The 56,300-nt window shown below is 41.7% G+C and carries 60 protein-coding genes, 2 pseudogenes and 2 riboswitches; of the genes and pseudogenes, 14 read left to right on the plus strand and 48 right to left on the minus strand.

Annotated features, from left to right (window positions below):
* Positions 1-411: 411 nt before the first annotated feature.
* The 4 genes from AB5N96_RS08300 to AB5N96_RS08315 all read right to left on the minus strand — a co-directional run bounded on the left by AB5N96_RS08300 (position 412) and on the right by AB5N96_RS08315 (position 3,877).
* On the minus strand, positions 412-879 hold the full coding sequence (locus tag AB5N96_RS08300; RefSeq protein ID WP_499705235.1) for an ankyrin repeat domain-containing protein: 468 nt from the start codon (positions 877-879) through the stop codon (positions 412-414).
* A gap of 216 nt (positions 880-1,095) precedes the next feature.
* The gene (locus AB5N96_RS08305) at positions 1,096-1,557 is read right to left on the minus strand and encodes a hypothetical protein (RefSeq protein ID WP_499705236.1); all 462 of its coding nucleotides are present in this window, start codon (positions 1,555-1,557) and stop codon (positions 1,096-1,098) included.
* A gap of 139 nt (positions 1,558-1,696) precedes the next feature.
* Positions 1,697-2,158: a hypothetical protein gene (locus AB5N96_RS08310; protein ID WP_499705237.1), complete on the minus strand. Its 462-nt coding sequence runs from the start codon at positions 2,156-2,158 to the stop codon at positions 1,697-1,699.
* Between the two features lie 216 nt (positions 2,159-2,374).
* Positions 2,375-3,877 (minus strand): leucyl aminopeptidase, encoded by a 1,503-nt coding sequence (locus AB5N96_RS08315; RefSeq protein WP_392454181.1) that lies wholly within the window; start codon positions 3,875-3,877, stop codon positions 2,375-2,377.
* Between the two features lie 110 nt (positions 3,878-3,987).
* Between AB5N96_RS08315 and AB5N96_RS08320 the strand changes: the two genes are divergently transcribed.
* A complete protein-coding gene (locus AB5N96_RS08320; protein WP_499705238.1) occupies positions 3,988-4,464 on the plus strand; it encodes a divergent PAP2 family protein in 477 nt (158 codons plus the stop codon).
* Positions 4,465-4,705: 241 nt separating this feature from the next.
* On the opposite strand, the gene AB5N96_RS08325 is transcribed toward AB5N96_RS08320, so the two are convergent.
* From AB5N96_RS08325 to AB5N96_RS08340, 4 genes are all read right to left on the minus strand, one after another.
* Positions 4,706-5,029, minus strand: a complete 324-nt coding sequence (locus AB5N96_RS08325; protein ID WP_204591842.1) for a YuiB family protein — start codon at positions 5,027-5,029, stop codon at positions 4,706-4,708.
* Between the two features lie 95 nt (positions 5,030-5,124).
* The gene (locus AB5N96_RS08330) at positions 5,125-5,250 is read right to left on the minus strand and encodes a YuiA family protein (RefSeq protein ID WP_165767574.1); all 126 of its coding nucleotides are present in this window, start codon (positions 5,248-5,250) and stop codon (positions 5,125-5,127) included.
* 118 nt (positions 5,251-5,368) lie between these two features.
* A complete protein-coding gene (locus AB5N96_RS08335; protein WP_204591846.1) occupies positions 5,369-5,878 on the minus strand; it encodes an NUDIX domain-containing protein in 510 nt (169 codons plus the stop codon).
* Position 5,879: 1 nt separating this feature from the next.
* Entirely contained in the window at positions 5,880-6,530 is a 651-nt protein-coding gene (locus AB5N96_RS08340; protein WP_499705239.1) for a hypothetical protein, read from the minus strand.
* Positions 6,531-6,826: 296 nt separating this feature from the next.
* Between AB5N96_RS08340 and AB5N96_RS08345 the strand changes: the two are divergent.
* Positions 6,827-7,336, plus strand: a pseudogene (locus AB5N96_RS08345) (IS110 family RNA-guided transposase); the annotation flags it as partial.
* Between the two features lie 427 nt (positions 7,337-7,763).
* Here the strand turns inward: AB5N96_RS08345 and AB5N96_RS08350 are convergent.
* Positions 7,764-9,290 (minus strand): SIR2 family protein, encoded by a 1,527-nt coding sequence (locus AB5N96_RS08350; protein WP_499705240.1) that lies wholly within the window; start codon positions 9,288-9,290, stop codon positions 7,764-7,766.
* A gap of 12 nt (positions 9,291-9,302) precedes the next feature.
* Between AB5N96_RS08350 and AB5N96_RS08355 the strand changes: the two genes are divergently transcribed.
* Positions 9,303-9,662, plus strand: coding sequence for a hypothetical protein (locus AB5N96_RS08355; protein WP_204591650.1), 360 nt, complete (start codon positions 9,303-9,305; stop codon positions 9,660-9,662).
* Positions 9,663-9,743: 81 nt separating this feature from the next.
* Here AB5N96_RS08355 and AB5N96_RS08360 read toward each other — a convergent pair whose 3' ends face one another.
* Both AB5N96_RS08360 and AB5N96_RS08365 read right to left on the minus strand, forming a co-directional pair.
* On the minus strand, positions 9,744-10,772 hold the full coding sequence (locus tag AB5N96_RS08360; RefSeq protein ID WP_233208670.1) for an FUSC family protein: 1,029 nt from the start codon (positions 10,770-10,772) through the stop codon (positions 9,744-9,746).
* A 308-nt stretch (positions 10,773-11,080) separates the two neighbouring features.
* The gene (locus AB5N96_RS08365; RefSeq protein ID WP_101803592.1) at positions 11,081-12,037 is read right to left on the minus strand and encodes a calcium/sodium antiporter; all 957 of its coding nucleotides are present in this window, start codon (positions 12,035-12,037) and stop codon (positions 11,081-11,083) included.
* A gap of 760 nt (positions 12,038-12,797) precedes the next feature.
* On the opposite strand from AB5N96_RS08365, the pseudogene AB5N96_RS08370 reads away from it, so the two are divergent.
* A pseudogene (locus tag AB5N96_RS08370) lies at positions 12,798-12,884 on the plus strand (GNAT family N-acetyltransferase); the annotation flags it as partial.
* Between the two features lie 248 nt (positions 12,885-13,132).
* Here the strand turns inward: AB5N96_RS08370 and AB5N96_RS08375 are convergent.
* The 4 genes from AB5N96_RS08375 to AB5N96_RS08390 all read right to left on the minus strand — a co-directional run bounded on the left by AB5N96_RS08375 (position 13,133) and on the right by AB5N96_RS08390 (position 16,711).
* On the minus strand, positions 13,133-14,380 hold the full coding sequence (locus AB5N96_RS08375; RefSeq protein ID WP_420837252.1) for an IS91 family transposase: 1,248 nt from the start codon (positions 14,378-14,380) through the stop codon (positions 13,133-13,135).
* Positions 14,381-14,484: 104 nt separating this feature from the next.
* Positions 14,485-15,699 carry an NAD(P)/FAD-dependent oxidoreductase gene (locus tag AB5N96_RS08380; RefSeq protein ID WP_204591646.1) on the minus strand — a complete coding sequence of 405 codons (1,215 nt, stop codon included), beginning with the start codon at positions 15,697-15,699 and terminating at the stop codon, positions 14,485-14,487.
* 347 nt (positions 15,700-16,046) lie between these two features.
* On the minus strand, positions 16,047-16,409 hold the full coding sequence (locus tag AB5N96_RS08385) for a HesB/IscA family protein (RefSeq protein ID WP_499705305.1): 363 nt from the start codon (positions 16,407-16,409) through the stop codon (positions 16,047-16,049).
* 68 nt (positions 16,410-16,477) lie between these two features.
* Positions 16,478-16,711, minus strand: a complete 234-nt coding sequence (locus AB5N96_RS08390; protein ID WP_100353777.1) for a NifU family protein — start codon at positions 16,709-16,711, stop codon at positions 16,478-16,480.
* A 79-nt stretch (positions 16,712-16,790) separates the two neighbouring features.
* Between AB5N96_RS08390 and AB5N96_RS08395 the strand changes: the two genes are divergently transcribed.
* Positions 16,791-17,114 (plus strand): YuzD family protein, encoded by a 324-nt coding sequence (locus AB5N96_RS08395; protein ID WP_392454189.1) that lies wholly within the window; start codon positions 16,791-16,793, stop codon positions 17,112-17,114.
* A 246-nt stretch (positions 17,115-17,360) separates the two neighbouring features.
* On the opposite strand, the gene AB5N96_RS08400 is transcribed toward AB5N96_RS08395, so the two are convergent.
* On the minus strand, positions 17,361-18,428 hold the full coding sequence (locus AB5N96_RS08400; RefSeq protein WP_499705241.1) for an NAD(P)/FAD-dependent oxidoreductase: 1,068 nt from the start codon (positions 18,426-18,428) through the stop codon (positions 17,361-17,363).
* Positions 18,429-18,554: 126 nt separating this feature from the next.
* On the opposite strand from AB5N96_RS08400, the gene AB5N96_RS08405 reads away from it, so the two are divergent.
* Complete coding sequence (locus tag AB5N96_RS08405) at positions 18,555-18,791, plus strand: YuzB family protein (RefSeq protein ID WP_499705242.1); 237 nt, start codon at positions 18,555-18,557, stop codon at positions 18,789-18,791.
* Positions 18,792-18,843: 52 nt separating this feature from the next.
* On the opposite strand, the gene AB5N96_RS08410 is transcribed toward AB5N96_RS08405, so the two are convergent.
* On the minus strand, positions 18,844-19,608 hold the full coding sequence (locus AB5N96_RS08410) for an HAD-IIA family hydrolase (RefSeq protein WP_499705243.1): 765 nt from the start codon (positions 19,606-19,608) through the stop codon (positions 18,844-18,846).
* Positions 19,595-20,056 carry a DUF86 domain-containing protein gene (locus AB5N96_RS08415; protein ID WP_204591602.1) on the minus strand — a complete coding sequence of 154 codons (462 nt, stop codon included), beginning with the start codon at positions 20,054-20,056 and terminating at the stop codon, positions 19,595-19,597. Before AB5N96_RS08415 ends, AB5N96_RS08410 begins: the two co-directional genes overlap by 14 nt.
* 74 nt (positions 20,057-20,130) lie before the next feature.
* Here AB5N96_RS08415 and AB5N96_RS08420 point away from each other — a divergent pair, with 74 nt between their 5' ends.
* Positions 20,131-20,397 carry a DUF3055 domain-containing protein gene (locus tag AB5N96_RS08420; protein WP_204591598.1) on the plus strand — a complete coding sequence of 89 codons (267 nt, stop codon included), beginning with the start codon at positions 20,131-20,133 and terminating at the stop codon, positions 20,395-20,397.
* A 319-nt stretch (positions 20,398-20,716) separates the two neighbouring features.
* Here the strand turns inward: AB5N96_RS08420 and AB5N96_RS08425 are convergent, their stop codons facing one another.
* Genes AB5N96_RS08425 through AB5N96_RS08455 form a run of 7 tightly spaced genes read right to left on the minus strand, consistent with a single transcriptional unit; the run spans position 20,717 to position 27,127 of the window.
* Positions 20,717-21,736: an ABC transporter ATP-binding protein gene (locus AB5N96_RS08425; protein ID WP_499705244.1), complete on the minus strand. Its 1,020-nt coding sequence runs from the start codon at positions 21,734-21,736 to the stop codon at positions 20,717-20,719.
* Entirely contained in the window at positions 21,733-22,527 is a 795-nt protein-coding gene (locus AB5N96_RS08430) for an ABC transporter permease (RefSeq protein WP_499705245.1), read from the minus strand. Before AB5N96_RS08430 ends, AB5N96_RS08425 begins: the two co-directional genes overlap by 4 nt.
* Entirely contained in the window at positions 22,527-23,399 is an 873-nt protein-coding gene (locus AB5N96_RS08435; RefSeq protein WP_499705246.1) for an ABC transporter permease, read from the minus strand. Before AB5N96_RS08435 ends, AB5N96_RS08430 begins: the two co-directional genes overlap by 1 nt.
* Complete coding sequence (locus tag AB5N96_RS08440) at positions 23,383-24,615, minus strand: ABC transporter substrate-binding protein (protein WP_499705247.1); 1,233 nt, start codon at positions 24,613-24,615, stop codon at positions 23,383-23,385. The genes AB5N96_RS08435 and AB5N96_RS08440 overlap by 17 nt, the downstream gene beginning before the upstream one ends.
* A 1-nt stretch (position 24,616) precedes the next feature.
* Positions 24,617-25,264 (minus strand): TVP38/TMEM64 family protein, encoded by a 648-nt coding sequence (locus tag AB5N96_RS08445; protein ID WP_499705248.1) that lies wholly within the window; start codon positions 25,262-25,264, stop codon positions 24,617-24,619.
* The gene (locus tag AB5N96_RS08450; RefSeq protein WP_499705249.1) at positions 25,261-25,713 is read right to left on the minus strand and encodes a DUF1499 domain-containing protein; all 453 of its coding nucleotides are present in this window, start codon (positions 25,711-25,713) and stop codon (positions 25,261-25,263) included. The genes AB5N96_RS08445 and AB5N96_RS08450 overlap by 4 nt, the downstream gene beginning before the upstream one ends.
* Before the next feature lies 1 nt (position 25,714).
* Positions 25,715-27,127: a dihydrolipoyl dehydrogenase family protein gene (locus AB5N96_RS08455; RefSeq protein ID WP_499705250.1), complete on the minus strand. Its 1,413-nt coding sequence runs from the start codon at positions 27,125-27,127 to the stop codon at positions 25,715-25,717.
* Between the two features lie 75 nt (positions 27,128-27,202).
* On the opposite strand from AB5N96_RS08455, the gene AB5N96_RS08460 reads away from it, so the two are divergent.
* Both AB5N96_RS08460 and AB5N96_RS08465 read left to right on the plus strand, forming a co-directional pair.
* The gene (locus AB5N96_RS08460; RefSeq protein ID WP_204591587.1) at positions 27,203-27,796 is read left to right on the plus strand and encodes a CDP-alcohol phosphatidyltransferase family protein; all 594 of its coding nucleotides are present in this window, start codon (positions 27,203-27,205) and stop codon (positions 27,794-27,796) included.
* Positions 27,793-28,860, plus strand: a complete 1,068-nt coding sequence (locus AB5N96_RS08465) for an FAD-dependent oxidoreductase (protein WP_499705251.1) — start codon at positions 27,793-27,795, stop codon at positions 28,858-28,860. The genes AB5N96_RS08460 and AB5N96_RS08465 overlap by 4 nt, the downstream gene beginning before the upstream one ends.
* Before the next feature lie 186 nt (positions 28,861-29,046).
* Here AB5N96_RS08465 and AB5N96_RS08470 read toward each other — a convergent pair whose 3' ends face one another.
* The 6 genes from AB5N96_RS08470 to AB5N96_RS08495 form a co-directional block, all read right to left on the minus strand.
* The gene (locus AB5N96_RS08470; protein ID WP_499705252.1) at positions 29,047-29,394 is read right to left on the minus strand and encodes a YutD family protein; all 348 of its coding nucleotides are present in this window, start codon (positions 29,392-29,394) and stop codon (positions 29,047-29,049) included.
* 9 nt (positions 29,395-29,403) lie between these two features.
* A complete protein-coding gene (gene lipA, locus AB5N96_RS08475) occupies positions 29,404-30,333 on the minus strand; it encodes a lipoyl synthase (RefSeq protein ID WP_499705253.1) in 930 nt (309 codons plus the stop codon).
* Positions 30,334-30,445: 112 nt separating this feature from the next.
* Positions 30,446-32,011, minus strand: a complete 1,566-nt coding sequence (locus tag AB5N96_RS08480; RefSeq protein ID WP_204591581.1) for a Na+/H+ antiporter NhaC family protein — start codon at positions 32,009-32,011, stop codon at positions 30,446-30,448.
* Between the two features lie 111 nt (positions 32,012-32,122).
* Positions 32,123-32,299, minus strand: a riboswitch (Lysine riboswitch).
* 162 nt (positions 32,300-32,461) lie between these two features.
* Positions 32,462-33,811 (minus strand): bifunctional metallophosphatase/5'-nucleotidase, encoded by a 1,350-nt coding sequence (locus tag AB5N96_RS08485; protein ID WP_499705254.1) that lies wholly within the window; start codon positions 33,809-33,811, stop codon positions 32,462-32,464.
* Between the two features lie 11 nt (positions 33,812-33,822).
* Positions 33,823-34,638, minus strand: coding sequence for a sulfite exporter TauE/SafE family protein (locus AB5N96_RS08490; RefSeq protein WP_204591578.1), 816 nt, complete (start codon positions 34,636-34,638; stop codon positions 33,823-33,825).
* The gene (locus tag AB5N96_RS08495; RefSeq protein WP_204591576.1) at positions 34,638-35,489 is read right to left on the minus strand and encodes a DUF72 domain-containing protein; all 852 of its coding nucleotides are present in this window, start codon (positions 35,487-35,489) and stop codon (positions 34,638-34,640) included. The genes AB5N96_RS08490 and AB5N96_RS08495 overlap by 1 nt, the downstream gene beginning before the upstream one ends.
* Positions 35,490-35,658: 169 nt before the next feature.
* Between AB5N96_RS08495 and AB5N96_RS08500 the strand changes: the two genes are divergently transcribed.
* Positions 35,659-35,871: a hypothetical protein gene (locus tag AB5N96_RS08500; protein ID WP_204591573.1), complete on the plus strand. Its 213-nt coding sequence runs from the start codon at positions 35,659-35,661 to the stop codon at positions 35,869-35,871.
* Positions 35,872-35,899: 28 nt separating this feature from the next.
* Here AB5N96_RS08500 and sufB read toward each other — a convergent pair whose 3' ends face one another.
* From sufB to AB5N96_RS08575, 15 genes are all read right to left on the minus strand, one after another.
* Positions 35,900-37,297: a Fe-S cluster assembly protein SufB gene (sufB, locus tag AB5N96_RS08505; RefSeq protein ID WP_204591571.1), complete on the minus strand. Its 1,398-nt coding sequence runs from the start codon at positions 37,295-37,297 to the stop codon at positions 35,900-35,902.
* A 3-nt stretch (positions 37,298-37,300) separates the two neighbouring features.
* Positions 37,301-37,753, minus strand: coding sequence for a Fe-S cluster assembly sulfur transfer protein SufU (gene sufU / locus AB5N96_RS08510; protein ID WP_094944351.1), 453 nt, complete (start codon positions 37,751-37,753; stop codon positions 37,301-37,303).
* Positions 37,743-38,969: a cysteine desulfurase gene (locus AB5N96_RS08515; protein WP_499705255.1), complete on the minus strand. Its 1,227-nt coding sequence runs from the start codon at positions 38,967-38,969 to the stop codon at positions 37,743-37,745. Before AB5N96_RS08515 ends, sufU begins: the two co-directional genes overlap by 11 nt.
* Positions 38,969-40,276, minus strand: a complete 1,308-nt coding sequence (sufD, locus tag AB5N96_RS08520; RefSeq protein ID WP_499705256.1) for a Fe-S cluster assembly protein SufD — start codon at positions 40,274-40,276, stop codon at positions 38,969-38,971. The genes AB5N96_RS08515 and sufD overlap by 1 nt, the downstream gene beginning before the upstream one ends.
* Before the next feature lie 17 nt (positions 40,277-40,293).
* Positions 40,294-41,073, minus strand: coding sequence for a Fe-S cluster assembly ATPase SufC (gene sufC / locus AB5N96_RS08525; protein WP_392454226.1), 780 nt, complete (start codon positions 41,071-41,073; stop codon positions 40,294-40,296).
* 220 nt (positions 41,074-41,293) lie between these two features.
* Entirely contained in the window at positions 41,294-41,491 is a 198-nt protein-coding gene (locus tag AB5N96_RS08530; RefSeq protein ID WP_204591661.1) for a YuzK family famiily protein, read from the minus strand.
* Positions 41,492-41,588: 97 nt separating this feature from the next.
* Positions 41,589-42,416 carry a MetQ/NlpA family ABC transporter substrate-binding protein gene (locus AB5N96_RS08535; RefSeq protein WP_204591564.1) on the minus strand — a complete coding sequence of 276 codons (828 nt, stop codon included), beginning with the start codon at positions 42,414-42,416 and terminating at the stop codon, positions 41,589-41,591.
* A 17-nt stretch (positions 42,417-42,433) separates the two neighbouring features.
* Entirely contained in the window at positions 42,434-43,102 is a 669-nt protein-coding gene (locus AB5N96_RS08540; protein ID WP_204591562.1) for a methionine ABC transporter permease, read from the minus strand.
* Positions 43,095-44,120, minus strand: coding sequence for a methionine ABC transporter ATP-binding protein (locus AB5N96_RS08545; protein WP_204591560.1), 1,026 nt, complete (start codon positions 44,118-44,120; stop codon positions 43,095-43,097). The genes AB5N96_RS08540 and AB5N96_RS08545 overlap by 8 nt, the downstream gene beginning before the upstream one ends.
* 99 nt (positions 44,121-44,219) lie before the next feature.
* Positions 44,220-44,324: riboswitch (SAM riboswitch) on the minus strand.
* Positions 44,325-44,420: 96 nt separating this feature from the next.
* Complete coding sequence (locus AB5N96_RS08550; protein ID WP_499705257.1) at positions 44,421-44,714, minus strand: thioredoxin family protein; 294 nt, start codon at positions 44,712-44,714, stop codon at positions 44,421-44,423.
* A gap of 87 nt (positions 44,715-44,801) precedes the next feature.
* The gene (gene gcvH, locus AB5N96_RS08555) at positions 44,802-45,179 is read right to left on the minus strand and encodes a glycine cleavage system protein GcvH (protein ID WP_204591931.1); all 378 of its coding nucleotides are present in this window, start codon (positions 45,177-45,179) and stop codon (positions 44,802-44,804) included.
* A gap of 70 nt (positions 45,180-45,249) precedes the next feature.
* Positions 45,250-45,609 carry an arsenate reductase family protein gene (locus AB5N96_RS08560; protein WP_499705258.1) on the minus strand — a complete coding sequence of 120 codons (360 nt, stop codon included), beginning with the start codon at positions 45,607-45,609 and terminating at the stop codon, positions 45,250-45,252.
* Between the two features lie 92 nt (positions 45,610-45,701).
* Positions 45,702-47,474, minus strand: a complete 1,773-nt coding sequence (locus AB5N96_RS08565) for an acyl-CoA dehydrogenase FadE (RefSeq protein WP_499705259.1) — start codon at positions 47,472-47,474, stop codon at positions 45,702-45,704.
* A gap of 15 nt (positions 47,475-47,489) precedes the next feature.
* Positions 47,490-48,662, minus strand: coding sequence for an acetyl-CoA C-acetyltransferase (locus AB5N96_RS08570; RefSeq protein WP_499705260.1), 1,173 nt, complete (start codon positions 48,660-48,662; stop codon positions 47,490-47,492).
* Positions 48,663-48,688: 26 nt separating this feature from the next.
* On the minus strand, positions 48,689-51,073 hold the full coding sequence (locus AB5N96_RS08575) for a 3-hydroxyacyl-CoA dehydrogenase/enoyl-CoA hydratase family protein (RefSeq protein ID WP_499705261.1): 2,385 nt from the start codon (positions 51,071-51,073) through the stop codon (positions 48,689-48,691).
* A gap of 185 nt (positions 51,074-51,258) precedes the next feature.
* Between AB5N96_RS08575 and AB5N96_RS08580 the strand changes: the two genes are divergently transcribed.
* Genes AB5N96_RS08580 through AB5N96_RS08590 form a run of 3 tightly spaced genes read left to right on the plus strand, consistent with a single transcriptional unit; the run spans position 51,259 to position 52,599 of the window.
* Positions 51,259-51,579 (plus strand): thioredoxin family protein, encoded by a 321-nt coding sequence (locus tag AB5N96_RS08580; RefSeq protein ID WP_499705262.1) that lies wholly within the window; start codon positions 51,259-51,261, stop codon positions 51,577-51,579.
* A 9-nt stretch (positions 51,580-51,588) separates the two neighbouring features.
* Positions 51,589-52,044, plus strand: a complete 456-nt coding sequence (locus tag AB5N96_RS08585; RefSeq protein WP_499705263.1) for an STAS domain-containing protein — start codon at positions 51,589-51,591, stop codon at positions 52,042-52,044.
* A gap of 48 nt (positions 52,045-52,092) precedes the next feature.
* Positions 52,093-52,599, plus strand: coding sequence for a C39 family peptidase (locus AB5N96_RS08590; RefSeq protein WP_499705264.1), 507 nt, complete (start codon positions 52,093-52,095; stop codon positions 52,597-52,599).
* Here the strand turns inward: AB5N96_RS08590 and AB5N96_RS08595 are convergent.
* The gene (locus AB5N96_RS08595; RefSeq protein ID WP_499705265.1) at positions 52,591-53,457 is read right to left on the minus strand and encodes a 5'-3' exonuclease; all 867 of its coding nucleotides are present in this window, start codon (positions 53,455-53,457) and stop codon (positions 52,591-52,593) included. The two genes, AB5N96_RS08590 and AB5N96_RS08595, sit on opposite strands and share 9 nt — an antisense overlap.
* A gap of 90 nt (positions 53,458-53,547) precedes the next feature.
* Between AB5N96_RS08595 and AB5N96_RS08600 the strand changes: the two genes are divergently transcribed.
* Positions 53,548-54,762: an NAD(P)/FAD-dependent oxidoreductase gene (locus AB5N96_RS08600; protein WP_499705266.1), complete on the plus strand. Its 1,215-nt coding sequence runs from the start codon at positions 53,548-53,550 to the stop codon at positions 54,760-54,762.
* Between the two features lie 56 nt (positions 54,763-54,818).
* Here the strand turns inward: AB5N96_RS08600 and AB5N96_RS08605 are convergent, their stop codons facing one another.
* Positions 54,819-56,147 carry a PQQ-dependent sugar dehydrogenase gene (locus tag AB5N96_RS08605; protein ID WP_204591949.1) on the minus strand — a complete coding sequence of 443 codons (1,329 nt, stop codon included), beginning with the start codon at positions 56,145-56,147 and terminating at the stop codon, positions 54,819-54,821.
* Positions 56,148-56,300: the final 153 nt, after the last annotated feature.

The following is a 56,300-nucleotide window of genomic DNA, read 5'->3' on the forward strand; positions in this document are numbered from 1 at the left end:
CCTCCCAAATTTCATTTGTGGGAGGAGTATCTCATGAATTTTCTTCTATTAGAATGTGTGCACTATTTGACGCTTACTTTTATACTAGATTTAACTACCTGTTTGATGAAACACTACCATAATGATTAAGACCACCGGTAACTAAAGAGATTAAACTTGTCTCTCAGATATAAAATATCTTCAACTATTAATTTTATACTCATTTTTTCGATTAATTTTCATATTTTTTCTAATATATATGTGTGTGTGCTTAGAGAGTTTTAGTCGTAAAAATGCATTTACTTCTATAGCTTTTTTTTGTTATATTTAAAAGATTGTCATTATCCAATTGATTCTTAAATAATGACAATCTTAAAATTAAGTTACCTTCTATAACAAGATTGTCTAATTATACTTAGATTAAAGGAGTTTTCACTCTAAGAATTTGACGACATTATAGTTTCCTATGCTTTCTGCTAAGCTTAGTGGTGAAACACCATGTTTGTTTTGTTTATTCTTATCCGCTCCATGTTCTAGCAAAAGTTTGATTATTTCTCCTTTACCCTTTGAATAAAATACGGCGTCTGATAATGGTGTGTTTCCATTTACATCTTCTATCTCAATCTCAGCATGGTTGTCTAATAATAACTTAACAAGTTCATAAGAATTGGCTTGCACGGCAAAGTGCAAGGCTGATATTTCCGCTATATAATCCTGTCTATTAACATCAGCACCATGTTCAAGAAGTAGTTTTACAATTTCCTTATCTCCTTCGATTATCGCTTCCATTAAAGCTGTTCGACCATCTTCATCTTGGTCATTTACATTATACCCCGAATTTAGCACTTGATTTAATAAAGATACATCTTTGTGTAAAATAGCTTTAAATAATTCGTTCATTTTTTATTTCCTCCTCTTCTTCTCAAATCTGTGACTTCTATTTGACTTGGGATCTTCAATTTGATAGAAAAATAAAATTATTCTTTAAATCATTTAGAAATAATCTCTTATAATCATATTAAAGTGATTTTTCATCAATTAAAGTATAATGCTGAATGTATAAAGTGAAAAACCTTGAAAGGCGTTTAACTTTTCAAGGTAGATAAGTATTTCCACTTAAAAATCAAAATCTGAAAAATCGTAGTCAAGAGTTTCTTCTTTAAATTCATATTCCTTATTGCCGATTACTTTTTCTGAAATTTCTTTTTGAATTGATCTTATTTGATCTTCTTCTACTTCGTATTTCTCAAATAGCATCACTAATGCATCAAAATAAAATTTTAAGTAAGGAATTTCTTGACTAGCAGTACTTGTGATTTCTTTAAATGGTAACCAAAGCTCCCAATTGATTATTTCATTCTTACGATTGAAATATGGTCCTTTTACTTCAACTTTATTGGTAGTACTATTGGTTGTTACCATAAGATTGATGTATTTAAACTCCTGTTCTTTTGATGTTAGCTTCAGCTCCGAAATGATTTTTTTATTTAAGGCACTTCTAATTTCCAAATCAATTTTATGACTAATTGAAAAGCTACAGTTTATTTCTGAATATAAACTACTTGATAGAAATTCCATCCAACTGTAAAGCCTCCGATCTTTTTACACCCAAATTATTTTAGGGAATAATTTTTACCAACTAAATTATATTGTTTTATTCATGATGTAAAGAACCTTAAACGGCGCTTAACCGTTCAAGATTTTCACATATGTTTACTTAAGAATCAAAATCCGAAGGCTTATAATTGAACTTAATATCTATATATTTATATTCGCTATTACCGATCACCTTTTGTTCGATTTCTTTCTGAATAGATCTCAGGCGCTCCTCAGAAATACCATATCTCTCTAACAAAATTACTAATGCATCAAAGTAGAATTTTATATAGGGAGCTTCTTGACTAGGTGCAGATGTGATTTCCTCATATGGCAACCATAGATTCCAAGTAATGACCTTTTCCCTTCTATCAAATTCAGGTCCTTTCACCTCAACAGCGTGAGTACTAGAATTTGTTGTAACCATCAGATTGATGTACTCAAATCCTTCTTCTTTTGAAGGGAGATTCAATTCCGATTTAACTTGTTCATTTAAAGCATTTCGTATTTCTAGATTAACTTTATAACTAATTGAAAACCTGCAGTTTACCTCTGAAAAAAAACTCATTGATGTGAACTCCATATAAGATTTTACCCTCCTACTTTATTATTATCACATGTATTGATATTCAGGGAGAATTTCTTATTTTCATCTCAGAATTCTTGAATAAAACCGGTTTCATGTGCTTTAGTCCTTTTAATACTTGAAAAAAGACTGCATACGAACTCAGGAAATATTGAGTTTGTCTGCAGTCTGTGAAGAGCAGCTCTAGGGCTGCTCTTTTTTATATGCAAGTAATTAGTCTTGCTCAGCAAGTCGTTCTACAAAGGATGCTAATGTGCGCACCATTGCACCTGTTCCACCTTTAGGCCCTAAATCATGCTCAGAAGGTGACCCAGACGTTCCTGCGATGTCTAGATGAATCCAAGGTGTGTCTTCTGCAAATTCCCCTACAAAGCCTCCACCGAAGATCATATGACCATCACGACCTGGTGAGTTATTCAAATCCGCGACATCTGATTTACGAATACGTTTTTTATCGTTTTCTGTTAGCGGTAATCGCCACACAAATTCACCTGTCTCGATAGACGCTTCCATAAACTCTTCGAACAAGGCCTCATCGTTCGTAAGGGCTCCTGTCTTATCCATTCCAAGCGCTACAATAACTCCGCCAGTAAGTGTTGCTACGTCTACAATTGCCGTTGCTCCTTGTTGTTTCGCGTACGTTACAGCGTCCGCTAAAACAAGGCGCCCTTCTGCATCTGTATTTAAGATTTCAATTGTCTTGCCGCTCATAGAAGTAATAACGTCATCTGGCTTGAAGGCATTACCTGATACCATGTTATCCGTAGATGCAATAACTGCGATTACGTTCTTGTTTGGTTTGGTTTCACCGATAATGCGCATTGCTCCAAGTACTGCTGCTGCTCCGCCCATATCGCCTTTCATACCGACAATACCATCTTTCGGTTTAAGTGAATAACCACCCGTATCGAATGTGATTCCTTTTCCGACTAATGCAATTGGGTCTTCCCAGTTCTCTGTCACTTGATGTTTCAAGACAATGAGACGTGGTTCTTCTTGAGACCCTTGATTGACTGCGAGAAGTGCACCCATTCCTAATTCTTCAATTTCGGATTTCCCTAGAATGTGTGTCTCAAATCCAAACTCTTCTCCCAGTTCACGTGCATACTCTCCTAATTCAGTTGCTGTGAGGATGTTACCTGGCATATTCACAAGTGTGCGGGCTTCATTCACAGCTTCTGAGTAGACAAGACCCACTTCAAAATAGGATACGATTTCTTGTTCGTCCGCTTGGCTTAAAAGCTCTACTGCAGCTAAATCAAAATCTGTATCATGCACGGTCGTTTTGTAGTCGACGACTTGATATGTCCCAAGACCAAGCCCTTCTCCTGCTAGAAATGCAACATCATATTCTGAGATTTCTTCGTTAACAAAAGATGGAAGTAAAACCGAAACTTCTGAGTATCCCTTTTTCACTAATGTTTTCCCGATACGACCAAACGATTGACGAAGACTTTCTTCCGTCAATTTTTTACGATTGCCAATTCCAACGAAGATAATGCGCTTCACAGATGAATCTGTCGTCACGTGAAACGTCGTCAATTCCTTTTCTTTTGTAGAAAGATCTTTTGATTTGATTAATTCTGTAATTTGAGCCCCAAACGTTGAAGTGAAAGCATCCCAACCTTCAACTTGCTCCGTATGCGTGCTCAATCCTACGATTAACGTTTCGTATTGAATTTCACCTAAATTTACTTCATTTGTTAAAATAATCACAAACCATTCCTCCTTTGTGTATTCCGTTTCTATTATACCGATTCTATTTGGCTGTCGCCAATTTTCTTGTGCTATACTACAAGTAGAAACGGTCGAAGGAGCGATAAATCATGGAACTTTTTCAAAACATCCCATTATGGACAGCCCTCTTTGCGATTTTTTTCGCTCAGTTTGTAAAAATTCCGATTCATTTTTTGGTATCTAAAAAAGTCGATTTTGCCTTATTTACTTCGACTGGAGGAATGCCGAGCTCTCACTCCGCCGCTGTAACAGCACTAACAACAGCTGTTGCTTTTGAAGAAGGCTTGGATTCAACGATGTTCGGCATCTCAGCAATTTTTGCAGTCATCGTAATGTTTGATGCAACGGGCGTTCGCTTCCATGCTGGTCAACAAGCCATCATCATTAATCAACTACGCGCTGATTTGCATCATTTCTTGGAACAAACGAAAGATTGGCAGAAGAAAAAAGAAGAAGAAAAAATTGAGGAGTTGAAGACACTTCTCGGGCATAAGCCTATTGAAGTGTTTATGGGGGCACTAACCGGTGTCGCTATCTCTGTTATTCTTTATACATTACTTTTGTAAACGAATCTTCTAAATTCTTATTCAAATCTAGATACCTATTTACACTTTTTTAAGAGTGCAGGGGTTGACTCCAGTGGGATTAAAGTCGGAACGCGAGACCCCACAGGAGCGTAGGGACGAGGAGGCTCGCGCCGCGCCCACGGAAAGCGGCCCCGTAACGGAATAAATTATAAAAAAAATCAGTATTTTCTCCTGTGATTACCAAGAGAAGATACTGATTTTCTTTGTGTAAATACTATTTTTAAAACATCTGATAGCCATTTTTACGCAAGTAACGACTCACTAAGCCTGCAATAATCGCCCCAACCAATCCCCCACCTAAAATCACATAATCCGCTACATGCAGATTTGAGATTTTAGTGATAAGTGCTGGAAATGCTGTACCTGGTGCCGTTATATAATCAAAGAAGCCTACATCGTCTATGATCAAAATTACAACAATCGGGTACACGATTGCCATAAACCACGTCATGCGCAAAAGCATATTTAGTAAGAAGCCAATTCCGAAAAACATAACAATAAAAAGCATCGCTGAAATAATCAGCTGCGGCAATGAAAAGTCCATAATTTGTCCCTCCGTGTCATCTTGTTTAAGTGTACTCGAAGAGACAGGGCTTTTCAATGAACCTTGCTTTCATTCACGTGATTGTCAAAACTTGATTACTTTTTTCCAGACCCTTGGCATACTGTGCATGTCTCTGATCCACCAAGTCGAAGTTGGAAATAACCATTCCCTTTGCAATATGGGCAGTGTGTTGGATTTGCTGGTTTTTTAAATTGTGTCATATGAAAAACTCCCTTGTTTTAAGTTTTAATTTTCTGATAATATATCATATATGCAAAAACGTGTAAAGAGATTCAAGAGAGTTTTTTGACTATTCAATTTAAATGTAGCGAAAATGTGTCATTCGTGGTGATCGGAAGCCGTAAAAAGCTTATAACTGCTATAGCCGAAAATAGGTCCTGGATCTAATCCCTCGCGCGTCTCAAATCCTGCGTCTTGGTTGACCTTCAAAAAAAGTTTTATCATGGATGTAGTGCGTTCATCTTCAAGTAATTGTGCAGGGGACATCCATCGTGCTTCGTATAACTCTTCAAGCTGTGGATCTGGTAATTGGTGATCATCTTTTGGCTTTAAGAAGAAGATTGCCATATTGTCGCTGATTTTTTCACGGATGACCCCACTACGGAATCCAACCAACTGAATGACTCTCGCATCGATTCCGGTCTCTTCTTTGATTTCTCGTAAAACAGCGCGATCGACTGTCTCATTTCCTTCAACAAACCCTGCAGGCAATGACCATTTGCCATTTAACCCCCCGTAGCGTTTTTGCACGACGAGCCATTCCCCTCTCGAGTTTACAACTATTCCCGCAACGCCTAACCAGACATTGCCTCTCTCTTTACGTGACATCTTATTCCCCTCCTTGCTTTTTAGTATACCTGAAAAGAACAAATACCGAAGGTCCTTTTCGTGTAGGTTCCTTTGGCATTGCGCGTTCCCATACTGGCACGCTCTTTGCACGCGTTTTTTTCGTCTCACTCAACTGGAAGACGGCATCCCAATCAGGAAACTCTTCACGGACCTTGTCTGCTACGCTTCTTCGACTTTTAGAGTTGATGAAGTACTTTACGAAGTTTCTTCCTAACCCATCAATATCGAATTTATCTTGAACAAAGTCTTTGTGCATTTCATATATCCAGCACTCCTTTGTGTCTCCATCTTCTAAGTGATATTTATGTTGCCTAGAGACCTGTATCAACCCATTTAAATGACGAATAACCTTCTCGTGGTCCGATGCAGTGACAGTGCTACGAAGCAGTTCACTTACCATCTTTACCGTATTCATGTATTTGATACGTGATACTGGATTGTTAGGAGGTCGCTTAGCTATGAGTCTAATGATAGATTCAATACTCTTTGCCACATGTACTTCCATACCACGGTTTCTACAGTCCTCCAGACTGAACCATGAGAAATATAAATCCTTACTCACAATCGTTGAAGCTACTTCTGCATGTTCTTTCTCGATTTCTTCTAGTATGTCTTGATCTGGTGTTTTCATAAAGAGTCTTCTTATGTATTTCGCAACTGAAAAGTAAGCCAAAAAGCTACTCAAATTGTTTGCCACTCTGTGCACGCGAGCTGTAATTGATTTTATGTGTTAATAGGCTTGACATGGAGCCTCTGTGAGCATGAATCTCTCGTGAAAGGCTTGCCACATAGTTTCACGCCTTATACTACGCTATCATGCTCACTTCTCCAAATAAAGCCCACTTGTACGTTTCAAGGATACAGTGAATTTTTAGTGGCTTACTTAATGATTGCGAAAGTGGTTTACTTTTCAATTGCGAAATACAGGCGCTCCAGGACCCGGTCAACATCACGCTCTCCGTGATACTCAGCACGATCCGTCACATGGAGTCCCAGGTGAAGAGGCTCGACGCAGAGATCGAAAGGCTGATGAAGGGCATCCCCCAGACACTGACATCGGTAAAAGGCATAGGCCCCGTCTATGCGGCCGGGCTGATCGCTGAGATTGGCGACATCCGGCGTTTCAAGGACCATCACGCGCTTGCGAAATACGCAGGTCTTGTGTGGAACCAGAACCAGTCAGGTGAGTATGAGGCGGAGAACACGAGCCGGATGCGCACTGGGAACAAGTACCTCAGGTACTATCTTGTCCAGGCAGCCGAGTCTGTCCGTCGCTACGATAGCGAATATCGTGATTTCTATCAGAAGAAACACGCAGAAGTACCGAAACACAAACACAAACGTGCTCTCGTCTTGACCGCAAGAAAACTGGTACGGCTCGTGCACTCGCTACTGCGCACGAACCAGATGTACACACCACCTGAGAGGAGAGGTTGATCGAAGACCTCCAATCTTTAGCCCTTAAAAAAACTTCCATTTTTTTCTTTTTAAAACGAAAAAATGAGAGGTCTATTTGTCATGCCTGAAAAGAGCTGGATTTTGAAAAGCGCATTAAAGAATTTCCAATTCACTCATTTTTTACGGTTGACATATTACCACTGGGCTTGTTGAAAATCAGCATTTATTTAATACATATCTTGTAAACGCACACTCCAAAGAAAATTAAAATTGAAGACTTCGTTTGTAGACACTTTCTATAAGTATACGATTGGTTGTAGCAATAGAGGAATACCAATACTAATTACACCCTCGCTTACCTTCTACTTTTAAAATAAAGTGAGTGCATAAAAAAAGAGTAGCCGAAGCTCCTCTTGTCTAGAATGTTATGGCATCAAATGCTGAAACTACTTTGATGTCACTTTTATTATGAATATTTAACAAAGTCATAGATTCTAATAAGCCTTCTTAAATCAGTGTTTGTTTTATAATTCTTTTCTTTTAAAGCTGTTTTTAGATAGCCTCCTAAATCTTCAATACTGTTTTTTGTGTAGTTTACCAATGCTAAATTTATATTTTTTTCATTACCATTTAAGGCTTCTTCAAATGTTTTATCATGAGATAAACGTGATTTTTTCAGCCAAAGTGAATGTGATAAGATTTTTTGTATTGAGTTAAAACGTAAACAATTATTTTTTACTGCTTCTGGTAATTCATCAAAATTAAATTGAGAAGTATATTTTCTAGTAGGTAAGAAACCTCCACTCTTGCTCAAAGCATACGGGAGTGTTTCAGCTACTAATAAATCATTATGAAAATTTCCATTATCTATTTCATCAGTTGAAACTATTCTATATCCATTTTTTGCTCGTTCCATCATTCCAAAACCATAAACAAATTCAATTTTTTTTAATTCTTCAGCAGTCATATTATCAGAGGGTAAAGATAACATCATTCTTTGGTCGGGGTCGTTTGTAAGTAGTAAATTATACATATCTTCTTTTACATGTCGCAGCATTTTAATCGGATATTTTGATTTATTTTGTGCTAATTCATCGTATAAAAAAGAATAATTACCTAAAACTATTTGCCTGATGGTTAAAGACTTTCCAGAATCAAAAGTAATAGTATACTTTGACTCTCTATAGAATTCTTCATCTGGATCCCATACCACATAAAATAATCTATTAGCTATTTCTTTTAATTGTTCAGTATTTAAACAAATTTGAATATCATTTAAAATGCTACGTATATCTTCATCTCCAATAGAATAACCTATAAAAAATATAGGGTGTTCTAAGAAAATAGTTAAAAGTTTTGCAGAAATATATTTGTGCTTTTCTTCAATTTTCAAATAGTCAGCTGTACTAATTAAGATAGATTCAGGGAAGGTACTACTACCATGAATCTTGTATATTTCCCCCACATCATATTTTGAGTGAAATAAAATTTCCTCTTGAGAAGTATAAGTTTCATAACCGAATATTCGTTCGAGAAGATTGTCATAATTAGTAGTAATTAAACCAGAAATGGAGTGTGTCGATAATTTATTTAGAGACTCTAATTCTTGTTCTATACCAGGTAGGTATTCACTGAAACTATTTATGTACTCAGAAATCTCGATTTTTATAGGTGGTACATGTTGATGAAGGATTAAGTCCTCATATTTATTCCTATTATCTTTGAATTTGTCGCTTGTATACCAAGTTTTGTCCAAATCATCTGAGATAATATCACACAAGTAAGTCATGTACTTATTGTAATTTGAGTCTTTATTATATTTTTTTGAAGCCTCATTCTCTGCCCTGATGAATCCATATTTATCATCATATGTAATTGTGGCTATATGTCTAAGTAAGTCTTCCCAAGTAGGAATATTTAAATACCTTCTTGAAAAACCAGATCCAATAAAAAGGAACGGGAGAGCATCAGCTTTATTTAGTAGTGGTTTCAAGAATTCACGCCTATGCAGAAAGCTACCCTAAACCCCTCAAAAACACATGAAATTCACAGAAATGCCCCCCGCATATGCAGCCGCAACCTAATAGAAGATATTTTCTTCCCTATAGACCGTCATCCTCCCCAAAAGAACTCCCTATTCAACCCCACACCTCAACACGTTATCATCAACCCAGGAGGAATTCTCATAAACTTAAGCAATCTGAAAAAACAGGTGCCGGCGAAGCTTTATAACCGCGGGCTTGATTATTTTGAGCGGGAGTTTGTGGAACATCTTACAGAATCAGCGGCAGGGTTGATTGAAGAGCTGCAGTTCATGTATCCGAAACGGAGAGCGCTGTTGGATGAGTTGGGGAAGATAAATTAGAAAGGAGCAGCGCCAGTAACTTCCCTGGCACTGCTCCTTATTATTCCTTTTACTCAATCCGGACTAAATAAATTATTTACCTTATTTTTGCGACTGGTTCAGCAGCTGATCCAGGCGGTGGAGATGGAATGTATAGTCAAAAAGAGCGGATGCTACAATCATTAATCGAATGTTTTTCTCCTGGTTTTCTTTAGACAGGGAAAGCACTGAATCATAAAATTCGTTTCTTCGGTTTAACATATCTGCGTCTGAATGCTGAAATTCTTTGATCTTGCCTTGATATTTCAAAAATAGATACTCGTGATATTTAATCAATTCTTCCAGGTACTGATCAAATAACTGATTGACGCTTTTTTCAGACTTACTCTGAAAGTAGTGGTCATCAATTTTTTCGAGAAGCTGATTCCCTTCTTCTAATGTCTTCAGCATCTGCCTGAAAACAATCATTTCCCTGTCATTCAATTGCTTTGTTCGTGATTTTCCGAACTTGATTCTTTCCTCATCAAACAATTTGAATTGCTCCACTAAGTTTTCAAGTTCTTTCTTAAAGTTACGGGAAAGATCCTGATAGGAACCTTCTGTCAGCTCATTTGAAATTGCAGTCCTTAATAATAATGACATTTGCTGAAAAGCTGAGTGGATGTTAGTTGAAAAGCTCTTTTTATATTTCGGTGGAAAAACAACGAGATTAACTAATATAGCAGAAATCGTTCCTATTAAAATAACCGAAAATCTTTCCAGGGCAAAGTACAAATCCTCACCTGCACCGGAAGTCATGATCGCAGCTACCGTTACAAGAGTTAGCGGAATTGTGCTATCCATTTTTAATTTCAAGCTTAATGAAATCATGATCATGATAACTAAACCGATGGTGATAGGATTTTCGCCTAAAAAATAGATGAAAAACAACGAGATGGATGCACCCAGCGTATTTGTGATCAATTGATCAGGCAAGTGCTTCCAAGTCCGGTATAGCGATGGCTGTACAGCTAAAATAGCTGCAACAGCTGCAAACGCAATGTTGTCCAATCCGAAAAATCCACATATGTATATGGCAATTATAACTGCTACGCCAGTTTTAAAAATGCGAGGACCAAAAGTGATATCCATTTCTCCCTTCAGATAATAAAGAACTGGAGAAATGCATTTCCAGTCTCCAGGATCGTTTACTCTCACCAGATTTCATTAGATAAATATTATCCAGTGAATATAATGATGTCTAATTAAACTTTAAATTGCGATAGACATTATGTCAAAAGTGAATCGGTTTTATTCGAATCCTCCCTCTGTCACACGCACTTTCATTTCTTTAAATTAAATGCATGGTGAATCCATTATCATTTGAATGTAAAAAGGGACAGCCCCTGAAAGTCATTTTCACGACCTTTTGGGACAGCCCCTATCTATAACTCTGCCGTTTAATTTCTCAAAATAATATAAACGACATAAACGATATAAATGACGGCTAAAACCGAACCTTCGATCCTTGAAATCTTGTACTTGGTTCTCGCAAGGATCATCACAAGGACTGTCACACCGATCATCAGCCATACATCCGAAAATATCTTCGAATCGACAGTTAAAGGACTGATGGCTGCTGAGGTTCCTAAGATGAAGAAAATGTTGAAGATATTACTGCCGATGATATTCCCCAGAGCAATGTCCACCTGCTTCTTCAAAGCTGCGGTTACAGAGGTGACGAGCTCAGGAAGCGAAGTACCTACGGCAACTATCGTTAAGCCGACCAAAGTCTCGCTCATACCGAGTGCAAGAGCGATCTCGATACTGTTGTCGACGACGAGGGTGCCGCCGAACACGATGCCGGCAAGTCCGCCGATTGTTAAGAGCGAGTTTTTCAACTTGGATATGTTCGCCGAGTCAACGGGATTTTCTTCTGTGTTCAGGCGATCTTTCCTTGCCACTTCGAAGATATAGTAAAGGAAAACCGCGAAGAATAGCAGCAGCATAATGCCTTCTGTTCTTGTGATGAGATTGCTGTCCAACGCCTGAAGTTGAATGTCGCTGATGAGCAGCAGCAAGGCAACGGAGCCCAGTAAGGCGAAGGGAATTTCTTTCCGGATCGTCTCACTCTGGACCAGCAGAGGGAAAACGAGGGCTGTCACCCCTAAGATGAAAGTGATGTTGAAGATGTTACTGCCGACGACGTTCCCGATCGCCACATCACTGTTTCCTTCGAACGCTGCGATAAAACTGACCGACGCTTCCGGCGCGCTTGTACCGAATGCGACAATCGTCAAGCCGATCAATAAAGGCGACACCCTCAAGCTTTGCGCTATTTTTGAAGCGCCTTCCACAAAATAATCAGCTCCCTTAACTAAAAGAGCAAATCCTACCAATAATAAAAGATAAGTCAATTGTTGCTCACTTCCTTCCTATACTAAAGACATTTAATCGACTTTACTCTCTTCTATGCCAATACCCTTCAAACTAGGGTGAAAACCATAAAAAGCCGTCACAATGATTGACGAATACGGCTCCATTATTTTTTATCTGTGGGATTACGGGGCATCAGTCAATTCATCCATTATTGTCCTCCGTTCTTTTAATATATTAATAAAGATAATATTAACCGAACTATTTCAACCTAAAAAATGGCTATTTTTGAACTAATCCTATATAAAGAACCATTTTAACATAATTTTTCTTTTATTATGTAAATTGCATTTCCCGAAATCCCACTAGTTGTTATGCAATCATAGTACAATTGTAAATTTCAAGTATGCGTGAAATTTTAGTAAATAGAGGAATGTTTATACATATTCACGCTATATTATGAGATGAAGATATAGGCGTCGATTATAATTTGCGGAAGGTAAGTATATAAATAGAATTACTTCAAAAAGTTTTAACATTTCTCTGATGTTGTGCTGGACCGCGTAGAATCTAGTAAAGTGTAAAGTGATTTTTAATATGATATACTTATTAACGACGCAAGTTCGATAAGAATATGCGTTCTTTTTGTTTTGTGGCTAAAAAATTTAAATTTAAATTTAAACTTAAAGCTAAGATTTTGATACTCCATATTTACCTCTATATTAAACTCCAGAATGGCAAACCCATTAAGACTCCAGAAACAAAATCAGCAGGGCATTTGAAAAATAAAGGAGACAAATTATGAATTGGTATGAAAAATTAAATCAGTATTTTCCAGTTGAAGAAATGAAGTCAAAAGAGCATATGGATGCTTTATTAAATAAGAAAATCCGGCCGATAAACCTGGCCGGACCTTTTTGATTTACTTCATATCCGAGAATTTATAGTGTATCCCAGATATACCGATGTACGATTCCGGATACATACTGGCACCACAATGCTCACATTCAAACATAGGGGCGACGCTCTGGTCACCACCTTGATCCATGCGGTCCATCTCTCGGACCACATCGTATGGTATAAGTTCGGTCGTCTCACAGAGTAGACAGATATATTTCACTTTAGCTGGTCTCGCCTTAGGCGAACTGGCTTTTTTCTTTTTCTTTCTGACCTTGCTGACTGGTGAGATAGCTGATCACCCTCTCTAAGTAGTTCCTTGTATTATCGCATAGGGCAATCCGAATCGTCAGTAGACCATCCTGTAGACAGACCTCTCCCTTGAACACGAAATGGTTCTCGCACTTTGGGCACACCAAAGGATCTGACTGATTGTTGACCAAGAACTTCTCACGCCAGTTTCGTCTACGGAGCTTCGCTCCCGTCTTCACAAACCATTGTTTGACCTGTTTCTGCCATTTTGTAAGCAGTGCTTTAACTTTCGCCTTCCGTCTTCTTGAATACATGCCGTAATGTCGGATTGTCTTAAACTGCTCATCTGGGATATGTCTGATCAACCTTGTGATAAACTCTTCGGCTGTCACGATTTCCGTCTTCTCAAGACCGTCGGTCTTGTCCTTATATGTGAAAGTGACCATCTCACCATCATATGCCACAACACGATTGAGACCGATCGCTGGTCGTCGCATATAACGACCAATATAGCGCAACTGTTCTTGAATCTTCCCCTTCTGCTTTGGGGCATGGACATAGAAACCGTCTCCATTGTTGTTGTAGGCGGCCTGTAATCTGGATTGGACTTGCTTCTTTTCTTTCGGACTCAGATTCTTACGAATCAATTTTAATACCACTGTCTGCCACTGTTTTCTCAACATCGCAAAAGGCAGGAAATCATAGTTCACATATTCTCCCTTAGAATTGATGCCACCCATCGTGACGAGCATATGGACATGAGGGTTGAAGTTGACCCGAGAACCAAATGTATGGAGCCCCGAAATGATTCCTGGCTCTAGCTTCGCCTTCTTCCAGAAGAATTCTTTGAGGAGTCGGGCAGCCTCATCCATCATCTCTTTGAGCAGGTGCCGGTGTAATAGGAACACATCGCGCAGGCCTTCATCGATTGTGAAGATCACATGGCGATGGTTCACCTGTATCACTTCATTCGCTAAGATCCGGCTCCATTCCTCACTCTCACCAACTGAGCATGTCGTGCAAAATCTTCCTTTGCAGCGATACGCAACCTTCTTCGTATTATTACAGCCTTCACAGACAAACAGTTTGAATCCGTTGACTATCTTTCCGCACCCTTGGAACCTCTTTATCTCTTTTAAGACCACCGGTCTGATTCGTCTTCCGTTCTTGTTCAAAAACTTCTCCCAGTGACGATTGCAATCAAAGAAAATTAGTTTCAGAATATTTGTCTCCATAAATAGAAAATACCATGAACACTGGGTTCATGGCACTAAAAATTATATACTTTCTTATCTTTCAAAAAAACAGCCGCATTTCTGCGACTGTTTGAGAGGTTAGATTATAGTAAGTTAAATTTTCCTTTTTTCATAACAAGTGGTGCTCCACCAATCATGTATAAAGCACGGTTGTCGATGATTTTTTTCATGATGGAAGCTTTTGTACCTGTAATCTTACGGCCCATTACATCTCCAATCGCATCGTGCTCACCCAGTGAACATACAGAACCTTTTAACTGAGGAACGAATGCATGTGTATCTTCGTTCTTCATAAGTGCAATAAGGTTTTGTGCAATTGTTTCTGCCTGTTGCATCGCAATTTGTGCTGTTGGTGGGTATGGACGGTTCACTTCTTCGTTGATCATAAGTGCGCAATCTCCAACGATGAATACGTCTGGGAAGCCAGGTGCACGCATGTCTTTTTCAACTTTGACACGAGCACGCATGTTTTCGATACCAGAAGTTTCGATTAAACGGTTTCCGCGAACACCTGCAGCCCAAACAACTGTACCAGCTTTAACGAAATCAAATGACTCTTCACCCGTTTTGATTTTTACACCTTCAGGAGTTGCTTGCACAACTGGAGTTCCAATTGAGAATTCAATTCCTTTAGACTCTAAGTGACGCACTGCATAGTCCACTAATTCTGGATCAAATCCAGGAAGAACCATTGGCGCAGCCTCTACACAAAGAACGCGTACTTTTTCTTGTGGTACATCAAATTCTTTGCAAAGCTCTGGAACACGGTTTCCTAGCTCACCTAAGAATTCGATTCCTGTGAAACCAGCTCCGCCTACAACGATTGTCAAACGGCTGTCGTCTTTTACTTCGTCTTGAGACCACATAGCGAATTGGTATTCGATGTGCTCACGAATTTGACGCGCTGCTCCAACGTTTGCAATAGAAAGTGCATATTTATCAAGACCTTCGATACCGAATGTCTCGCCTTCAAAGCCAAGTCCAATGACTAAGTAGTCATATGTGTGCTCGCCTTTATCTGTTGTTACTTTGCGTGCATTAACGTCGATGCCTGTTACTGCTGCTTGAACGAATTGTACTCTGTCGCCATTTAGTACGCTTTTGATGTCATAACGTACATCTTCAGGAGATAGCGTTCCAGCTGCCGCCTCGTGTAACCAAGTCGACTCATAGTGATAATCATTTTTGTTAATCAATGTGATATCTGCATCATTTGCATTTAATTTTTTTTGTAAATTTACGGCAGTTGAAAGTCCGCCATAGCCTGCGCCTAGAATGAGAATCTTCGCTCTTTTCATGGTACCGCTACCACCTCTTAGTTATATTTTCACTTATTTGCCCCTTGACGGGTGCAAACACTTACTTTCTATATTAGCCCTTTTAGAATAGAAGTTCAATGAATACTTGTATCGAATGAAACGTTTTCAATTATGCAAAAACTCATAGAAAAATAACATATGCTTAAAAACAAAAAGAAAGCTTCTCCTAATCGAGAAACTTCCTTAAATAGAGTGTAGGGTGATCAGGGGAAGCGTTCCGCGGGCGCGGGCTGAGCCAAGGTCTCAGCTTCCGCTTTTTTATCCCGCTGGAGTCACCCCTGATCACTTTTATGTCTTGTATGTTAACCAAGCCAGTAATACTTAGATTAACAGTTTTCAGGTGTTCCTTGTTTTGTAGCTGTGCGGAATGAAGAGCCACATCCGCAGTTTGCAATAGCATTCGGGTTATCGATGGTGAAGCCGCCACCCATGAGCGATTGCTTATAATCAATCTTCGTTCCTTGTAAAATGCCCGCGTCTTCTTCCGCTACAACGATTTGAATATCGTGTTGGTTATCTTCGCGATCATCTGCTGCTTTTTCGTGTGTGAAACTCATTCCGTAAGAGAGGCCACTGCATCCCCCACCGTTAACGGATACACGTAGAAAAGCACCTTGTTCTTCGTTATGTTCCATCATTTCTTTGATGCGGAATGCTGCTGCTTCTGTAATATCGACTACATGTGTCATCATTCGTTCCCACCTTCCCTTGAATTAAACGAAAAAGACAAGGCCTGCGCCTTGTCTCGGTGTGTTACTTAAAATACTTGTTCAACTTCTACTACACCTGGTACTTCTTCGAGTAGGGCGCGCTCGATACCAGCTTTTAATGTGATTGTTGAACTTGGGCATGTCCCACAAGCACCGAGGAGACGCAATTTCACGATACCGTCTTCAACATCTACTAATTCACAATCTCCACCGTCTCGGAGTAAGAATGGGCGTAATTTATCGAGTACTTCTTGAACTTGTTCATTCATCGTATCAGTCATTTCTTTCGACTCCTTTCACTATCCCTATTATAATTGGATAGAACAAAAAAATCCAATAAAGAAATTGGGGTTGGGGAGAATGAAAGAAATTACGTTAACGGTGTATGGCGCAGATGTCATCTGTGCGAGCTGTGTAAATGCACCTTCGTCAAAAGATACGTATGAATGGTTGGAAGCTGCGATTGCTCGTAAGTTTGATGGGCACAAGATTCAGTTCCGCTATGTAGATATTGAAAAAACGTCGGAGCGAGACGTGGATGCGGAGTACATTGAGCAGATTCAAAACGATGAATTGTTTTACCCACTTGTGACGATCGAAGATGAAGTCATTGGTGAAGGCTACATCCAGTTAAAGCCTGTGTATTCAGCTTTAGAGCAGCATGGGTACGTGACGGCTGAGTAAGTGTGATGGGATGTAATAAGTTTGTGGTGGCTGAGCTTGTTTTATGGGCTCAGTTTTTGTTTTTATGGGGGCTGAGCGGTCGTTCATCGGATGAATGGGGGATTTGTTCTACACTAACCCTGATTTGTTCTACCCAGATCGCAATTTATTCTACCGAAGTCGTTTTATGGAAACTAATTTAGCTTCCCAGGGAAGACTTCATAAAAAAACCAAGAAACGTTGCATACACAACGTCCCTTGGCCTAATCAACCATTATGCTTTTTGTAGTACCAAAGCAGACCGGATTTCATCAGACGCGCGATGCGGCCTGTTACGGACATGTCTGCAAGATATGCGAAACCTTGTTTCTTCCCTAGGGATCCCATAAATCCTTTTAACTTGATATCTGGGAGCTTTGCAGGAAGCGTGTCGCCGTTCCATTTTGCTTTCAAAACGTTCACGATTTGTTCCGCTTGTTCTTCTGCTAGTTGAGCGCTCGGCGCGAATGGTAGTGACGCACAGTCTCCTACAATATACACGTGCTCATCTAGTGGTAGATGATGATGTGGAGATAAGATAACGCGACCCGACGAATCTTTTTCACCCGGTAATGCACGTACTGGCGCAACTGGTTGAATACCGGCTGTCCAAACAACGGCATCGACTGGAATTGTTTCATCGTGGTTGTGCAGCATCTTCTCTTCCACTTTCGTGATGTTCGAGTTGCTGATGACTTCTACATCGTTTTCGTCGAACCATTTCTTTACGTAATTACTTAGACGTTCTGGGAAATCGCGAAGAATACGCGGACTGCGATCAAACAATTTGATGCGTAGATCCGGACGAGACTCACGAAGCTCTGAAGCCAATTCAATTCCACTTAAACCTGCTCCGACGATTCCAACTACTGAATTAGAAGGAAGGTCACCAAGAACGTTGTACGTCTGGCGAGACTTGCCGATTGTTTGAATACTCATCGTGTATTCAGCAGCTCCTGGTACGCCGTGGTATTTGTCTTCACAACCTAGGCCGACGACTAAATCGTCATACTTTACAGCTTCTCCGCCTTCAAGCAACACTTCTTTGTTTTCCGTGTCGATCTCAACAACTTCCCCGTGCTTGATGTTCAGCTTCTCACTAATTGGAAACGATACACGCACCGCGTGATCTGATACCGTTCCTGCTGCTAGTGCATAAAATTCTGTTTTTAAGCTATGAAAAGATGTGCGGTCGATCAATGTGATTTTTACATCGGACGGAAGATTATTCGGAAGCAAGCGCAATAAAATACGCATATTTCCATATCCGCCTCCAAGCAGTACTAATTTTTGCATATGAAAACTCCTCTGCATGCATTGTCAGTTTAAGTATAATGGATTGTGAGACATTTCACAATAAGACGCAGGAATTGACGCGTTTGAAAAAATGCAGTAGCATCAACTTGTAGCGAGGTGATATCGATGAATCCCATGGTGGAGTTTTGTATTAGTAATATTGTAAACGGTGCTCAAGAGGCGTTTGAAACGCTTGAAAAGGACCCCAATTTAGATGTTCTTGAATATGGCTGTACAAGTAATTGTACAATCTGTGCGGACACATTATTTGCAGTAGTTAACGGGGACATCATTCGTGGCGAAACACCTCAGGAACTGATAGACAATATCTATACCTATATAGAAGAAAATCCATTATTTTAAACAACAAATCAGTAGCATCTCTTGACGACTGTCTCGAGGGCTACTGATTTTTTTATGCCAATAAATCGGTCATCTTATCAACAAATTGTGTTATCTTCATACCTTGCTCACGGATAGTTTCCGGACGGTCCACTCCGGAATTGACGTGAATCGTCGCAATTCCGAAATCAACACCTGCTAGTAAATCTGTCTTCATGTTATCACCAATCAGCACCATCTCTTCACGAGCAGCACCCTTCGCCTTCTGAATCAACTCCAGCATAATGGGTGACGGTTTCCCACAAAAGATAGCGTTAGTCTCTGTCGAATATTCGACCAATCGCACAAACGCACCATTTCCCGGAAGAAATCCTTGGTGTGACGGGAAAGCATGATCTGGATTCGTCGCAATGAGCGTAGCACCGGCTCGGACTTCAAGACAAGCTTGAGCGAGTTTATCATATGTGATACCTCGGTCAATTCCCATCACGACAGCATCTGCATTCCGCTCCGTCAACTGCAGACCAGCAGCAGTCAACTCATCGCGAAGTGCGTCCGTACCAATAACATACACACTCGCCTCCGGAAAATCACGTTTGACGAAATGAGCAGCAGCCATTCCCGACGTGTAAATCTGACGCTCGGTTGTTTCGACGCCGAACCCTCTAAGTTTTTCTTTAATCTCAGTTCGTGTCATAGACGCATTATTTGTAATATAAAACGGCTCAATCCCTTTTTGCTGCATCGCACGAATGAACGTGACCGCTTCTGGAATCGGCTCAGCGCCTTTATAGACCGTTCCATCTAGATCAAGACAGACAATTTTATAATTGAACATTCGAGTCCTCCGGTAAAAATGCCGAAACAGGGCCAAGTTCATTCACTAAATACTTTCTGACGTGGTTAGGAAATTCGACGAGTGTCCCGAGCTGTCGATCTAAAACAGCTGTCACTTCTTCTGCATTCACTGCAAAATAGTCGCGCACTACATTTTTACGAAGGGCAACGATTTCTTTCAATCCCTTTTCCATATCAGCAGGTACAACTTTTTCATCTACTAAAATGTCGATGATGTCGTCGTAACTACCTGGGTCGCGCATGATGAAGCCGTCAATCATTGCATTTCCAATATCGAGGACTGATTCGATGGAAGAGCTTGCAATACGCTCCAGAATCAATTGGCTTTCTGGGTAACTAGACCATTGGTGTTTGTTTTGATAGACTGCAACCAACTCTTCAAGGTGAGTGGCAATGAATTCAATCCGTTTCCGGTCGACAAAATACATAAGCAGTTCCTCCTGTTTGAATACGTTTCACCTCTATAGTACCATAGGATTGACAAGAACTTGAGGTGAACAGCATGGAACGTTTTTATTTATATGACGATGTCGAAGATACAAAGACTCGCTTTGTGAGTTTTACAGGAGAAACGCAGCGTTACGATTTAGCAATTCTGCAGAGCACACGCTTTTTCGGGAAAGTTTTAGTAATGGATATCCAATTCAACCGGATGGCTATTATCGGCGCGGATGATGTGGAAGAAGAAGGCTATCTGGAGCACGCATTTAACCGAAATCCAGAGGAAGCAGAGGAGCTTCGCGAGTATTTGCGGGAACTTCTGAATTAAGTTTTTAGATGTGGAGAACGCCACCTTACATTCGTATGAAATGATTTAGATTCATCTTACAAGGATTGCTTTCAAGATCAAAATACGAATGAAAAGGAATGGGGCCGCTCAAATTCGAGCGGCCCCATCGCGATTCTTCTTAATTTCTCAAGTTCTTACTAGTAAGGGCTTGGGACTTCTGCATTTAACGCCCGAGTGATGCCCATTAGCGACCGAGAGCACTCATTTAACGACCATAGTTTGTTCATTAGCGACCGAAACTCTCTGATTAACGCCCCTAATGATGTTATGGAAACTAAACACCCGGATCTTCAAGAAATTACTCCCGCAACAATACGAGGTCCTCATCTGGTAATCCAATTGTAATCGAGTCCCCTACTCGCAAGGCTTGTGCATCCGGGGTTAGTTTACGTACTGTGAGTTCATACCCTTCCACCTCAACCACCGCTTCTATGTATCCCTTGTGATGCACGACCTCTTTTACCAAGCCCTGTAAAGATCCCTTCAACGAAATCGCTTCTGAAGGTATCGCCCACTGGTACTTTCCACTTTCAATCGATATAGTAGCTGCATATGTTCCAAATGGCGTCACGATGCTGTCCTGTTCGAATTTTACCGGAATAAAGTTTTTATAGCCTAAAAACTTTGCCACTGCTAAAGTAGCTGGAGACCTATACAGCGTTTGAGGATCCGCCACTTGCACGACTTCACCTGTTTGCATGAGCGCAATCCGGTCCGACAGATAAAAAGCTTCTTCTTGATCATGCGTGACACAAATTGTCGTGACACCCGTTTGCTGATGAACAGTTTTGACCAATTGTTGCATCTCGACTTTCAGTAAAGGATCTAATGCGCTAAAAGGTTCATCCAGTAAGAGTAAAGTCGGCTCAATGACCAAAGCTCGAGCCAATGAGACGCGTTGTTGTTGGCCGCCTGACAACTCGTATGGATATCGCTTTCCATACCCTCCCAATCCAACTTCTGCAAGCACTTCTTCAGCCTTCTTCAATCGTTCTTTCTTCGCCACTTTTCGCATCCGAAGGCCAAATGCTACATTCTCTGCAATCGTCATATGTGGAAACAAATGAGGTTGTTGGAACATCATCGCAAACTGCCTATTCTCAGAAGGAACCGATGTTAGTTCTTTCCCTTGTTGATAGACCTCACCATCATCTGGTGCAATAAGTCCCGCTACGAGTTTTAACAAAGTCGTTTTTCCACATCCGGACGGACCTAAAAGCGTCAAAAATTCTCCAGATTGAATCGATAATGAAACTGGAGCTAGCGTAAAGTCCTCCCCGTACGATTTGGAGAGACCTTTGATTTCAAATCCACTCATGACAGCCCTCCTTTTCTAGTTGCATAATACGAGCGAAGTCCACCATCCAAAACTAGTACGAGGCCCAATGCCACAGTAGAAAATACCAGTGTATAAGCAGCTCCAATTGCTGGATCCCCTCCGTTTAAGAATGGAACGAAAAGAATGGGTAATGTAATGACCTGCCCTGCGCCAATCAGTAGCGTTACACTATATTGACTCAGAGAAATCAGCATACTTAAAATAATGCCTGCCGTTAACCCAGGAATTAAGTGAGGCAAGATAACGTGATAAAAGCGTTGTGCTTTCGTTGCACCAAGCATTTTAGCAGCATCTTCTGCTTCTTCATTCATCGTCTGAAAACTGATCATGGCTGCACGAATGACATAAGGCATAGACGGTGCAAGATGTACGAGGATGACCCCTATCACGGTCTCCGTCAATCCAAGTCGTAAAAACGTCAAATGGATGCCCATGACCGCTGCAAGCGCTGGTACAAAAATGGGTGCGAGGAGTACAGCTTCAATGCCACTTTGAAAGCGCAATTTCTTTCGTGTTAATGCATACGCCGCTGGTATTCCCACAATCAAGTTGATGATTGTCACACAAAATGCAATCCACAAACTCAGGAAGATGGCTGAAAGCGTCCGTGCAGATGGAGAGAAAACACTTTCCCAGGCACGTAAATTAATCCCGTCCGGAATAATCGTCGGAAATCGCCACACTCCCCCGAAACTTGCGATGAGAGCTGGCACGAACGGTAAGGCAAAGATCAACCCGATTAAAAGTAAATAGACGGTCGAACGACGCATCACTCCCACCCCCGTTCATAGCTCTTCCGGTAAAAGCGATACGCAACTAGCCCTACAACAAGTGCAACCGTGGTCAATAACCACATAATGACGAGTGCTTCAGAACGGTCTGCAAAACTACCACTTGTGTACAGTTGGAAAGCATAGACTGGAAGTGTGGATGGGTACGTTACTCCTAATAGATACGGTACTTCAAATGAAGAGAGTGTATAAATAAAGACAATCAAACTAGCCGTGATGACCGCTGGCCGAATTGCAGGTAAGAGAACATGCCAAATATAGTGAGTAGTTGTAGCTCCGTATACTTTTGCTGCATCCAACCAATTGTCGTGGATTCGAGCAAGTACCGGATACACAAGTAAGGCGATGAACGGTGCTTCTTTCCAGCTATAGGTCAAAATCATTCCCAGCCCGAATCGGTCATTTACAGCAACAGGAAATTCTGAAGGAGCATCAATCCATCCAAAGGCATAGGCAAAGCGTGCAAGCAAACCACTTTGAGAGAGTACTAAAATCATGAAATAACCCGCCGCGAGATGAGGGATTGTCAATGGAAGTTGAAAAAGACGGAGCAGCCACCGTGCACTGGTCCGCCTAGCCATGAAATAAAGTGCAAGCGCTGCTCCAACTCCAAGAACTGTTGCACTGATTGTCGACAAAATCGCGACTCGGATTGTTAGAACGAGTGAGTCTCTAAAAAGCGGACTCGTCACGACGTCTTGATACGATTGGAGTGAAAATGTTAAATTCCCGACAACAGGAAAATAGCCAAAGCTCTTGAATAAGCCATCGATCAATCCGCCAAAAAATAATACACCTGTCAGCACAAGTGCTGGCAGTACAAGTAAATAGTCTTTAGTTCTGTGCCACATTCTCCAACCAGCCTTCCTCAATCCATTCGACATAGATGGATGGGATTTCTGCTATACGCTTTGATTCAAGCTCTTCAATGGATAAAGAGGCTTCCCCTAAATCAATTGCTGTAAAGACCTGTTGTTGTTCATCCGAAAGCTTAGAAAGATCAAGTACAGGAAGGTCTCCCCAGTTTGCAGGGTCTAGTTTCGCAGCTTGCGCTTCAACAGATAACAATTCATTGATCACTACGGCTGCTCCGAGTGGATTTTCTGCATTAAACGGGATGGCTAAATAATGGGTGTTCGACAACGTACCTCCATCAAAAATAAAAGTGCGCGTCGAGTCTGGGAATCGTCCGTTTTGTACTTCGGCAGCTGCTTTGATTGGATCATAAGCCATTGTATATGCGACTTCTCCATTCGTATAGAGTTGATCAAGACGGGCTAAACTCTCAGGATACGTATCTCCTGCTCGCCATAAATAAGGCTCTATCGCATTTAAATACTCCCATACCGGCTTCATGATTGTGTCAAACTCATCACGCTCCAGTGGCTCATCTGATGTGAATTGTTCCGTCCCTACAATTTCCTCTAGTGCATGGCGAACAAAAGCGCCTCCTGTGAAATCTGGAAGAGCAGGGTATGTAAATTGACCAGGATTGTCTTGGACCCACTGAGCGAGTTTATCAAAAGAAGTAGGCACATTGATAACATCTTCTGAGTTATACGTCATCACAAATTGTGCAGTCCCCCATGGAGCTTGCAAGTTGTCGACGGGAATGCCAAAATCCTCTGCAATTTGCGGCGCTTGTTGATCCACAAGTTCTGCTACGTTTGGCAGTTTATCCGCAAACGGTTGATTGAGCAAGTCGTTGTCCTTTGCATTTCTAAAATTCTCTCCGTTAATCCACATAATATCTATACTGCCCGTTTCTTTACCTGCTGTTTTTTCATCTAGTAGCTGCGTCAATATTTCTTGTGTGTCATTCACTGGTACACGGTTAAGAGAAATGTCGTACTGTTCTTCTAGTCTCGGTTTGACCCATTCATCAAAGTAGCTATTGATCGAATCACTACCTCCCCACATATAGAGGTTTACAGTCGTTCCTTGTGCCGCTTCGGTCAACTCACTCCATTGTTGTGAAAAGTCCGCTACTGGTGCTGCCTGTTCATTACTACATGCCCCAAGAACAAGTAGGAGCATACTAGAAGCGAGCATCCATTTTTTCTTCATCTTAGTCCCCCATCTGTTCTTTTTGTTGAAGTTTCTTTCGTACAATCAAACTGATCACTGTAAATAAAACGACTACTGTTAAAGCAGCTACAATAACACGCCAATCTCCTGCTATCAAACTTCCACCCAGAAAATTGTAAGCCACTGTTCCAGGAAACATCCCGATGACTGTGGCAAGAATGAAAGAAAGCCATTTGACTCGTGCCAAACCGGCCACATAACTTACGACATCAAAGTTTAAAAATGGTACTAATCGAAACCATACTACATAAATAAAACCGTTCTCTTCCATCTGCCGTTTCGCTTTTTGCAAACGATCAATAGGTGCTGAAGAGTTCCATAACTTACTAAGTCTCTCAGCCATTACATACCCTACAACTGCGCTTAAAGTAGCTCCAATTAGAGTATAAAGCGTTCCAAACCAAGCGCCAAACAAAACACCGCCTGTCAATGTGAGAACGGACGCGGGAAAGAAAACGAGTGGACGAAGTGCATAGATCACAATGTAGACTACAGGTGCCCATGGACCAAGTGATTCAATCCACGTCTTGATTCCTTCAGCAGACAGAGCTGGAAGAGAGTTGACAATATACGCTAGTAGAACAAATAGCAGACTACTGGCGATCGCAAGTTTTTTCTTGCGTGTCATTTGGTCTGTTCCAAGTAAAGTGCACGAATTTTTTCATAGCGCTTTCGGTTCACACCGCCGTCAGAATAGCCAATGCGCGAGCCTGAACGCACGTGAATAACATCTTCTCCTTCACGAATCGCAAACTCAAGATCATCTTTGAATTTCATCAATTTTGTAGTTGCGACTGCATGGATATAGCGTGGTTCATGTGTCATGACTTCAATTGATTCCATCTCATCGAGTACCTCTAAAAGGTGCTTGATTGATTCACCTTCGGATCCTACAAACGGCAATGGCTCCACATAAGCAGACTGTTTATCCGTTTGAGAAGAGACGGCATTTGGAGTCATCGGAAGCTCTCGTAGATTCCCATTTTCTGCTCCTAAATCACGCGGTTGCGTCCACATTTTCATCATTCCTCCTGTAACTAAAATTCCGGTCAGTAGTACGCCGACTTTCCATTTCATATTACTCACTCTCCTTGTCACGCCATTTTGTCACTTGCTTGACAATTGGTTTGTTGAGGAGATTATCGACATAGATTTTCTTCCCGAGCTTCACGAGTATTTCACTATACGTTGGATACGGATGAATCACGCTAGAAAGTTTGCCCATATTAATTTCTAGCATTTTTAATGTTTGGATATGGCTAATAATCTCACCTGCTCGGTCACCTACAGCACTCGCCCCTAGAATCATCCCTTTTTTGTCGAGTATGACTTTTAATTCGCCCATATAATCCGGCTTTGTTTTCGCCCGGTCAAGCTCATCATAGGAATGCGTATACACTCGAATCGAATCACCGTGCTTATCACGAGCTTGTTTTTCTGTCAGTCCAGAGTGTCCGATTTCAGGGTCTGTATACGTACACCACGTAACATGCGAATAGTCCATTTTTCGACGAATCGGTAAAATCGCATCTTGTGCAGCTGTGATCCCTTGGGCATTCGCCATGTGGGATAGTTGATACGGTCCAACAACGTCTCCGATTGCATAGACGCCTTTTGCTGTAGTCTCCATATGCTGATCCACTTTGATTCGTTTCTTGCTGTACCCTACACCAGTCTTTTCTAGGCCGTATCCTTCTAATGTTGCTTGACGACCGAGTGCCACGAGGATTTTGTCTGCCGTCAAATCAAATTGCTTTCCATCCTTTTCGACAGTCAGGTGAATCTTTCCTCCCTGTTGTTTAACCGATTTGGCTTCTGTACCCGTATGAATGTGTACACCTTCTGATTCCAAGCGGTCTTGCACTAGTTTCGCATGCTGCTCTTCGTCGTTTCCGAGGATACGAGGTCCTTTCTCCACTAGTTGGACTTCTGTTCCTAGTCGAGCAATGGCTTGAGCCATCTCGGAACCAATCGGGCCGCCCCCTAAAATAAGGAGACTTTTTGGGAATGTTTGTTGTTGAAACAAGTTTTCATTCGTCAAGTAGTCGATATCCTTAAGTCCTTCAATTGGAGGGATCAATGGTTTCGATCCAGTGGCAATGATGACTTTTTTTGCTCCGATCACTTCACCATTCACTTCAATACGATGTGCATCTAAAAATGTTGCTTTCCCCTGAATGAATTCAATTCCCGATTTTGCAAGGACTTCTGGCGACTCATTTTGATAAACGTCCTCCATGACCTGACGCACTTCTTCTAAAATCTTTTCTGTGTCTGGAGCAAAGTCAGGTACATATTTCCGCACATGATAAATTTCTTTCGCACGATTGATCAGTGCTTTAGAAGGAATACAACCCGACCAGGTACATTCTCCACCTGGTTTATTTTTATCGATCATAATGACTTTTTTTGAAAATCCGGCACCTGTGAAGGCTGCCGTTAATCCCGCTGCTCCAGCCCCGAGTATTAGGATATCTGTTTGTTTTGACATCTATGTACCACCTCTCTTGTCTACTGTGTGTATAATGTAATCTATACCATACTTTAAATTGAAAGCGTGATGAATATGCTCGATACACATGCACGAAAATATGTGGACCCTGTAATTAACCAGACTGCCGGTAAACTACTCGATATTGGGTTGACTGCCACCCAAGTGACTAATATTGCGTTTACAATCGGGGTTACGTCTGGACTTTGGATTTACTTAGGAAATCCATGGCTTGCGCTAACCACACTTTGGTTCTCAGGATTTTTAGATGCGGTCGATGGTGCGATGGCCAGAAAATCCCGTTCTTCCGCTTGGGGAACTTTACTTGATGTGAGCTATGACCGATTGGTTGAAATAAGCGTCATCATAGGGCTCGCATTTCTCTATCCAGATTCAATGTGGGCATTACTGCTTCTCGCGTGCTCTATTATTTGGGCGATGACCATCTTTTTGACGGTCGGTTCATTAACTGAGAAAAAAGGGATGAAATCGTTTTATTATCAACCAGGGTTAGCGGAGAGAACGGAAGGATTCATTTTGTTCTCACTTATGATACTATTCCCCACCTACTTAACTTTACTCACGCTTCTGTTCTTAGCTGTAGAAATTTTCACTGCCCTGCAACGTCTTCGTGAAGCCAAATCAATTTTAAAGGAGGATGCAGCATGAGAACGATTGTATTAGTTGGTGCAGGACATGCGCATCTTCACATCATTCGAGCATGGTCACGTGAACCAATACCGAACTGGCGTTTAGTCGTTCTTTCAAGCTCTTCGTATCAGTATTATTCGGGGATGTTTTCTGGATATGCAGAAGGACTCTATAATGAGAAAGAGACACGCGTGCCCCTCGTTCCTTTTTGTCGAATTGCGGGTGCATTGTTTTATGAAGAGACAGTAGTGAAAATAGATGCTGCGAGTCAGACGCTATATTGTGCTAGCGGGAAAAGCTATTCGTATGACTTAGTATCATTTGATATAGGTTCTCGCATTGACATCCCTCGCAATTTTGAGGAGATTTCCCCTCAAGTAAAACCTGCAGATAAGATGATTGAAGCGATCGAGTCGATACGAACAACCGAGCATCCCGTTGTAATTGGCGGTGGTGCAGCAGCAGTGGAGATGGCGCTGTCTGTTCAAGAATGGCGAAAGAACAATGGCTACAGCAATCCTGTTCAGCTCATTAGCAAAAGCGCGTTGTTATCTGAGACGAATGCTCAACACTCTGTGCGCGATGAGCTTCGAGCAGCAGGTGTACATTTGAAAGAACAAGATTCGCCATCGTCCTTACATGAAAGTGTGATAACGACCGACTCTGGAAACATGTATCCTTGTACCTCAATGTTTTGGCTGACAGGAGCCTCTAGTTTCTCCCTATTTGCTGAAAGTGGGCTTGTCACGGAAGAGGGCTTTTTAGTTGTCACACCGACTCTTCAGGCAGCAGAACAACCTCTAATTTTTGCTGCAGGAGACTGTGCACACTTTGGTGAAGGAATTGCAAAGAATGGCGTACATGCGGTAAAACAAGGCCCCATCCTTTGGTATAACTTGCAGGCTATCATTTTGAATCAGAAGTTACGAGCGTATGAACCCAAATCTAACCAACTCTCAATTTTATCTCTCGGCAACCGTCGAGCTCTTGCTCTGTATGGTAACAAAAGTTTTAAAGGAAAACTTGCTTGGAAGCTAAAGAATCGAATCGATCAGAATTTCATGCGAAAATATCGATTGTAGGTAGATGTGGAGCCGACTTCAAGACGTTGAGTTCCGTTGCGGGGCTGCTTTCCGAGGGCGCGTCGTGAGTCTCCTCGGCGCAAAATCACGCCTGTGGGGTCTCACGTTCCGCTTTTAATCCCTCCGGAGTCAGCCCCTTCACTTCACTCAACTTACTTTTTAAATCTATAAAAAAAGAAGCCGGAACTAGTCCGCCTTCTCTTCTTTCACTACCTCTTCAATTGCTACCACTTCTGGTTTTTTCTCCACTTGAATCTTCCCAAGCTTCTTCAATAAAAAGTAGGCACAGCCAAAATTACAATACTCTAAAATGTAATCGTGGATTGTCCCGATTTTTGTATCAAACGTCGCTTTGGAGTTTGAGTCTTCGTAGAATCCACGAAGTCGAAGTTGACCATAACCCCAGTCACCAAAAATATAATCATATTTTTGTAGGACATCGCTGTAGCGTTCTTCTAAAACCTCTTGATTAAACCCTTCGCGAAACTCTTCTACTACTTCATATTGAAAACCTTCTAAATGAATACGTGTCACTAGTTTCACCTAATTCTGCACAGCGAGTTCTTCTTCGCCAGCTGCTTGTCGTTGTTTTGCTGCTGCATTGACTTGTTCATCCGCATGGTAGCTGCTTCGAACGAGTGGGCCCGCCTCACAATGCGAGAAGCCTTTTTCCATCGCAATTTTACGCAGCTTTCCGAACTCGTGTGGTGTGTAATATTTTTGTACTTTTAAATGTTTTTTCGTTGGTTGCAAATACTGACCGATCGTCATGATATCCACATTGTTTGCACGTAGGTCGTCCATAACTTCGATAATTTCTTCCCATGTCTCTCCAAGTCCAAGCATCAGTGACGACTTCGTTGGGATGTCCGGTTGCATCTCTTTTGCACGGCGTAAAAACTCAAGTGAGCGATCGTATGTAGCACGTGCACGAACCCTTGGTGTTAAACGACGCACGGTTTCGATATTGTGGTTTAAAATGTCTGGTTTTGCATCCATTAATGTGCGCAGGTTTTCTTCTACCCCACCCATATCAGAAGGTAAAACTTCAACTGTTGTGAATGGATTTTTGCGACGAATCGCACGTACCGTTTCTGCAAATACTTTTGAACCGCCATCTTTCAAATCATCACGCGCTACAGCTGTTACTACGGCATGTTTCAAGTTCATAAAAACGACACTGTCTGCCACGCGTTCTGGTTCTGCGAGGTCCAGCTCATTTGGTAGTCCTGTTTTTACTGCACAGAAGCGACATGCACGTGTACAAACTGCTCCTAAAATCATGAATGTAGCGGTACGACGTGTTCCCCAACACTCATGAATGTTTGGACAACGCGCTTCTTCACATACAGTATTTAGATTATTTTCACGCATTAATTTTTTCAAGCCTGTATACTCTTCATTGGTATTGAGTTTAATTTTTAGCCACTCCGGCTTACGTTCGCGTTCTGTAGTTGGTTTACAAGATGTCATTGCGGTAGCCCCCATCCTTAGTCTATCCTGTTGTCAATATATCATACTTTAGAATTCCCTACAATTGACTGTCATGACAAAACCACCAGCCGAATTGACTGGTGGTATCGTATCAAGATGCAGTTTGTTGTACTCTTTCTTTAGCCGACCAAAAGATAAATAAGAGTATCAAGACAATTAAGACAAAACCTAAGCCAATCCAAGCAGATCCTGTAAAACCAAGGACAAGATAGCCTAGAGCTGCAATTACAGCACTGATAATTGCGTATGGAAGCTGAGTGATAACGTGGTCATACAAATTCGAACCTGCACCAGTTGCGGACATGATAGTTGTATCCGAGATTGGTGAACAGTGATCACCAAATACGGCACCAGCCAACACGGCCGATAGAACAGGCAATAATAGTTCTGGATTTACAGCCATTGCAATATCAGCACCTATAGGAATCAATATTCCGAAAGACCCCCACGAAGTTCCTGTTGAAAAGGCCATGATCGCTGTAATCACAAACAGCAAAGCAGGCAGGATCCATTCCGGAATATTGTTGTTTGTAACAATCCCCGCTAGGTATTCTCCTGTTTGTAGTTCAGAGATTAGATACGTAAGTGCCCAAGCAAAAACTAATATAAGGACGGCGGGCATCATCGATCGGATCCCAGATAAAAACGCAGCACCGATGTGGACGCTGTCTGCTTCTGGGTTTCGATCAAATTGGCGTAAGTACGAAAATAAAGCGACGGCTACTCCTGCCAATCCACCTATTAGAAGTGATTTTGGAACGTCCGTATTTTCGAAGATGGTGAACAGATTCCATGAACCACCTGCTTGATTACCTGTGATGAGCATTGCACCCACTGTTGCTACTAAAAGCGTAACAATTGGCAATACGAGGTCAGACACTTTTCCGTGATTGTGTACTGGAAATTCTTCTTTAATTTCACCAGCAACGTCTTTTTCCGGATCAAATAACTGGCCAGTCTCTAACGCACGCTTCTCGTGTGATTTCATCGCAAATAGATCGAAATCTGTTGCGGCTACAAAAAATACAATTGCTAATGCAGCTACCACATAATAGTTCATAGGTGCCATTAGGACAAATGCCTCTAGTGGCGTATAGGCTACGATTGCATAGGTAGAAAATATACCACCCAAAATACTAATCAGGTAGGCACCCCAACTAGAGATTGGTGAGACGACACATACTGGTGCTGAAGTAGAATCAATAAAGTAAGCAAGCTTTGCTCGCGAAATCTTATGCGAATCAGTTATCGGACGTGAAATTTGTCCGACAGCTAATGCATTAAAATAATCATCAATAAAAATTAAAATTCCAATAAATGCAGTAAGTAATTTTGCGCCTCGACGTGTCTTCACACGCTTCATTGCCCAAGCCGCAAATGCGCGACTCCCACCTGATAGTGTGACCAGAGCTGTAATAACTCCCAGACTCAATATAAACAAGATAATAAAGACATTGTAAGCGTTGAATCCTTCATCCCAAAACGATAACTGGAACGCGGTCCATAAAGACTGTATTGACTCCATTGGTGAAAATTCATGCAATAAAAATGCGGCCGACACAATACCTACTCCAAGGGAGAGTAATACGCGGCGTGTGACTAGTACCATAATAATGGCTAAAAGTGGCGGTACTAGTGAAAAAATTGTAGCTTCCATTGACGTTTCTCCTCCTTTTAGGCGGAGTTACAGATCATAAAAGTGAAACAAAAAACCAGCCTAAATAAATCATTAGGCTGGCATACACGGGAATTTCCCTTAATTGTCTCAACTGACTGTAGCTCTCCATTTGCCGAATGCAAATGACAGTGTTATTTTTATTCAAAATAACCCCAATGATTTATGTGTGACGACACAAATCACTTCGGCAAAGCTTCCTTTTTAACACGATCTTAGTTGTCAAACTCCCGTATTATACTCTTAAGCTCTGCGGCCTCTACCTAGATAATATTCAATTCCCTTTAAGCTTAACAAGAATAAAGACGTCTGACAACCCCTTATTTTCAGGCGAGAGGAACAAAAATACAACGCCTCCCTCTTCCTGGATCGTTTCCATGTCATACTCAATATCATTTAAGTACGGAAGACTACTTAAATCTCCTCCTTTGTTTACTTTATGCGTTTAGAATCATTTGATGAAGCGGAATAGTGAATAAATACATCTCGAATCGTTTCAGGCATAAAATATACTTTTGGTAATTCTTTAAATCGCGGGAAGAAGTACCCGAACGTGAACATATCCACTGTAGCCAGCTTATATTTTTTCTTTGTCTCTACTGGCTCCCCATTCACTTGGTACCCTACGCCAGTTTTCACAAAGTTCGCGAAAATCAACTTCCCAAGTTGCTTTCCTCGAAATCCTAAACCGCGTACTTCAAGCGTTGGCCACTTTTCATTTTGAGCGATCCCATAGGCTTCAATCAAATCAGCACCTGTACAAGTGACAATACATGGATTGATGGGATGCGGTAACAAATCATGCATCATTTTCGCAGATATTTCTCCTGGATAGAGGTCTGTAAGTAACAACCCCGCAGGAAAAAGCGCGCAATCCGCTTCTGTATAGGTGATGAGCGCTTCGCCTAATCGTTCACTTAATTTTGATTCCACTTCCCATGCGGTTGGAAGATGTTCATCGTTTGAAAAAACCGAGACCTCTAATAGTTTTTCTCCACGTTCTATTAGTTTGCTGTTTGTCGTATCCGATGAGCTCGGCTGCACTGAATGCAGTGTCGTGGTGATTGCAGGTGCAGTTTCAGTAAACTGGATGACAGCTACACCTATGTGCATTCCCCATTTTCCTCCTGCCGATAAATGCGTACGTCCCCAAACGTAATTATCTGAATACGTGTGATGGGTGTGTGCTCCAAATAGTAAATCGACTTCGGGAAATTGATCTGCAATTTCTTCTTCCATTGTTCGTCCCACATGCGCAAGACATAGTACCAAATCTACTTGAGGTGCCAGCACTTGAATAATCTCTTTTACGGAATCAAGTGGAGATGTAACGTGCCATCCAAGTTGCTTGTAGTATTCGTCGTAAGCAGCAGTGATACCAAATAGACCGATTCTCTTTCCGAACGATGTAGTGTGAATCACATAAGGATGTAACCACTCTGGTCTCGTGCCGTCTGGTTCAAAAAAATTACTGAGTACGACCTTAAACTGAGCTTCTGAATACAGGGTCTCTAACTGTTCATGAGAAAGTGTGATCCCTTCATTGTTTCCGATTGTTACAAAATGATAGCCTGCTTCATTTAAAAGTTCCACATTCCCTTTTCCAGCTGTCGCTTCAGTAAAGACATGGGAACGGTCTAAATGATCACCGAGGTCCATGACTAGTAGCTCGTCTCCAGCAGGCAAACTTTTCTTATAAGCCGTAATCTTCGCTACTATCGCTTCCCAATTTTCAAAATGACTATGTAAATCGTTTGTATGAATAATATGAAGTGTCCCCATCTCTTCACCTCCTACATGAGTCCGTCGTATATAGAACGTATGCCTAATAGCAATAACACAATTTGAAGTAAGATGACTAAACTATCTGAGTTTAGACGATGATTTAAGTATGCCCCTACTTTTGCTCCGATGTAGGCTGCAGGAATAACCGGAATCGTGTATAGCCAGGGTACATTGCCGAGTGATATATGTGTGATGGAATTGACGAGTGCTGATAAAAATACCATGAACATAGACGTTCCGACTGCTACATGTGGTGGGAATAAGAAGAGCAATAACATAGCCGGTACGAGCATAGAGCCTCCACCTATTCCGAATAATCCCGAACTAAATCCTATTCCGAAGGTTAAGAGAACAGCGAACCAAATCGGATATCCGTACACATAGGTACCTCTTGCATCTTCAAATGTTGTCTTCCGACCATTTTTCACAAACCATTCCACTGGTTTCAAGTACTTACGTACAAGAAGTAATAGTGCGAGAAAAACCATCATGATACCAAAATACAATTGAAACGATGGAAGATCCAGCCCTCTGTTTACAAATGCACCGACAACAGTTCCAGGTGCGCTCCCTGCAAAAAAGATGAAGCCACTTTTAAAATCTACCGTCTTCTTTTTCATGTAGGCAATTGTTGAAGATAGCCCGACGAAAATCATCATGATGACGGATAAACCCACTACGGTTTGTGGCGTAATACCGTCGATCCAGCCGATAGAGCCTAAGTAGACAATAGCCGGGACTAAGATGACGCCGCCGCCAAGTCCAACGACAGACCCTACAATTCCACTAAAAAGACCAACCACTACTAATAACAGCCATTCCATTACAATTCTCCTCCGAATAAATCAAGCTGCTTAGGTGCAAGGCCCTCATAGGTGATGTCGAGCATCTGTTGCAGTTGTTTTGCATTCTGTGCAGCATGTCCCCCTGAATTGTTGTTGAATAAAACAAAGGTGGTCTCTGCTTTTTGATTTACATTATTAATGGCTGTTGCCAGCTCTTCTAATTCTTTTTTTGAATAGTCATAGAGATAGCGAATTTCTCGCCAGTTTTGACGTGTAACAGGTGCCTGCCAAGCCGCAACATTTCGACCGTGAAAGCGAAGTAAGGCTTTGCTCGCGGTGACTTCTGGAACAAATGGGATACTTCCCTCTCCAGACTGCGGTTCATCACAAATACTATGGATAAACTTGTTTTCTTTTAAAAATTCGAACGTCCTCTCTCGGAACCGTTCCTCGTACCAGGATTGATGGCGGAATTCAATCGCCACATCAAACTCTTCTAGTTCTGATCGTAATCTTCGAAGCTCATCCACATTCTCTTTTGTACAATCAAACCAAGGTGGATATTGAGCTAAAATGGCGCCTAGCTTCCCAGCTTCTTTATAAGGGCGGACAGCGAGTCGATAGGCTTCAAATGCTTCGTCAAGAGAGGCGAAAGGACTTTCTTCTCGCAAGTGTCCCGTAAGTTGTTGGTAAGTTTTAACAATGAATTGAAAGGTATCTGGCGTTTCGGCAATCCATTTTTCATTGTTTTTTTGGGGTTGTACTGCATAAAACATGGCATCAAGTTCCACAATCGGAAAATGGGCGCTGTAGTCTTGTAATCTTTGCTTTACAGTCCCTTGATACAAGTCAGGATGATCTCCCCATCCTGTAAGTCCAAGCTGTATCATATCCTCACCTCTTCTATAGTAGTGTACCATTTTCATTCTCGAAATTTCTTTGATTCTCTCTTGGTTTATAGTTTTTAAGAGGGGGTATTCTAGTAGTATAAGGAGTGCGCATCTCGTAACTCATGCTAAGTGTTCTTTCTTGAAGGAGCGTTTGGCGGGAGGTGACATGATGAATAGATTCTATGGAATCGATGCACTGCTTGAGTACTTGAATCAGCAAAGTGAAGAACGCTTTTCTGAAGCTGAAATTTTATTTCTAATCGAAAAACGTTTGATACCACATTATGTGTCTTTTGGTAAACGCTATTCTTTCCAAAAGGAATACATAGATAGCTGGCTCAATTCGTACAATAAACAAAAAACTCTGTTTCCCGGGTTGTAATCCGGGAACAGAGTTTTTTTATTAATTATTATCCAATAGAGCCTTCCATCTCGAACTTGATAAGACGGTTCATCTCTACTGCGTATTCCATTGGAAGTTCTTTTGTGAATGGTTCGATGAAGCCCATAACGATCATTTCTGTCGCTTCTTCTTCACTCAAACCCCGACTCATCAAGTAGAACAGTTGCTCTTCAGACACTTTCGAAACTTTCGCTTCGTGCTCAAGAGAAATATTGTCATTCATGATTTCGTTGTAAGGAATTGTATCCGATGTCGATTGGTTATCCATAATCAACGTATCACACTCGATGTTGGCACGAGCTCCGTGTGCGTTACGTCCGAAACGAACGATTCCGCGGTACGTTACTTTACCACCTTGTTTCGAAATCGATTTCGAAACGATTGTCGAAGACGTATTTGGTGCCAAATGAAGCATTTTTGCTCCAGCATCTTGGTGTTGGCCTTTACCAGCAAGTGCGATAGAAAGTGTCATACCACGCGCGCCTTCACCTTTTAAGATACAGGCTGGGTACTTCATTGTTAGCTTAGAACCAATGTTTCCATCAATCCATTCCATCGTTCCGTTCGCTTCAACTACTGTACGCTTCGTTACTAAATTGTATACGTTGTTCGCCCAGTTTTGAATCGTTGTGTAACGGCAGTACGCATCTTTTTTCACGATAATTTCAACTACAGCTGAGTGAAGTGAGTTTGTCGTGTAAACAGGTGCTGTACATCCTTCTACATAGTGAACAGATGCGCCTTCATCTACGATGATCAACGTACGCTCAAATTGCCCCATGTTTTCAGAGTTGATACGGAAGTAGGCTTGAAGTGGAGTATCTACTTTGATTCCTTTTGGAACGTAGATGAATGATCCACCAGACCATACAGCCGAGTTTAATGCAGAGAACTTGTTATCAGATGCCGGGATTACTGTACCCCAGTACTCTTTAAAGATCTCTTCATTTTCACGAAGTGCAGAGTCTGTATCTTTAAAGACGATTCCTAGATCTTCAAGTTCTTCTTTCATGTTGTGGTAAACAACCTCAGATTCATACTGAGCAGAAACACCTGCTAAGTACTTTTGCTCTGCTTCAGGAATACCAAGTTTATCAAACGTACGCTTGATTTCTTCTGGTACTTCATCCCAAGAACGTTCCGTTTGTTCTGAAGGTTTTACGTAATATGTGATTTCGTCGAAGTTTAATTCGCCAAGCTCTCCACCCCATTGTGGCATTGGTTTTGCGTAAAAAATTTCCAATGCTTTTAGACGGTAGTCAAGCATCCATTGTGGCTCATTTTTCATACGAGAAATCTCTTCAACGATTTCACGTGTCAACCCGCGTTTAGAACGGAAAATCGAGACATCTTTGTCATGGAAGCCATATTTATAATCGCCAATATCCGGCATTTTTTTAGCCATAGTTTATTCCTCCGTTCCTTGATTTTGGTGCTGTACTCCCTTTTCCATCGCTTTCCACGAAAGCGTTGCACATTTGATACGTGCTGGAAACTTGGATACACCACTTAAAGCTTCAATATCTTCTAAGTCAATTGAGTCGTCGTAGTCTTTGCCTGTCATCATATCTGAAAAGATTTCCGAGAGCTTCATCGCTTCTTCAACCGTTTTCCCTTTGACAGCTTGTGTCATCATGGAAGCCGATGACATCGAAATCGAACAGCCTTCCCCATCGAATTTTGCATCCCGAATGATGCCATCTTCTACTTGAAGCGTTAAATGAATGCGATCTCCACAAGTTGGGTTGTTCATATCGACTGTCAAGGCTTCTTCTCCAAGAGATCCTTTGTTACGAGGGTTCTTGTAATGATCCATAATCACTTGACGATAAAGTTGATCTAAATTTGAATTAATAGACATCGTTGAAATACTCCTTTGCTTTCTGCAAGCCTTCCACAAGACGGTCAACGTCTTCTTTCGTATTGTACAAGTAAAAACTTGCACGCGCTGTTGCAGAAACGTTGAGCCACTTCATTAATGGCTGTGCACAATGGTGACCTGCGCGAACCGCAATTCCTTGCATATCGAGGACAGTTGCCACATCGTGAGGGTGGACGTCATCTAAATTAAATGTGATAATCCCCGCGCGCTTTGATGGATCTTTTGGCCCGTAAATCGTCATACCTTCAATTTCAGACATCTTCTCCATTGCATAAGCTGCAAGTTCATGTTCGTGCTGCTCAATCTTATCAAGTCCAATTGACTCGAGGTAGTCGATTGCAGCCGCTAAACCGATAGCTCCTGCGATGATTGGCGTACCGCCTTCAAACTTCCATGGCAGTTCTTTCCACGTAGACTCTTGTAGACCAACGAAATCAATCATTTCGCCGCCAAACTCTACAGGCTCCATTGCTTCTAAGTGGCGCTGCTTCCCGTAAAGAACACCGATACCAGTTGGACCACACATTTTGTGACCAGAGAACGCATAAAAGTCAGCATCTAGGTCTTGCACGTCGACCTTCAAGTGAGGAGCTGCTTGTGCCCCGTCGACCATCATGACAGCACCGTGCTCATGTGCAATCTTCGTGATTTCTTTAATTGGATTCAAAACACCTAAAACATTGGAAACATGCATAACAGAGACAATTTTCGTTTTCTCTGTAATCGCTTTGCGTACGTTTTCTAAAGAAATCGTACCGTCTTCTTCAAGTTCAATATACTTGAGGACTGCTTTTTTGCGTTTTGCTAACTGTTGCCACGGGATAATATTCGAGTGGTGCTCCATATACGTGATGACGATTTCGTCACCTTCTGAAATAGTTGCATCCCCATAGCTTGCTGCCACTGTATTAATAGCGGTCGTCGTTCCACGAACAAAGACAATTTCTTTTGTTGAAGACGCATTGATGAAGCCGCGAACCTTCTCGCGTGCGCCTTCATACCCTTCAGTTGCTCGGTTGCCGAGTGTATGCACTCCACGGTGAACGTTTGAGTTGTCTTGTTCGTAATACGCCTTCACTGCTTCAATAACAGCAGTCGGCTTTTGAGAAGTAGCCCCACTGTCTAGATACACAAGCGGATGACCGTTTACTTCTTGATTTAAAATGGGAAAATTGCTGAGGATCGACTGATTCATTAGCGCACTTTCCTTTCAATGACCTCCGTAAGCTGCTTCTTCACACCTTCAACTGGAAGTGCTCGTACTACAGGCGCTAAGAAACCATGAATGATCAAGCGCTCTGCTTCTTGCTTAGAGATTCCGCGGCTCATTAAATAATACATTTGCATTGGATCAACACGGCCAACAGAAGCTGCGTGTCCTGCCGTTACATCATCTTCGTCAATCAAAAGGATTGGGTTTGCATCTCCACGTGCCTTCTCAGAAAGCATCAATACGCGAGATTCTTGCTCAGCGTTCGATTTCGAAGCACCGTGCTCGATTTTCCCAATACCGTTAAAGATAGAAGAAGCTGCATCTTTCATAACACCGTGTTTCAGAATTTGACCTTCTGAATTTTTACCCCAGTGGATGACTTTTGTTGTAAAGTTTTGTTTTTGATCTCCGCGACCGACAACTACAATTTTCACATGACCTTCTGAGTTGTCACCAACTAAGTGTGTCACATTTTCTACGATTGAATTGCTGTCGTTCATTAAGCCTAAAGCCCATTCGATCACTGCATCACGGTGTGTTACCCCACGGCGATTGACATAAGCTGTGTATCCTTTTGCTAGAACATCAACTGCACCGTACGTAATCTTTGCGTTGTCTTTTGCAAGTACTTCCGATACGATGTTTGCTTGGCCTTGAGCTGTTTCAAATGTAGAAAGGTAGTTTTCTACATAGGTTAATTTTGTATTCTCTTCAGCAACAACTAGTGTGTGGTTAAACAATGACGCAGTCTCATCGTCTTGTACATAAATCACTTGGACAACTTCATCCATCTCCACATTTTTCGGAATGTAGATGAATGCGCCACCGTTCACTAACGCTGCATGGTAAGCTGTTAATTTGTGCTCATCAACTTTTACTACATCGTTCATGAAGTATTGCTTTACTAAGTCTGCATGTTCACGAATCGCTGTGTGAAGATCTGTTACGATAACACCCTTTTGCTTTAACTCTTCTGAAACAGAAAGGTAGGCAGGTGTGTTATTGCGCTGTATATAAAGTGTTTTTTGATTGTCTAAATCAATCAACGACTTCACTTCTTCTGGTAGTTCTGATAAAGAGCCATAAGTTGCACTCTCAACAGTGTGTGTTGGGAACGTCAAGAAATCCCAGCTCGTAATATTTGTTTTATCCGGTTCTGGCATTGGCAGTTCCGCTGCATGTGCAAGAGCAGCTAAGCGGAAATCTGTCATCCATCCCGGTTCTTGCATTTTTTCAGAGTAAGCGCGAACATCTTGTTCCGTTACTGCTAAAGTTGTTTCAACCGTCATGTTGACTGTCTCCCTTCTTATGCTTCTTGCCCAACAGTTTCGTCTTCAATTCCTAATTCTTCTTTGATCCAGTCATATCCTTGAGCCTCTAACTTGTGAGCTAATTCTGGACCGCCTGATTTTACGACGCGACCTTGCATCATAACATGTACGTGGTCTGGAGTAATATAGTTTAGTAAGCGTTGGTAGTGAGTAATGATCAAGCTTCCGAAACCTTCTCCACGCATCTCGTTGATTCCTTTAGAAACAACTTTCAATGCATCGATATCAAGACCAGAGTCAATCTCATCTAAAATTGCGAATGACGGTTTAATCATCATTAATTGAAGGATTTCATTACGCTTTTTCTCTCCACCTGAGAAACCTTCGTTTAAGTAACGCTGTGCCATATCTTGATCCATCTCTAAGAAATCCATTTTGCTATCCATTTCACGGATGAATTTCATTAGTGAGATTTCATCGCCCTCTTCACGACGTGCGTTGATAGATGAACGTAAGAAATCAGCATTAGTAACGCCTGTGATTTCACTTGGGTATTGCATTGCAAGGAATAGACCAGCTTTTGCGCGCTCATCTACTTCCATCTCTAATACATCTTCCCCATCTAAAGTGATTGTACCTGAAGTAACTTCATATTTAGGGTGACCCATGACAGCAGAAGCAAGAGTTGATTTTCCTGTTCCGTTTGGTCCCATGACCGCATGAATTTCACCTGTATTTAGTGTTAGGTTCACACCTTTTAAAATTTCCTTGCCGTCGATTTCAACGTGCAAGTCTTTGATTACTAGTGTCGACATTGTATACCCTCCATATCTTTAACTTCGAATGGAATCATCCATCCTTAATTATTATCATTCTAATCTTACAGTAATTAGAGGTCGACTGCAAATCATTTCAATCCTTGAAAATCCTACATTTGTGCATTTTCATTACAAATGCGCTAAATGAGAATAGGTATCATCCCGAACTACAAAAAAGCCTGTAGAATCAAGGTTCTACAGGCTTTTTATACATATATTATCCTCTGTGGGCTTGTGCACCAATTTGAGCAGCGATGCGCATACTTTTCTCGTGGTCAAGTTGACGACGTTGTTCCACTCTCATGCGTAAATCCTCGCTTTGTCTCATTTCATCATATCCAAAACCGTGTGCATCACGAAAAGCTAAGTTCATTTTTTCCGTGTAAGGCTGTCCTTCTGGTTTGATAAGTATCATTCCCTTCAGTTAGTATCTTACGTTACTTAGTGTATACCCACCAAGTAACGAATGAAACCGTAAAAAGGGAATTTAGCCCAATAGTCATAGCGTGTGGTTATTCTGTCACAGGAACTACAGAACCGCCCCACTCATCTAAAATAAACTCTTGAATTTCATTAGATTTCAACGCTTCAACAAGCGCTACGATGTTTTCGTTCTCTTCATCACCAGCATTTACTGCGATTACATTTACATATGGAGAGTTTGAATCTTCAATAGCGATTGAATCTTCTAAAGGATTGATTCCAGCATCAAGTGCATAGTTTGAGTTGATTAGAACTGCGTCGCCTTCTTCTTGCTCATACATTTGAACTAGAAGTGCTGCTTCGTAGTTTGGATCAAACTCGATGTTTTTTGGATTTTCGATTACGTCTTCAATTGTAGCAGTCGTTTTTTCAACTTCTGGGTCAAGAGTGATCAGCCCAGCAGCCTCTAACATAGAAAGTACACGACCGTGGTCAGCTACCGAGTTACTCATTAGAATAACTGCACCATCTGGAAGCTCGTCAATTGAACCAAATTTCTTAGAGTAAAGACCGATTGGCTCGATATGAATGCCACCAGCATTTACAAAATCATACCCATTGTCAGCAATTTGAGACTCTAAGTACGGAATGTGTTGGAAGTAGTTTGCGTCTAAGTCACCGTTATCTAAATCTTGGTTAGGAAGAACGTAATCTTGATACGTTTCAACTACAAGTTCGATTCCTTGCTCTTCAAGTAGTGGTTTAACTTGCTCTAAAATTACTGCATGAGGTACGTTTGAAGCACCTACTGTAAGTGTTGAGTTTTCTCCTTCTGAAGAAGAACCTCCTTCAGATCCACATGCTGCTAAAGTTAAAATGCTTGCTCCTAGTGCAAAACCTGTAAGTAATTTTTTCATGTACGTTCTCTCCTCTATTATCGTTTGTCTAATCGGTTTGTTAACCAGTCTCCGATCCACTGGATGATAAATACTATGATTAAGATGATGATTGTAGCAACGATCATGACATCGTTTTGCGTTCGTTGGAACCCGTCTAAGAAGGCAAGTGTTCCAAGTCCGCCAGCGCCAATGACACCTGCCATCGCCGTGTACCCTACTAATGCAATCGATGTTACTGTAATTCCGGAAACAATCGCTGGCATGGATTCTGGAAGCAACACTTTTCGAATGATTGTCCAAGTCGTAGCTCCCATCGATTTTGCAGCTTCTAAAACACCTTTATCAATTTCTTTTAAAGCAATCAATACCATTCGCGCATAGAACGGTGCAGCTCCAATGATTAGTGCTGGGAATGCCGCGTTCGGTCCACGAATACTTCCAAGAAGGAACTTCGTGAATGGAATCAATAAGATAATCAATATGATAAATGGAATAGAACGGAAGATATTCACGAGTGCTCCAGTTAACCAGTTTGCAAATTTATTTGCCCATGCTTGGTGAGGGCTTGTCAGAAATAAAACTAAGCCGATCGCCAAACCGAAGACAAATGTTAAAGCGGTTGAAATTGCTGTCATATAAAGCGTTTCATACGTAGCTTCCCACATCTTCGGCCAGTCGACATTCGGTAAAAGATTTTCAATCATGTTGAATGACCTCCGATTGTACTTTTTGTGCATGTAAGTAACCTAACGCTTCATCGATAGCGAGTGCATCCCCATCAATGTGAAGCAACAAAGTACCTAACGCACCGTTTTGCGTTTGTGTAATGTTACCTTGAACAATTGTTACCTCAAGTCCGTACTGCTTAATCAATCGAGCAATCAACGGTTGGTCCGTTTGATCACCGACAAATGTAAGTTTGACGAGTTTTCCATTTGGATACATTTCTAAGAAGTGATCGACAGTATCTGAGAAATGTGCACCATCTGAAATCTGTGAAACAAAGCGTTTTGTGATAGGTTGTTGTGGATTCTTAAAGACATCAATGACTTGCCCCTCTTCAACCACAAGACCATTCTCCATCACAGCTACGCGGTGACAAATCTTTTGAATGACGTGCATCTCGTGTGTGATCAACACGATAGTTAAACCTAATTGCTTATTGATGGTAACGAGAAGATCTAAAATCTGATCGGTTGTTTCAGGATCAAGTGCAGATGTTGCTTCGTCACATAGCAGAACTTCAGGTCGATTGGCTAAAGCACGTGCAATCCCAACACGTTGTTTTTGACCTCCAGAGAGTTGTGAAGGATAGGCTTTTTCTCGCCCTTCTAACCCTACTAAAGCGACAAGCTCTTTTACGCGCTCACTGCGTTGATCTTTTGAAACACCTGCGATTTCGAGTGGGAACGCGATGTTTTCCTCTACTGTACGAGACCATAATAGATTGAAGTGTTGAAAAATCATGCTGACTTTTTGGCGGAACCCGCGCATCTCTTTTGAAGAGAGCTTGGAGACTTCACGTCCGTTTACTTGAATTTGTCCATCGGTAGGACGTTCAAGTCCGTTCAGTAAACGAATGAGTGAACTTTTCCCTGCCCCACTGTAGCCGATAATCCCGTAAATCTCGCCCTGTTGGATAGATAATGAGACATTGTCGACGGCAACCACCTTGCCATTTTTTGTCGTGTATTCTTTTAAAACTTTAGATAATTGAATCATTTGCGTGCCGCCTCCTTTCTAAAATTTTTGGATGGATACAAAAAGACCCTTTCTGCGCAAAGACAGAAAGGGTCATCGTTTTATCAACAGATATCCATTCTCTCATCCTCCAAAGCGCTAGCTTTGCGTGACTTGGCACCATTTCACTTTCGTGACGGTTGCCGGGCTTCATAGGGCACTTCCCTCCACCTCTCTTTATAAGAGCGACGCATATTCAATTAGTATTGTTGTCAGTAATCGAATAGTATCATAGCCATTTTTGACAGTCAACTATTTTTCATCACAAATTTTCATTATTTTTTATTGAGCAGTTTTGAGTTTCTCTAGTAGATAAGGCACAGATTGAAATGCATAGACTTTTTCGAAAGCATTCGGTCCTTTTTTAATCAACAAACATGGAACACTTTCCACTTGAAATTCTTCCATGAGTTCTGGTGAGTAGTTCGCATTAAGTTGCGGAACGGGTTCGTCAATCAGTTGTTCACAGACTGTGAGCATTTTGGATGCTACTTGGCAGGTGCCGCACATGGGTGTGTAGATATAGAGTATGGACTGGTCGGTTTGTTTCCAGTCGCTGTATGTGATTTCGTTCATTTGGGTCTCCACCTTTACTTTGCTTAAAGTATCAAACCCGCCGTTTGTTTTCAAGAAAAAAGCCCGCCAATTTCGGCGGACTTAGGATTAGCTGATTAATTCTTCGTACTGGTCTGCAGTCATCAATGCATCGGACTCCGCAGAATCCGAAGGCTCTACTTTGATCATCCATGCATTTTCATAAGGAGATTCGTTTACGAACTCTGGGCTATCTTCCAAAGACTCGTTTACTTCAACGACTTTCCCGCTAATCGGTGCATACAATTCAGAAACCGTCTTTACAGACTCAACGCTTCCGAATGCGTCACCCGCTTTAATTTCATCTCCAACCGCTGGTAGCTCAACGAATACGATGTCCCCTAGCTCGGATTGTGCGAAATCTGTAATACCGATTGTTGCTGTGCCTTCTTCATGCTTTACCCACTCATGGTCTTTAGAATAACGAAGTTCTTTAGGAATACTCATCATTAATCTCCTCTCGACATCTGCAATTTTCTCTTTAATAGTGACACAATTCATGCATTTCGACAAGCGGTTATTTTGTCCAAACGTTCTTAAATTCCTCTTCTCGGAAACCAATTGTAGCTTTCGTGCCATCTGTTGTAAATGGACGTTTGATTAGCATACCGTCAGAAACTAAAAGATCTAGTTTTGCATCATCTGTCATTCTTGGTAGTCGGTTTTTCAGACCCATTTCACGATATTTTTGTCCTGTTGCATTAAATAAACGTTTCAGTTCAATTCCATTTTCCTCTGCCATTGATTTTAATAATTCACGGCTTGGTGGATTTTCCACAATATGATGGTACGTAAATTCTACGTTGTGATCTTTCAAGAATTTTTCTGCTTTTTTGCATGTAGTACAAATTGGGTAACCATACATTTCAATTGCCATACAAGTTCCTCCTCTAGAGTCGATCTACTAGTAGTATACCGACCTTTGGGCAAATAGAAAAATCCCTGCAGGAAATGCAGGGAAAATTCGTATTAAACTACATACTTCTCAGCGTCGATCAGCTTAACAGAAGCTTCACGTTTTTTCGTCACTAAGTTGTACGGTGTGTTACGCGTTAATTTACGAAGTGCTGACAACATCATACGCTGATTGTCACCGTCAACTGCTGCAAGTAATGTATCTTTTGCATACTTTTCGATTTCTTCGAAAGCTTCTTGGCAATAGATCTCTGTGTACAGAAGTTTTTGAGCCGCTTTTTCAGCGCCTACTTTGTTCAATGCTTTTTCTGTACGAAGAACTGCTGATTCCATAGCAAATAAGTTGTTCGCGATGTTTGCGATATTTACAAGCACTTCTTGCTCAGCATCTAATTTTGCGCCGTAGCGTTGTGCTGCAAGACCTGCTGCTAACAAACCAATCTTTTTCGCGTTCTTCACAAGCACTTTTTCTTTTGCTAGTGGCTCGTCGCCTACTTCTTCTGGCATCATCATGAGAAGCTCTTCTTGAAGTTTCATAGCTTGTTGAAGAAGTGGAAGTTCACCCTTCATTGCTTTCTTCAAGAATGTACCTGGAACGATCATACGGTTGATTTCATTTGTTCCTTCGAAGATACGGTTGATACGAGAATCGCGGTAGATGCGCTCTACTTCATACTCTTGCATGAAGCCATATCCGCCATGTAACTGAACCGCTTCGTCTGCGATGTAATCAAGCACTTCAGAACCTACGACTTTGTTGATTGAGCATTCGATCGCATACTCAGCGATTGCTGCTGCGATTTCTTTTCCGTCTTTTTGTGCTTCTTCAGATAGCTCGTTCATACGCTCTTCGAAGTAGCCTACTGTACGGTAGATCAAGCTTTCTGTTGCGTATAGTTTTGATGCCATTGTTGCAAGCTTTTGCTTCGTTAAGTTGAAGGAAGAAAGTGGTGTCTTGAACTGTTGACGTTGGTTTGAGTAGCTGATAGCTAATTCAAGTGCACGTTTCGCTCCACCGACAGTACCTACTCCTAATTTGTAACGCCCAATGTTTAAGATGTTGAATGCGATGATGTGACCGCGGCCGACTTCACCTAGTAAGTTCTCAACTGGTACTTCTGCATCTTCAAGAATCAACGTACGTGTAGATGATGACTTGATTCCCATTTTCTTCTCTTCTGCTCCTACTGATACGCCTGGGAAGTCTTTTTCAACGATAAACGCTGTGAATTGCTCACCATCAATTTTCGCGTAAACAATGAAAACATCGGCAAAGCCTGCGTTAGTGATCCACTGCTTTTCACCATTCAAAACGTAGTGCGTTCCCGCTGCATTTAGTTTAGCCGAAGTTTTTGCACCAAGAGCATCAGAACCTGAACCTGGCTCAGTAAGCGCGTATGCAAAGATTTTTTCAGCTGTTGCTGAGAATGGAAGATACTTTTTCTTTTGCTCTTCGTTTCCGAACAATACGATTGGAAGAGAACCGATACCTACGTGCGCTCCGTGTGTGATTGAAAAACCACCCGCAACTGACATTTTTTCTGCAATCAAGGCAGATGAGACTTTATCTAGACCAAGGCCATCGTACTCTTCAGGGATATCTGCTGCAAGAAGACCTAATTCTCCTGCTTCTTTTAATAAACGAACAGAGTGCTCAAACTCATGGTGCTCCAAGTTTTCAACAACTGGAAGGACAGAGTTTCTCACGTAATCCTCTGTAGTTTTGGCAATCATCTTTTGCTCATCCGAAAAATCCTCTGGTGTAAACACGCGATCTGCTGTTAAATCTTCTGTTAAAAACGCTCCACCTTTTACTGCTTGTGACATAATAATGTCCTCCTTTTATAGTAATTCGAATACGCCTGCTGCACCCATTCCGCCACCGATACACATGGTGACAACACCGAACTGCTTCTGTTGACGTTTTAATTCATGAATCATTTTTAATGTTAAGACTGCACCTGTCGCACCTAGTGGGTGACCGAGTGCAATTGCTCCACCGTTGACGTTGACCTTCGTCACATCCAGGTTTAATTCGCGAATGATTTGTAGAGACTGAGAAGCAAATGCTTCGTTCAATTCCCACACATCGATATCTGAAATTGAAAGACCTGCAAGCTTTAACGCTTTTGGAATGGCTTCAACTGGCCCGATTCCCATAACTTCTGGAGCAACACCTGCAGTTGCGAATGAACGGAATTTTGCAAGTGGCTTCAAGCCTTGCGCTTCTGCTACTTCACGGTCCATTACAAGAAGTGCACCTGCACCGTCAGACGTTTGAGAAGCGTTCCCTGCAGTGACTGTACCGCGCACGTTGAATGCTGGACGTAGTTTTGCAAGTGATTCAACAGTTGTGCCTACGCGGACACCCTCATCCATTTCGAATAGGCGTGTTTTCGTCTGTTGCTTGTTTTTGTAATCGACAAAGTGATGTGTCACTTCTACTGGAACGATCTCATCTTTAAATTTGCCTGCTGCAATTGCTGCCGCTGCACGTTTGTGTGACTCTACTGCAAATGCATCTTGGTCTTCACGGCTGATGCCATATTTCACTGCTACTTGCTCAGCAGTATGTCCCATTCCCATATAGTACTGAGGCGCTGTTTCTGCAAGTGTCGGGTTCAATCGAAGTGTGTTCCCAGTCATCGGGATCATACTCATCGACTCGACACCACCTGCGATAATCGCTTCAGCATGGCCGATCATGATACGTTCAGATGCATAGGCAATCGATTGCAGACCTGATGAACAGAATCGGTTGATTGTGATGGCTGGTGTTGTATCTGGAAGTCCTGCAAGTGCTCCAATATTACGCGCTACGTTCATTCCTTGCTCAGCTTCTGGCATCGCACACCCCATGATCAAATCATCGATTGGGCCTTCGTATCCTGCTCGTTGTAATGTTTCTTTGACTACGAGTGCTCCGAAATCGTCAGGACGCACTGCTGCCAAGGAGCCTTTTTTTGCTTTCCCGATTGGGGTGCGGGCTCCTGCTACTAATACTGCTTCACGCATTGGTTGTTTCCTCCTTTAGACTTCGGTTAGTTACGTAGTGGTTTTCCTTTCACAAGCATATGTTGCATACGCATTTGTGATTTAGGTTCAGCGACCAAGCTCAAGAAAGCTTCGCGCTCTAAGTTCAATAAGTATTCTTCGTCAACAAGTGTTCCGTACGGTACTTCTCCACCTGCAAGTACATACGCAAGTTTCTTCGCAATCTTCATGTCATGCTCACTAATAAAACCAGATAGGCGCATGCCTTCCGCCCCTACGAGCATCGTTGCATAGCCTGGTGCACCCGAAACCGCCACTTTTTCACGAATCGGAGCTTTGTAGCCTGCTTCGTATAAATGAAGAGCTGCTTGTTTCGCGTCATATAACAAGTGGTCAGGGTTGACACTCACGCCATCCGCTTGATTTAAGAAGTTGTTCTCGCGCGCTTCTTCACCAGAAGTCGAAACTTTCGCCATTGCGATTGTCTCAAAGACTGTTGTGGCAACTTCTACATAATCGACTTTCACATTGTTTGGAAGTGAACTCAAATGTTTCATATAAAGCTCTTTGTTTCCGCCGCCACCAGGAATTAGGCCAACACCAGCTTCTACTAGACCCATGTATGTTTCAGTTGATGCTTGGATATGGGCAGTTGGAAGACAAACTTCTGCGCCTCCACCTAGCGTCATGCCAAATGGTGCAGCGACAACCGGTTTCGACGAGTATTTAATTTTCAACATGGCTTGCTGGAACATGCGGACGATGTAATCGAGTTCAAAGATATTGTCGTCTTGCGCTTCCATTAAGATCATCCCAAGGTTTGCCCCTACACAGAAGTTTTTCCCTTGGTTGCCAATCACAAGGCCTTTGAAATTCTCTTCAACTTCGTCTACAGCAAAATTGATCATCTGAAGAATGTCAGGACCAATCGAGTTCGACTGGGAGTGGAATTCAAGAAGTGCAACGCCGTCTCCAAGGTCAATTAAGCTCGCACCGCTATTTTTCTTGATGACGCCATGTTTCTTTTTATACGCTTTTAAATCAATTGCCTTTTCATTTGTTGGCACTTTTTCAAACCCTGTTCCTGTGAAGAAGTGAAGTTCGCCCTCTTCTTCTTTATAGAAGGAACTGTGGCCTTGATCGAGTAAAGCTTGCACAAATGCAGGAATCTCGTGCCCTTCTTCTTTCATTTTCGCAACAGACTTTTCAACGCCGATTGCATCCCACGTTTCAAACGGTCCTTGCTGCCAGCCGAAGCCCCATTTCATCGCTCGGTCAATCGCGACGATGTCATCGGCAATCTCACCGTGTAGCTCAGCCGAGTAGCGAAGTACTGGATTGAAAATGCTCCAAAGAAGTTCTCCTGTACGGTCTTTTGCATACACTAGAGTTTTTACTTTGTTCGCTAGGCCTTTTTCTTGTTTCGCCATTTCTAGTGAAGGCGTTTTCAATTTTTTCACTGGCTCATAATCCATCGTTTCTGGATTCAACTCAAAAATTTCTTTATCTTTCTTTACGAAGAAACCTTGGCCAGTTTTCGCCCCCAACCATTTGTTTTCAACCATTTGCTTCATGAAAGCTGGTGGGTTGAATACTTCTTGTTCTTCACCTGTCGACTTGTCGTAGACATTTTTCGCAACGTGTAGGAATGTATCCAGTCCAACCACGTCAAGTGTGCGGAAGGTCGCTGATTTCGGACGTCCAATTGCAGGTCCTGTAACAGAATCCACTTCTCCTACCGAGTAGCCACGGTTCAACATTTCACGAAGCGTGACAAGTAAACCGTATGTTCCGATGCGGTTCGCAATAAAGTTTGGTGTGTCTTTTGCAAGAACAACGCCTTTGCCTAACACGTCTTCTCCGAACGATTTCATGAACTCAATCACTTCAGGCTTTGTTGTCGAAGCAGGAATCACTTCAAGTAATTTCAAATAACGTGGTGGGTTGAAGAAGTGCGTACCAAGGAAGTGGCTTGCAAACTGCTCACTACGTCCTGTCGTCATATCTTCAATACTGATACCGGAAGTATTAGACGTTACTATCGTTCCTGGTGTCAATACTTCATCGATACGCGCGAACAAGTTTTGTTTCACTTCTAAGTTTTCGACGATTACTTCGATGATCCAGTCTACGTCTTTTAATTTCTCAAGATCGTCCTCTAGATTTCCAGGTGTAATCAATTGTAAGTTGCGTTTTGATGTCAGTGGTGCCGGTTTTTGTTTGAGTAACTTTTCAAGAGCTCCCGTTGCAACGGAGTTTCTGAATGCTGGTGTATCTATCGTCCATCCTTTTTTCGCATCTGCTTCAGATACGTCGTTTGGTACGATGTCTAGCAAGTATGTCGGAATGCCACTATTTGCAAGGTGCGCCGCAATACCAGAACCCATAACTCCCGATCCGATGACAGCTGCTTTTTTAATTTGATATGACACAAAGATGCCTCCTTCTATTTTGAATGAATACTCATTCATTTTAGCGGTAAAAAAAATAGAACCGTTGTCCTTGTTTCTAGTGTAGAACATATTTTAAATTTTCGCAATACTATTGTGGTTGCTTTCGATTTCTCTTTTCTGGGGTTTCATGTAAACTAGAGGTACTAGAAGAAAGGGTGTCGAATATGGAACCAATTAAAACAGTAGAACAATTCAATGAAGTGATTCATTCCGGAAAAGAGGTACTTGTAAAATTCCAAGCAGGTTGGTGCCCGGATTGCCGTCGTATGGACATGTTCATTGATCCAATTGTAGAGGAATACAATCAGTATACGTGGTATGACGTAAATCGTGACGAGCTGCCTGAAATTGCAGAGAAATATGAAGTCATGGGAATTCCAAGCTTATTAATTTTTAAAGATGGCGTAAAGACAGCTCATCTTCATAGTGCGAATGCGAAATCGCCACAACAAGTAACTGATTTTTTAGAGTCTGTAAACGAATAGGAGATCACAATGACTACTGAACAAGAGATTCTTGAACTGAAAGAACAGTTGGAGTACTATAAATCGATTGTCTATAACATGTCGTCTCCTATCATTCCTTCTATTGTATCAAAAACCATTTTGGTTCCAGTAGCAGGCTATATCTATAGAGAACGCTTCAACAATATTGAAACGGAAGTTCTTACCTATATAGCAGAGCATCGAGAAGTCGAAAATGTGGTTTTTGATTACACAGGTGTATCCACAGATGATGTTTCTAGCTTTGACTTTAATGAACTTGCCCTCGCAATTTCCAATTTAAATAGCTCTTTAAAACTTATGGGGATGCGCCCAATTTATGTTGGTTTCAATCCAAAGTTGATCCAAGAAATTGTCCGCGCCGGCGTGCATGTTGAGATTGAGACGTATCAATCGTTCCGCATTGCACTGCAAGGTTTATTAAATGAAGGAAAAGGAAAATTATAAGTAACTACAGCGTACCCTTGTGGTGCGCTTTTCTTATGGAGGGATTTGATGAAAACAGTACTTCCTTTTTCGGGGATGTCCCAATACGATGATTCTGTCGCACCCGAACTTCGCTCCTCTGCTTGTGGCCCTGTGACAGCGCATTTACTGTTGAAACATGCTGGCCTTCCTGCCTATTCCGTCGATGAACTGTATCAGTCACTTCGTGGAACCCGCATCGGATTATTTACATTTCGCTTCGTAAAATTTCTGAACAAGTTATTGCCTTCTGATTGGCGCGCAGAAAAATGCACATTGCAAGAAGCGCTAAATGAAATAAAAAAAGGACGGCCAGTAGCCGTCAAGTTTGATAAATATTTTTCATTTCAATTTCGTTCAGAAACATCTTTCTCCTATCACTGGGTACCGATGACCGGTTTTGTTGTAAATGATGGCGAACTGTTTTTACTTGTTCATGATAATGGAGGCCGCGGACGTGAAAGTAAACTCCGTCGCATACCATACGGTCCGAATCATAAAATCGTGACGTTTGTAAAAATTGCGCCTTTACAGTAGCTGACGCAAGACTTGCTTGTAGCCATTGCTCTCACAAAACTCTTTTGCCGTTTGAGGAGCTGCTTCCCAATACAAATCATTCAGTTCCACCTCGATCGGTACATCATTTCGAATAACTGCCAACTGCTTAGAGATTGCTAGAAGCTCCCCTGCTTCTTCAATCTTTTTTCGTTGTCCCGGTTTTAATTCCTCTTTCGCCGCGAGTACACCGTCCACACTTCCATAGGCTTGAATGAGTTGAAGTGCCGTCTTTGGTCCAATGCCTTTCACACCAGGATACCCATCACTGCTATCGCCCATAAATGCTTTCACATCTGGAAACTGATGTGGCTCGATACCAAACTCTTCGCGGAATCGTTCTAAATGATACGAGTCATAAATCGAGAACCCTTTTTTCGTGAATTCAATCGAAACATCCGGAGTTAGAAGTTGAAGAAGGTCTTTGTCTCCAGAAACGATAGTAAACTTCCCTTCTCCTTCCCACTTTTTCGTCACGGATGCAATCGTATCATCTGCTTCCATACCGACGACACCAAGGTTAACCCAACCCAGTTGTTTCGATAGCTCTTGCGCCATATCAAACTGTGGAATCATTTCCTGTGGGGGTGCTGGACGATTGATTTTATAGCCTTCAAACAATTCATTACGGAATGTGTGCATCCCTTTATCCCATGTTATGACTACGTGTGAAGGATTAAATATGGACCGCGCTGTCATGACGTGACGGGCAAAACCCTGCACTGCATTCGTTGGAAGACCTTGTTCATTGTAGAAAAACTGATTCGACATAGCGGTCGCAAAAAATGATCGAAATAATAACGCCATTCCGTCGACTACTAAAATATGTGGCTGGTGCATGGAATTCCTCCTTTATGTATACCCTTAGTTTAACGGAAGATACGACATGGGTATAGTGGGTCTATCAACCTATAAAAGGAGACACGACTAATGAACATACATAATGGATCACTTTACTGGCCACAAACTACAAATCCTTTCGAGCCGCAAGACGTCCATGAACGATTGGACAGCTATGACATCGTAATTGTCGGTGGCGGAATGTCTGGCTCGTTGACTGCCTTTCAATTTATGAAAGCCGGTAAATCGGTAGCAGTTTTAGATAAACGTCAATTTGGTTCGGGAAGCACGAGTGCAAATACGGGATTGCTTCAATATTCCAATGACATCATGCTCCATGAGCTGATTGAACAAATCGGTGAGCCAGATGCTGTACGATTTTACGAGATGTGCTTGGAGGCAATGGATCAACTTGATGAGGTGGCAACTCTCTTACCCGTAAGTGCGGATTTCATTCGTCGTCCAAGTATTTGTTACGCGAGTGTTGAAGAAGATGTAGCCAAGCTTCAAAAGGAATATGAAACACTAAAAGCACACGACTTCCCTTGTGACTATTGGGATCAATCTACTGTGGAGGCAAATCTGCCGTTCTCGAAACCCGCTGCATTGATCACGTATCAAGATGCGGAAGTAAATCCGCTAAAGTTTGTACAAGGTGTTCTTGGTGAAGTTGAAAAAGGAGGCGGCCATCTATTCCCTTATACAGAAGTAGAGGACGTCTTCGAGCAAGTGGACCATTTGGAAGTCCGAACATCGAATGGGACATTCCATGCAAAAAAAATCGTCTACACAACAGGGTATGAAACAGTACCAGTTGGTAAACGAATTGGTGCGGATATCAACAGATCGTATGCGATGGCCACAAAACCGGTCGAGGATATTTCCGAATGGCATGAGCGTGCGTTGATTTGGGAGACGAAACGTCCTTATTTATACATGCGGTTGACGGAAGAAAATGCAGTAGTCGTTGGCGGCTTGGATGAAGATAAGCCGGAAGCGCCACTCTCTGATGAATTGATTGCAGAACGTGGGCAGCGGTTGCTGGATGCACTCCGTGAGCATTTTCCGAATCAACAGTTTGAAATCAATGCGTGTTACGCTGCAAGTTTTGGTGAGTCCATCGATAATCTACCGTTTATCGGTGAGCATCCGACAAAAGCAAATCATTATTATTTGCTAGGGTACGGCGGTAACGGGACTGTCTATAGTATGCTCGGTTCTTCCATGCTTGTAGATTTAGTGGACGGTGTGCCGAATCGGGATGCGGAGATTGTGCAGCTTGATCGGAAGTACGGTGTGAAATAAATAAATAAATAAATAACAAAAAAGGAAATCGATCACAACTCGATTTCCTTTTATAGTTAGTTAGCTGCAGACACTTTATAAATCAATCCACCATCTGTGATTGCAATCAGCGCGCCATCCTGTGTTACGAGAATATCACGGAATCGTTGCACTTCTTCAGACAATAGACGTTCTTCTCCAACAACAATGTCATTTTCAATTACAACACGTGCAATATAGCTCGATGCTAAGCCACCGATGAACAAGTTGTTCTCCCATTCAGGAATGGCGTCATTATCATAGAAGGACATTCCACTTGGCGCACTTGTTGGATCCCAGTAATAGACGGGCTCTACAAAGCCTTGCGCTTCGTGTTCTGAAATACCATCATTGACTAATTCACCCGAATACTCGATACCGTATGAAACGGTTGGCCATCCATAGTTATTCGCTGGCTCAATAATGTTTAGTTCATCTCCAGCTTGTGGACCGAATTCAACAATCCATAAGTCGCCTGTTTGCGGATTGAAGTCTATCCCTTGAATATTACGGTGTCCATAGCTGTAGATGCCAGGAAGTGCATTTTCATCTTCAATAAATGGATTCGTGTCTACCGGTTCTCCATCTTGTGTAATATGAATGACTTTCCCTAAATACGCATCTAAATCTTGTGCGCGCTCGCGAATTGGATCATCTGAACGCTCACCCGTTGTTAAGAACAAGTTGCCAGCTTCATCAAAGATAATGCGGCCACCATAGTGCAAGTCACCTTCATAGGCTGGTGTCGCTTGGAAAATCACTTCAAAACCTTCGAGTGCAGTTTCATCTTCTGATAAAACACCTTTCCCGACAGCAGTGACAGTTCCGCCTTCAATATCTTGAGAGAATGTTAAAAATACTAGTCGTGATTCGGCAAAATCAGGTGCTACGGTTACATCCAGTAATCCACCTTGACCTTCATTGTTTACTTCTGGCGTACCTTCAATTGGATCAGAAACAGCCCCATCTTCAAGGTTAACAATTAGAAGTTCTGCCGTATCTCTTTGTGTCATCAGGATACGGTTTGGTTCAAACTCTTCCATCCCCCATGATACGTCAAGTCCTTCCGCAATAACTTCCACATTAAGTTCTGTTTCAGTCGTTACTGCAGGTGCTCGTGTTTGTTCTGGAAATGCTGGTTCAAAGTCCGTAACTTTTGGTTCAGTTTCTGCTGAATCATCCGTACCAACTTCAGTACCTCCATCTGCATCCGCTTCTGTTGATTCTTCATTTGTCTCTTCTGTCGTAGTGTTAGAGTCATCCATGGATTGTTCATCTGATGTCTCGTTGTTGCTACATGCTGCTAAGGTTAGTAACAAGAGCAGCATTGCGAAGAACATGAATCTTGACCACGAAACTTTCTTCATTGTAGTGCCTCCCTTATTCTAAAATAGTTTGTCTTCCTAAGAGTTGTATACCCTAAATCAAGCTATAAAACTCCCTCGAATTAAAGATATCATAATTTCCCTTTAAAAATAATTATCTGCTTATATCTAAACTAAGAAAAAGCCAACTCATGA

This window comes from Chryseomicrobium imtechense (assembly GCF_041475995.1).
Classification (GTDB): Bacteria; Bacillota; Bacilli; order Bacillales_A; family Planococcaceae; genus Chryseomicrobium; species Chryseomicrobium aureum.

Coding starts and splice junctions, on each gene's coding strand:
- AB5N96_RS08300 (WP_499705235.1), bottom strand. CDS start 879: ATGAACGAATTATTTAAAGCTATTTTACACAAAGATGTATCTTTATTA.
- AB5N96_RS08305 (WP_499705236.1), bottom strand. CDS start 1,557: ATGGAATTTCTATCAAGTAGTTTATATTCAGAAATAAACTGTAGCTTT.
- AB5N96_RS08310 (WP_499705237.1), bottom strand. CDS start 2,158: ATGGAGTTCACATCAATGAGTTTTTTTTCAGAGGTAAACTGCAGGTTT.
- AB5N96_RS08320 (WP_499705238.1), top strand. CDS start 3,988: ATGGAACTTTTTCAAAACATCCCATTATGGACAGCCCTCTTTGCGATT.
- AB5N96_RS08325 (WP_204591842.1), bottom strand. CDS start 5,029: ATGGACTTTTCATTGCCGCAGCTGATTATTTCAGCGATGCTTTTTATT.
- AB5N96_RS08330 (WP_165767574.1), bottom strand. CDS start 5,250: ATGACACAATTTAAAAAACCAGCAAATCCAACACACTGCCCATATTGC.
- AB5N96_RS08335 (WP_204591846.1), bottom strand. CDS start 5,878: ATGTCACGTAAAGAGAGAGGCAATGTCTGGTTAGGCGTTGCGGGAATA.
- AB5N96_RS08340 (WP_499705239.1), bottom strand. CDS start 6,530: ATGAAAACACCAGATCAAGACATACTAGAAGAAATCGAGAAAGAACAT.
- AB5N96_RS08355 (WP_204591650.1), top strand. CDS start 9,303: ATGCAGAAAGCTACCCTAAACCCCTCAAAAACACATGAAATTCACAGA.
- AB5N96_RS08360 (WP_233208670.1), bottom strand. CDS start 10,772: ATGGATATCACTTTTGGTCCTCGCATTTTTAAAACTGGCGTAGCAGTT.
- AB5N96_RS08375 (WP_420837252.1), bottom strand. CDS start 14,380: ATGGAGACAAATATTCTGAAACTAATTTTCTTTGATTGCAATCGTCAC.
- AB5N96_RS08380 (WP_204591646.1), bottom strand. CDS start 15,699: ATGAAAAGAGCGAAGATTCTCATTCTAGGCGCAGGCTATGGCGGACTT.
- AB5N96_RS08385 (WP_499705305.1), bottom strand. CDS start 16,409: ATGACACATGTAGTCGATATTACAGAAGCAGCAGCATTCCGCATCAAA.
- AB5N96_RS08390 (WP_100353777.1), bottom strand. CDS start 16,711: ATGACTGATACGATGAATGAACAAGTTCAAGAAGTACTCGATAAATTA.
- AB5N96_RS08395 (WP_392454189.1), top strand. CDS start 16,791: ATGAAAGAAATTACGTTAACGGTGTATGGCGCAGATGTCATCTGTGCG.
- AB5N96_RS08400 (WP_499705241.1), bottom strand. CDS start 18,428: ATGCAAAAATTAGTACTGCTTGGAGGCGGATATGGAAATATGCGTATT.
- AB5N96_RS08405 (WP_499705242.1), top strand. CDS start 18,555: ATGAATCCCATGGTGGAGTTTTGTATTAGTAATATTGTAAACGGTGCT.
- AB5N96_RS08410 (WP_499705243.1), bottom strand. CDS start 19,608: ATGTTCAATTATAAAATTGTCTGTCTTGATCTAGATGGAACGGTCTAT.
- AB5N96_RS08415 (WP_204591602.1), bottom strand. CDS start 20,056: ATGTATTTTGTCGACCGGAAACGGATTGAATTCATTGCCACTCACCTT.
- AB5N96_RS08420 (WP_204591598.1), top strand. CDS start 20,131: ATGGAACGTTTTTATTTATATGACGATGTCGAAGATACAAAGACTCGC.
- AB5N96_RS08425 (WP_499705244.1), bottom strand. CDS start 21,736: ATGAGTGGATTTGAAATCAAAGGTCTCTCCAAATCGTACGGGGAGGAC.
- AB5N96_RS08430 (WP_499705245.1), bottom strand. CDS start 22,527: ATGCGTCGTTCGACCGTCTATTTACTTTTAATCGGGTTGATCTTTGCC.
- AB5N96_RS08435 (WP_499705246.1), bottom strand. CDS start 23,399: ATGTGGCACAGAACTAAAGACTATTTACTTGTACTGCCAGCACTTGTG.
- AB5N96_RS08440 (WP_499705247.1), bottom strand. CDS start 24,615: ATGAAGAAAAAATGGATGCTCGCTTCTAGTATGCTCCTACTTGTTCTT.
- AB5N96_RS08445 (WP_499705248.1), bottom strand. CDS start 25,264: ATGACACGCAAGAAAAAACTTGCGATCGCCAGTAGTCTGCTATTTGTT.
- AB5N96_RS08450 (WP_499705249.1), bottom strand. CDS start 25,713: ATGAAATGGAAAGTCGGCGTACTACTGACCGGAATTTTAGTTACAGGA.
- AB5N96_RS08455 (WP_499705250.1), bottom strand. CDS start 27,127: ATGTCAAAACAAACAGATATCCTAATACTCGGGGCTGGAGCAGCGGGA.
- AB5N96_RS08460 (WP_204591587.1), top strand. CDS start 27,203: ATGCTCGATACACATGCACGAAAATATGTGGACCCTGTAATTAACCAG.
- AB5N96_RS08465 (WP_499705251.1), top strand. CDS start 27,793: ATGAGAACGATTGTATTAGTTGGTGCAGGACATGCGCATCTTCACATC.
- lipA (WP_499705253.1), bottom strand. CDS start 30,333: ATGACATCTTGTAAACCAACTACAGAACGCGAACGTAAGCCGGAGTGG.
- AB5N96_RS08480 (WP_204591581.1), bottom strand. CDS start 32,011: ATGGAAGCTACAATTTTTTCACTAGTACCGCCACTTTTAGCCATTATT.
- AB5N96_RS08485 (WP_499705254.1), bottom strand. CDS start 33,811: ATGGGGACACTTCATATTATTCATACAAACGATTTACATAGTCATTTT.
- AB5N96_RS08490 (WP_204591578.1), bottom strand. CDS start 34,638: ATGGAATGGCTGTTATTAGTAGTGGTTGGTCTTTTTAGTGGAATTGTA.
- AB5N96_RS08495 (WP_204591576.1), bottom strand. CDS start 35,489: ATGATACAGCTTGGACTTACAGGATGGGGAGATCATCCTGACTTGTAT.
- AB5N96_RS08500 (WP_204591573.1), top strand. CDS start 35,659: ATGAATAGATTCTATGGAATCGATGCACTGCTTGAGTACTTGAATCAG.
- sufB (WP_204591571.1), bottom strand. CDS start 37,297: ATGGCTAAAAAAATGCCGGATATTGGCGATTATAAATATGGCTTCCAT.
- sufU (WP_094944351.1), bottom strand. CDS start 37,753: ATGTCTATTAATTCAAATTTAGATCAACTTTATCGTCAAGTGATTATG.
- AB5N96_RS08515 (WP_499705255.1), bottom strand. CDS start 38,969: ATGAATCAGTCGATCCTCAGCAATTTTCCCATTTTAAATCAAGAAGTA.
- sufD (WP_499705256.1), bottom strand. CDS start 40,276: ATGACGGTTGAAACAACTTTAGCAGTAACGGAACAAGATGTTCGCGCT.
- sufC (WP_392454226.1), bottom strand. CDS start 41,073: ATGTCGACACTAGTAATCAAAGACTTGCACGTTGAAATCGACGGCAAG.
- AB5N96_RS08530 (WP_204591661.1), bottom strand. CDS start 41,491: ATGATACTTATCAAACCAGAAGGACAGCCTTACACGGAAAAAATGAAC.
- AB5N96_RS08535 (WP_204591564.1), bottom strand. CDS start 42,416: ATGAAAAAATTACTTACAGGTTTTGCACTAGGAGCAAGCATTTTAACT.
- AB5N96_RS08540 (WP_204591562.1), bottom strand. CDS start 43,102: ATGATTGAAAATCTTTTACCGAATGTCGACTGGCCGAAGATGTGGGAA.
- AB5N96_RS08545 (WP_204591560.1), bottom strand. CDS start 44,120: ATGATTCAATTATCTAAAGTTTTAAAAGAATACACGACAAAAAATGGC.
- AB5N96_RS08550 (WP_499705257.1), bottom strand. CDS start 44,714: ATGAACGAAATCACATACAGCGACTGGAAACAAACCGACCAGTCCATA.
- gcvH (WP_204591931.1), bottom strand. CDS start 45,179: ATGAGTATTCCTAAAGAACTTCGTTATTCTAAAGACCATGAGTGGGTA.
- AB5N96_RS08560 (WP_499705258.1), bottom strand. CDS start 45,609: ATGGCAATTGAAATGTATGGTTACCCAATTTGTACTACATGCAAAAAA.
- AB5N96_RS08565 (WP_499705259.1), bottom strand. CDS start 47,474: ATGTCACAAGCAGTAAAAGGTGGAGCGTTTTTAACAGAAGATTTAACA.
- AB5N96_RS08570 (WP_499705260.1), bottom strand. CDS start 48,662: ATGCGTGAAGCAGTATTAGTAGCAGGAGCCCGCACCCCAATCGGGAAA.
- AB5N96_RS08580 (WP_499705262.1), top strand. CDS start 51,259: ATGGAACCAATTAAAACAGTAGAACAATTCAATGAAGTGATTCATTCC.
- AB5N96_RS08585 (WP_499705263.1), top strand. CDS start 51,589: ATGACTACTGAACAAGAGATTCTTGAACTGAAAGAACAGTTGGAGTAC.
- AB5N96_RS08590 (WP_499705264.1), top strand. CDS start 52,093: ATGAAAACAGTACTTCCTTTTTCGGGGATGTCCCAATACGATGATTCT.
- AB5N96_RS08595 (WP_499705265.1), bottom strand. CDS start 53,457: ATGCACCAGCCACATATTTTAGTAGTCGACGGAATGGCGTTATTATTT.
- AB5N96_RS08600 (WP_499705266.1), top strand. CDS start 53,548: ATGAACATACATAATGGATCACTTTACTGGCCACAAACTACAAATCCT.
- AB5N96_RS08605 (WP_204591949.1), bottom strand. CDS start 56,147: ATGAAGAAAGTTTCGTGGTCAAGATTCATGTTCTTCGCAATGCTGCTC.